The organism is Streptomyces sp. NPDC046876, from assembly GCF_040645035.1.
Taxonomy (GTDB): domain Bacteria; phylum Actinomycetota; class Actinomycetes; order Streptomycetales; family Streptomycetaceae; genus Streptomyces.
Window position 1 is genome coordinate 1 of record NZ_JBEYXK010000007.1, and the last position, 55,125, is coordinate 55,125.

The 55,125-nt window shown below is 72.5% G+C and carries 53 protein-coding genes and 1 tRNA gene (1 of these 54 only partly in view); 29 read left to right on the top strand and 25 right to left on the bottom strand.

What is annotated here, in order from left to right; translation table 11 throughout:
- Positions 1–176: 176 nt before the first annotated feature.
- Complete coding sequence (locus ABZ924_RS06350) at positions 177–1,346, bottom strand: steroid 3-ketoacyl-CoA thiolase (RefSeq protein ID WP_361904938.1); 1,170 nt, start codon at positions 1,344–1,346, stop codon at positions 177–179.
- Between the two features lie 239 nt (positions 1,347–1,585).
- On the opposite strand from ABZ924_RS06350, the gene ABZ924_RS06355 reads away from it, so the two are divergent.
- The 3 genes from ABZ924_RS06355 to ABZ924_RS06365 all read left to right on the top strand — a co-directional run bounded on the left by ABZ924_RS06355 (position 1,586) and on the right by ABZ924_RS06365 (position 3,696).
- Positions 1,586–2,842: a cytochrome P450 gene (locus ABZ924_RS06355; protein ID WP_361904941.1), complete on the top strand. Its 1,257-nt coding sequence runs from the start codon at positions 1,586–1,588 to the stop codon at positions 2,840–2,842.
- Between the two features lie 84 nt (positions 2,843–2,926).
- On the top strand, positions 2,927–3,310 hold the full coding sequence (locus ABZ924_RS06360) for a DUF6193 family natural product biosynthesis protein (RefSeq protein WP_361904944.1): 384 nt from the start codon (positions 2,927–2,929) through the stop codon (positions 3,308–3,310).
- Between the two features lie 134 nt (positions 3,311–3,444).
- Positions 3,445–3,696: an FAD-binding protein gene (locus tag ABZ924_RS06365; RefSeq protein WP_361904946.1), complete on the top strand. Its 252-nt coding sequence runs from the start codon at positions 3,445–3,447 to the stop codon at positions 3,694–3,696.
- A 231-nt stretch (positions 3,697–3,927) separates the two neighbouring features.
- Here ABZ924_RS06365 and ABZ924_RS06370 read toward each other — a convergent pair whose 3' ends face one another.
- The gene (locus tag ABZ924_RS06370; RefSeq protein ID WP_361905371.1) at positions 3,928–5,916 is read right to left on the bottom strand and encodes a phosphatase PAP2 family protein; all 1,989 of its coding nucleotides are present in this window, start codon (positions 5,914–5,916) and stop codon (positions 3,928–3,930) included.
- Positions 5,917–6,072: 156 nt separating this feature from the next.
- On the opposite strand from ABZ924_RS06370, the gene ABZ924_RS06375 reads away from it, so the two are divergent.
- Entirely contained in the window at positions 6,073–6,411 is a 339-nt protein-coding gene (locus tag ABZ924_RS06375) for an antibiotic biosynthesis monooxygenase (protein WP_361904949.1), read from the top strand.
- A 68-nt stretch (positions 6,412–6,479) separates the two neighbouring features.
- Here ABZ924_RS06375 and ABZ924_RS06380 read toward each other — a convergent pair whose 3' ends face one another.
- On the bottom strand, positions 6,480–6,875 hold the full coding sequence (locus ABZ924_RS06380) for a nuclear transport factor 2 family protein (RefSeq protein WP_361904952.1): 396 nt from the start codon (positions 6,873–6,875) through the stop codon (positions 6,480–6,482).
- 105 nt (positions 6,876–6,980) lie between these two features.
- On the opposite strand from ABZ924_RS06380, the gene ABZ924_RS06385 reads away from it, so the two are divergent.
- Complete coding sequence (locus tag ABZ924_RS06385; RefSeq protein ID WP_361904955.1) at positions 6,981–7,496, top strand: GNAT family N-acetyltransferase; 516 nt, start codon at positions 6,981–6,983, stop codon at positions 7,494–7,496.
- Positions 7,497–7,548: 52 nt separating this feature from the next.
- On the opposite strand, the gene ABZ924_RS06390 is transcribed toward ABZ924_RS06385, so the two are convergent.
- A complete protein-coding gene (locus tag ABZ924_RS06390) occupies positions 7,549–8,472 on the bottom strand; it encodes a peptidoglycan-binding domain-containing protein (protein ID WP_361904958.1) in 924 nt (307 codons plus the stop codon).
- 126 nt (positions 8,473–8,598) lie between these two features.
- Here ABZ924_RS06390 and ABZ924_RS06395 point away from each other — a divergent pair, with 126 nt between their 5' ends.
- The 3 genes from ABZ924_RS06395 (at position 8,599) to ABZ924_RS06405 (ending at position 14,422) form a co-directional block, all read left to right on the top strand.
- Positions 8,599–10,665, top strand: a complete 2,067-nt coding sequence (locus ABZ924_RS06395; RefSeq protein WP_361904961.1) for an MFS transporter — start codon at positions 8,599–8,601, stop codon at positions 10,663–10,665.
- Positions 10,666–10,790: 125 nt separating this feature from the next.
- Positions 10,791–11,480 carry an HAD-IA family hydrolase gene (locus ABZ924_RS06400; RefSeq protein WP_361904964.1) on the top strand — a complete coding sequence of 230 codons (690 nt, stop codon included), beginning with the start codon at positions 10,791–10,793 and terminating at the stop codon, positions 11,478–11,480.
- A 926-nt stretch (positions 11,481–12,406) separates the two neighbouring features.
- The gene (locus tag ABZ924_RS06405; protein WP_361904967.1) at positions 12,407–14,422 is read left to right on the top strand and encodes a bifunctional metallophosphatase/5'-nucleotidase; all 2,016 of its coding nucleotides are present in this window, start codon (positions 12,407–12,409) and stop codon (positions 14,420–14,422) included.
- A gap of 124 nt (positions 14,423–14,546) precedes the next feature.
- Here the strand turns inward: ABZ924_RS06405 and ABZ924_RS06410 are convergent, their stop codons facing one another.
- Positions 14,547–15,140, bottom strand: a complete 594-nt coding sequence (locus ABZ924_RS06410; protein ID WP_361904970.1) for a TMEM165/GDT1 family protein — start codon at positions 15,138–15,140, stop codon at positions 14,547–14,549.
- Between the two features lie 605 nt (positions 15,141–15,745).
- On the opposite strand from ABZ924_RS06410, the gene ABZ924_RS06415 reads away from it, so the two are divergent.
- The 4 genes from ABZ924_RS06415 to ABZ924_RS06430 all read left to right on the top strand — a co-directional run bounded on the left by ABZ924_RS06415 (position 15,746) and on the right by ABZ924_RS06430 (position 19,611).
- On the top strand, positions 15,746–16,390 hold the full coding sequence (locus ABZ924_RS06415) for an HNH endonuclease family protein (protein ID WP_361905374.1): 645 nt from the start codon (positions 15,746–15,748) through the stop codon (positions 16,388–16,390).
- A 108-nt stretch (positions 16,391–16,498) separates the two neighbouring features.
- On the top strand, positions 16,499–18,172 hold the full coding sequence (locus ABZ924_RS06420; protein ID WP_361904973.1) for an alkaline phosphatase D family protein: 1,674 nt from the start codon (positions 16,499–16,501) through the stop codon (positions 18,170–18,172).
- Positions 18,173–18,339: 167 nt separating this feature from the next.
- Positions 18,340–18,954 (top strand): VTT domain-containing protein, encoded by a 615-nt coding sequence (locus ABZ924_RS06425; protein WP_361904976.1) that lies wholly within the window; start codon positions 18,340–18,342, stop codon positions 18,952–18,954.
- Between the two features lie 156 nt (positions 18,955–19,110).
- Positions 19,111–19,611, top strand: coding sequence for a hypothetical protein (locus ABZ924_RS06430; protein WP_361904979.1), 501 nt, complete (start codon positions 19,111–19,113; stop codon positions 19,609–19,611).
- A gap of 23 nt (positions 19,612–19,634) precedes the next feature.
- Here ABZ924_RS06430 and ABZ924_RS06435 read toward each other — a convergent pair whose 3' ends face one another.
- Both ABZ924_RS06435 and ABZ924_RS06440 read right to left on the bottom strand, forming a co-directional pair.
- Positions 19,635–19,859 carry a DUF2277 domain-containing protein gene (locus ABZ924_RS06435; protein ID WP_361904982.1) on the bottom strand — a complete coding sequence of 75 codons (225 nt, stop codon included), beginning with the start codon at positions 19,857–19,859 and terminating at the stop codon, positions 19,635–19,637.
- A gap of 15 nt (positions 19,860–19,874) precedes the next feature.
- Complete coding sequence (locus ABZ924_RS06440) at positions 19,875–20,261, bottom strand: hypothetical protein (RefSeq protein WP_361904984.1); 387 nt, start codon at positions 20,259–20,261, stop codon at positions 19,875–19,877.
- Positions 20,262–20,658: 397 nt separating this feature from the next.
- On the opposite strand from ABZ924_RS06440, the gene ABZ924_RS06445 reads away from it, so the two are divergent.
- Complete coding sequence (locus tag ABZ924_RS06445) at positions 20,659–21,312, top strand: hypothetical protein (RefSeq protein ID WP_361904987.1); 654 nt, start codon at positions 20,659–20,661, stop codon at positions 21,310–21,312.
- Between the two features lie 22 nt (positions 21,313–21,334).
- On the opposite strand, the gene ABZ924_RS06450 is transcribed toward ABZ924_RS06445, so the two are convergent.
- Positions 21,335–21,637, bottom strand: a complete 303-nt coding sequence (locus ABZ924_RS06450; protein ID WP_361904990.1) for an HGGxSTG domain-containing protein — start codon at positions 21,635–21,637, stop codon at positions 21,335–21,337.
- A 40-nt stretch (positions 21,638–21,677) separates the two neighbouring features.
- Positions 21,678–21,752, bottom strand: a tRNA-Val gene (locus tag ABZ924_RS06455).
- 112 nt (positions 21,753–21,864) lie between these two features.
- Here ABZ924_RS06455 and ABZ924_RS06460 point away from each other — a divergent pair.
- Both ABZ924_RS06460 and ABZ924_RS06465 read left to right on the top strand, forming a co-directional pair.
- Entirely contained in the window at positions 21,865–23,109 is a 1,245-nt protein-coding gene (locus ABZ924_RS06460; protein ID WP_361904993.1) for a hypothetical protein, read from the top strand.
- 331 nt (positions 23,110–23,440) lie between these two features.
- Positions 23,441–23,965 (top strand): DUF4383 domain-containing protein, encoded by a 525-nt coding sequence (locus ABZ924_RS06465; protein WP_361905377.1) that lies wholly within the window; start codon positions 23,441–23,443, stop codon positions 23,963–23,965.
- Positions 23,966–23,989: 24 nt separating this feature from the next.
- Here the strand turns inward: ABZ924_RS06465 and ABZ924_RS06470 are convergent, their stop codons facing one another.
- Positions 23,990–25,057 carry a DUF5937 family protein gene (locus ABZ924_RS06470; protein WP_361904996.1) on the bottom strand — a complete coding sequence of 356 codons (1,068 nt, stop codon included), beginning with the start codon at positions 25,055–25,057 and terminating at the stop codon, positions 23,990–23,992.
- An 85-nt stretch (positions 25,058–25,142) separates the two neighbouring features.
- Between ABZ924_RS06470 and ABZ924_RS06475 the strand changes: the two genes are divergently transcribed.
- Together ABZ924_RS06475 and ABZ924_RS06480 are read left to right on the top strand one after the other, a co-directional pair.
- Complete coding sequence (locus tag ABZ924_RS06475; protein WP_361904999.1) at positions 25,143–26,087, top strand: aldo/keto reductase; 945 nt, start codon at positions 25,143–25,145, stop codon at positions 26,085–26,087.
- A 71-nt stretch (positions 26,088–26,158) separates the two neighbouring features.
- Positions 26,159–26,362: a zinc ribbon domain-containing protein gene (locus ABZ924_RS06480; protein WP_361905002.1), complete on the top strand. Its 204-nt coding sequence runs from the start codon at positions 26,159–26,161 to the stop codon at positions 26,360–26,362.
- Between the two features lie 203 nt (positions 26,363–26,565).
- Here the strand turns inward: ABZ924_RS06480 and ABZ924_RS06485 are convergent, their stop codons facing one another.
- From ABZ924_RS06485 to ABZ924_RS06500, 4 genes are all read right to left on the bottom strand, one after another.
- A complete protein-coding gene (locus ABZ924_RS06485) occupies positions 26,566–27,225 on the bottom strand; it encodes an O-methyltransferase (protein WP_361905005.1) in 660 nt (219 codons plus the stop codon).
- A complete protein-coding gene (locus ABZ924_RS06490) occupies positions 27,222–28,070 on the bottom strand; it encodes an HAD family hydrolase (protein WP_361905008.1) in 849 nt (282 codons plus the stop codon). Before ABZ924_RS06490 ends, ABZ924_RS06485 begins: the two co-directional genes overlap by 4 nt.
- Positions 28,067–30,631, bottom strand: coding sequence for a phosphoribosyltransferase (locus tag ABZ924_RS06495; RefSeq protein WP_361905380.1), 2,565 nt, complete (start codon positions 30,629–30,631; stop codon positions 28,067–28,069). The genes ABZ924_RS06490 and ABZ924_RS06495 overlap by 4 nt, the downstream gene beginning before the upstream one ends.
- Before the next feature lie 68 nt (positions 30,632–30,699).
- A complete protein-coding gene (locus ABZ924_RS06500; protein WP_361905010.1) occupies positions 30,700–31,887 on the bottom strand; it encodes an HpcH/HpaI aldolase/citrate lyase family protein in 1,188 nt (395 codons plus the stop codon).
- Between the two features lie 194 nt (positions 31,888–32,081).
- Here ABZ924_RS06500 and ABZ924_RS06505 point away from each other — a divergent pair, with 194 nt between their 5' ends.
- Positions 32,082–32,882: a TerD family protein gene (locus ABZ924_RS06505; RefSeq protein ID WP_361905012.1), complete on the top strand. Its 801-nt coding sequence runs from the start codon at positions 32,082–32,084 to the stop codon at positions 32,880–32,882.
- A gap of 82 nt (positions 32,883–32,964) precedes the next feature.
- Here the strand turns inward: ABZ924_RS06505 and ABZ924_RS06510 are convergent, their stop codons facing one another.
- From ABZ924_RS06510 to ABZ924_RS06535, 6 genes are all read right to left on the bottom strand, one after another.
- Complete coding sequence (locus tag ABZ924_RS06510) at positions 32,965–33,714, bottom strand: Tellurium resistance (protein WP_361905013.1); 750 nt, start codon at positions 33,712–33,714, stop codon at positions 32,965–32,967.
- Between the two features lie 230 nt (positions 33,715–33,944).
- On the bottom strand, positions 33,945–35,060 hold the full coding sequence (locus tag ABZ924_RS06515) for a DUF475 domain-containing protein (protein ID WP_361905016.1): 1,116 nt from the start codon (positions 35,058–35,060) through the stop codon (positions 33,945–33,947).
- Between the two features lie 25 nt (positions 35,061–35,085).
- Positions 35,086–35,661, bottom strand: a complete 576-nt coding sequence (locus ABZ924_RS06520; protein WP_361905019.1) for a TerD family protein — start codon at positions 35,659–35,661, stop codon at positions 35,086–35,088.
- Positions 35,662–35,845: 184 nt separating this feature from the next.
- Positions 35,846–36,421 carry a TerD family protein gene (locus tag ABZ924_RS06525; protein WP_361905021.1) on the bottom strand — a complete coding sequence of 192 codons (576 nt, stop codon included), beginning with the start codon at positions 36,419–36,421 and terminating at the stop codon, positions 35,846–35,848.
- A 166-nt stretch (positions 36,422–36,587) separates the two neighbouring features.
- Complete coding sequence (locus ABZ924_RS06530; protein WP_361905024.1) at positions 36,588–37,046, bottom strand: peroxiredoxin; 459 nt, start codon at positions 37,044–37,046, stop codon at positions 36,588–36,590.
- 139 nt (positions 37,047–37,185) lie between these two features.
- Complete coding sequence (locus ABZ924_RS06535; RefSeq protein WP_361905026.1) at positions 37,186–37,614, bottom strand: DUF3052 domain-containing protein; 429 nt, start codon at positions 37,612–37,614, stop codon at positions 37,186–37,188.
- A gap of 433 nt (positions 37,615–38,047) precedes the next feature.
- Here ABZ924_RS06535 and aceE point away from each other — a divergent pair, with 433 nt between their 5' ends.
- Positions 38,048–40,780 carry a pyruvate dehydrogenase (acetyl-transferring), homodimeric type gene (aceE, locus tag ABZ924_RS06540; RefSeq protein ID WP_361905029.1) on the top strand — a complete coding sequence of 911 codons (2,733 nt, stop codon included), beginning with the start codon at positions 38,048–38,050 and terminating at the stop codon, positions 40,778–40,780.
- A 140-nt stretch (positions 40,781–40,920) separates the two neighbouring features.
- Positions 40,921–41,745, top strand: coding sequence for a potassium channel family protein (locus ABZ924_RS06545; protein WP_361905031.1), 825 nt, complete (start codon positions 40,921–40,923; stop codon positions 41,743–41,745).
- Here the strand turns inward: ABZ924_RS06545 and ABZ924_RS06550 are convergent.
- Together ABZ924_RS06550 and ABZ924_RS06555 are read right to left on the bottom strand one after the other, a co-directional pair.
- A complete protein-coding gene (locus ABZ924_RS06550) occupies positions 41,726–42,058 on the bottom strand; it encodes a peptidase inhibitor family I36 protein (protein WP_361905382.1) in 333 nt (110 codons plus the stop codon). The genes ABZ924_RS06545 and ABZ924_RS06550 overlap by 20 nt on opposite strands.
- A 369-nt stretch (positions 42,059–42,427) precedes the next feature.
- Entirely contained in the window at positions 42,428–44,044 is a 1,617-nt protein-coding gene (locus ABZ924_RS06555) for an MFS transporter (RefSeq protein ID WP_361905034.1), read from the bottom strand.
- Positions 44,045–44,182: 138 nt separating this feature from the next.
- Between ABZ924_RS06555 and ABZ924_RS06560 the strand changes: the two genes are divergently transcribed.
- The 3 genes from ABZ924_RS06560 (at position 44,183) to ABZ924_RS06570 (ending at position 47,194) form a co-directional block, all read left to right on the top strand.
- Positions 44,183–44,827, top strand: coding sequence for a TetR family transcriptional regulator (locus tag ABZ924_RS06560; protein ID WP_361905036.1), 645 nt, complete (start codon positions 44,183–44,185; stop codon positions 44,825–44,827).
- A 297-nt stretch (positions 44,828–45,124) separates the two neighbouring features.
- Entirely contained in the window at positions 45,125–46,264 is a 1,140-nt protein-coding gene (locus tag ABZ924_RS06565; RefSeq protein WP_361905385.1) for an alpha/beta hydrolase, read from the top strand.
- A 75-nt stretch (positions 46,265–46,339) separates the two neighbouring features.
- The gene (locus ABZ924_RS06570; RefSeq protein ID WP_361905039.1) at positions 46,340–47,194 is read left to right on the top strand and encodes a DUF4429 domain-containing protein; all 855 of its coding nucleotides are present in this window, start codon (positions 46,340–46,342) and stop codon (positions 47,192–47,194) included.
- A gap of 28 nt (positions 47,195–47,222) precedes the next feature.
- Here the strand turns inward: ABZ924_RS06570 and ABZ924_RS06575 are convergent, their stop codons facing one another.
- Positions 47,223–48,239, bottom strand: coding sequence for an aldo/keto reductase (locus ABZ924_RS06575; RefSeq protein WP_361905041.1), 1,017 nt, complete (start codon positions 48,237–48,239; stop codon positions 47,223–47,225).
- Positions 48,236–48,616 carry a MerR family transcriptional regulator gene (locus tag ABZ924_RS06580; protein WP_361905042.1) on the bottom strand — a complete coding sequence of 127 codons (381 nt, stop codon included), beginning with the start codon at positions 48,614–48,616 and terminating at the stop codon, positions 48,236–48,238. Before ABZ924_RS06580 ends, ABZ924_RS06575 begins: the two co-directional genes overlap by 4 nt.
- A gap of 70 nt (positions 48,617–48,686) precedes the next feature.
- On the opposite strand from ABZ924_RS06580, the gene ABZ924_RS06585 reads away from it, so the two are divergent.
- Positions 48,687–49,514: a serine hydrolase domain-containing protein gene (locus ABZ924_RS06585; RefSeq protein WP_361905387.1), complete on the top strand. Its 828-nt coding sequence runs from the start codon at positions 48,687–48,689 to the stop codon at positions 49,512–49,514.
- Between the two features lie 33 nt (positions 49,515–49,547).
- On the opposite strand, the gene ABZ924_RS06590 is transcribed toward ABZ924_RS06585, so the two are convergent.
- Entirely contained in the window at positions 49,548–50,201 is a 654-nt protein-coding gene (locus ABZ924_RS06590) for a pirin family protein (protein WP_361905045.1), read from the bottom strand.
- Between the two features lie 69 nt (positions 50,202–50,270).
- Between ABZ924_RS06590 and ABZ924_RS06595 the strand changes: the two genes are divergently transcribed.
- The 5 genes from ABZ924_RS06595 to fabF all read left to right on the top strand — a co-directional run.
- Positions 50,271–51,476 carry a helix-turn-helix domain-containing protein gene (locus tag ABZ924_RS06595; protein WP_361905048.1) on the top strand — a complete coding sequence of 402 codons (1,206 nt, stop codon included), beginning with the start codon at positions 50,271–50,273 and terminating at the stop codon, positions 51,474–51,476.
- 89 nt (positions 51,477–51,565) lie between these two features.
- Positions 51,566–52,483: an ACP S-malonyltransferase gene (locus ABZ924_RS06600; protein ID WP_361905051.1), complete on the top strand. Its 918-nt coding sequence runs from the start codon at positions 51,566–51,568 to the stop codon at positions 52,481–52,483.
- 19 nt (positions 52,484–52,502) lie between these two features.
- Positions 52,503–53,507, top strand: a complete 1,005-nt coding sequence (locus ABZ924_RS06605; RefSeq protein WP_361905053.1) for a ketoacyl-ACP synthase III — start codon at positions 52,503–52,505, stop codon at positions 53,505–53,507.
- A gap of 55 nt (positions 53,508–53,562) precedes the next feature.
- Positions 53,563–53,811, top strand: a complete 249-nt coding sequence (locus tag ABZ924_RS06610; RefSeq protein ID WP_361905055.1) for an acyl carrier protein — start codon at positions 53,563–53,565, stop codon at positions 53,809–53,811.
- 79 nt (positions 53,812–53,890) lie between these two features.
- Positions 53,891–55,125, top strand: the 5' portion of a protein-coding gene (gene fabF, locus ABZ924_RS06615) for a beta-ketoacyl-ACP synthase II (RefSeq protein ID WP_361905058.1). Its footprint extends 31 nt past the window's final position; only the first 1,235 of its 1,266 coding nucleotides appear in the window; it begins with the start codon at positions 53,891–53,893; its stop codon lies off the right edge, out of view.

Sequence of the window (55,125 nt, forward strand, 5' to 3'; positions counted from 1 at the left end):
TACTAAGCCACCAGTGAGCAGCACCCGCTGAGCCGAACAGCGATACCGAAGGCCCCGGTGGCCGGCCTCCCCAGGCCGGCCCCGGGGCCTTCGGCTTCCCATCCCACAAGGGGTTCAGTCGGCGCCGGAGGCGCCCCCGGCGCGGCGCCGGTGCGCCCGCGCGCGCCGTGCCGTCGTCACAGCCGCTGGATGATCGTCCCGGTCGCCAGCGCCCCGCCCGCGCACATGGTGATCAGCGCGAACTCCTTGTCGCGGCGCTCCAGCTCGTGCAGGGCCGTGGTGATCAGCCGGGCGCCGGTCGCGCCGACGGGGTGGCCGAGGGCGATGCCGCCGCCGTTGACGTTGACCTTGTCCAGGTCCTGTTCGAAGACCTGGGCCCAGCTGAGGACGACGGAGGCGAAGGCCTCGTTGATCTCGACCAGGTCGATGTCCCTGAGGGACATCCCGGCCTTGCCGAGCACGGCCCGCGTCGCGTCGATCGGGCCGTCCAGGTGGTAGTGCGGGTCGGCGCCGACCAGGGTCTGCGCGACGATCCGGGCCCGGGGCTTCAGCCGCAGGGCTCGGGCCATCTTGCGGGAGGCCCACATCACGGCGGCGGCCCCGTCGGAGATCTGCGAGGAGTTCCCGGCGGTGTGGACGGCGGTCGGCATGACCGGCTTGAGGCCGGCCAGCGCCTCCATGCTGGTGTCGCGCAGCCCCTCGTCCCGGTGGACCAGGCGCCACATGCCCTGGCCGGCCGCCTGCTCCTCCTCGGTGGTGGGGACCTGGACGGCGAAGGTCTCGCGCTTGAACCGCTCCTCCGCCCAGGCCGCGGCGGCCCGCTCCTGCGAGAGCAGCCCGAGCCGGTCGACGTCCTCGCGGCCGAGGCCCCGGCGGCGGGCGATCCGCTCGGCGGCCTCGAACTGGTTCGGGAGGTCGACGTTCCACTCGTCCGGGAAGGGCTTGCCGGGGCCGTGCTTGGAGCCCGAGCCCAGCGGCACCCGGCTCATCGCCTCCACACCGCATGCGATCCCGATGTCCATGACCCCGCCGGAGATCATGTTCGCGACCATGTGGTTGGCCTGCTGGGAGCTGCCGCACTGGCAGTCCACGGTGGTCGCGGCGGTCTCGTACGGCAGGCCCATGGCGAGCCAGGCGGTGCGGGCCGGATTCATCGACTGCTCGCCGGCGTGGGTGACCGTGCCGCCGACGATCTGTTCGACGCAGTCGGGCTGGATTCCGGTACGGGCGAGGAGCTCGCGGTAGGTCTCGCCGAGCAGGTAGGCGGGGTGGAGGTTGGCGAGCGCGCCCCCGCGCTTGCCGATCGGGGTGCGTACGGCTTCGACGATGACGGGTTCCGCGGCCATGAGCTCGTCCTCCTCCTGCACGGTGCCGGCGCGGCGGGCCGTCCCGGCGCCCCGCCCGAACTAGTACGCGTTCTAGTTCTCTCCGCAGTCTTATGACCCGGAGCCCGGCACGCAAGGGTCTTGCACCCGGCCTCCACGGATTCCACACGCAACAGTCGGCGCGGAAGCCCTTGTCACTTCTAGAACTCGTTACTACCTTTCGGCCAACTCTGATGGGACGTCAGACTTGGAGTCGCCCGATGACCTGTCCCGCGCTGCCCGAAGGCTTCGACGCCACCGACCCCGGCCTCCTCGAGGAGCGGGTCCCCTTCCCGGAATTCGCCCTGCTGCGGCGGACCGCCCCCGTGTGGTGGTGCCCGCAGCCGCGCGGCATCACCGGCTTCGACGACGAGGGCTACTGGGCCGTGACCCGGCACGCGGACGTCAAGTACGTCTCCACGCACCCGGAGTTGTTCTCCTCCACCACCAACACCGCCATCATCCGCTTCAACGAGCGCATCCACCGCGAGCAGATCGACGCCCAGCGCCTGATCATGCTGAACATGGACCCGCCCGAGCACACCCGCGTACGCCAGATCGTGCAGCGCGGCTTCACCCCGCGGGCCATCCGCGGCCTGGAGGACGCCCTGCGCGACCGGGCCCGCAGGATCGTGGAACAGGCCCGCGCCGCAGCCGAGTCGGGCGGCGGCGACGGCAGCTTCGACTTCGTCACGCAGGTGGCCTGCGAGCTCCCGCTCCAGGCGATCGCGGAGCTGATCGGCGTACCGCAGGAGGACCGCCTGCGCATCTTCGACTGGTCGAACAAGATGATCGCGTACGACGACCCCGAGTACGCGATCACCGAGGCGGTCGGTGCCGAAGCGGCCATGGAGCTCATCGGCTACGCCATGAACATGTCCGCCGCACGCAAGGAATGCCCCGCCAAGGACATCGTCACCCAGCTCGTGGCCGCCGAGGGCCAGGGCAACCTGAGCTCCGACGAGTTCGGCTTCTTCGTGCTGCTGCTGGCGGTCGCCGGCAACGAGACCACCCGCAACGCCATCAGCCACGGCATGCACGCCTTCCTCACCCACCCCGAACAGTGGGAGCTGTACAAGGCCACCCGGCCGTCGACGGCGGCCGAGGAGATCGTCCGCTGGGCCACCCCGGTCGTGTCCTTCCAGCGCACCGCCACCCGGGACACCGAGCTGGGCGGGCAGAAGATCCGGGCGGGGGACCGGGTCGGGCTGTTCTACTCCTCCGCCAACCACGACCCGGAGGTCTTCACGGACCCGGACGTCTTCGACATCACCCGCGACCCGAACCCGCACCTCGGCTTCGGCGGCGGCGGACCGCACTTCTGCCTCGGCAAGTCCCTGGCCGTCATGGAGATCGACCTGATCTTCAACGCCCTCGCCGACACCCTGCCCGACCTGCGGCTCACCGGCGAGGCACCGCGCCGGCTGCGCGCGGCCTGGCTCAACGGGATCAAGGAACTCCGGGTCAGCCACGGCTGAGCACACGGCACGGGGCGGTAACGGCCCGCAATCGATGCGGTCCGGGGCATTGTCGCGGCGGCGGCCGGACGTCAGACTGCGCGGATGGATCTCCAGGACACGCTCAGCAGGGGGCCCGACGAGAGCGTGGAGGCGCGCTGGCAGCGCCTGCCCACGACGTGGCGGCTGATGGTCGAGCGCGGCGGACCCCAGGCGGCCGTCGGCCGCGGCGTCCTCGCGCTGATCGAGGCCGCCGCGGCGCAGCCGGAGCTGCGCCGACTGTACCCGTTCACCAGCCACTGCGTCCTGCGGTTCAGCAGCCGGGGCGGCCACCCGCCGGAGGCGGACGTGCCGTCCGTGGAGCCGGTGCGCGAGGGCGGTTTCCGCGTCCTGAGCCCCAGCACGAAGCGGGTCCTCGGCGAGGCCGACACCGCGGAGGCGGCCGTCGCCCTGGTCGTCGCCCGGCTGTCGGCGCCGGCCCCGGGCTGAGGCCGCCGCCCGAGTGGCGGGGGCCGGGGCGCGGGCGGATCCTGGCAGGACGCGGCGATCCACCGCGGGGGTGCCGGGGCCTCCTTCGGGCGGCCCCGGCGCCCCCGCGGTCTGCGTGCGGTGGCCTGCGTACGGTGCCGGTCGCCGCCGAGGGGCTGCTGCCGCTCGCCGTGCGCTCCGGCGGCCACAGCTTCCCCGGGCAGTCGGTGTGCGACGGCGGGATCGTGGTCGACCTGTCGCCCCTGCGCGGCATCCGGCTCGACCCGGAGCGGCGCACGGCCCGGGCCCAGGCGCGGGTGCTGCCGGGCGAGTTGGCCCGCGAGCCCAAGCCTTCGGGCCGGCGGTGCCGGCCGGGATCGTCACGCACACCCGGCTCGCGGGGCTGACGCTCGGCGGCGGGATCGGCTGGCCGATGCGCAAGTACGGGCTCACCGTGGACCAGTCGCTGTCGGTGCACCTGGTCACGGCCGGCGGGTCGTTCTCAGGACGAGACGGCCTTCACGGGTCGCACCGCGGGACACACCTTCGACATCAACGGGGCGACGCAGGACGCAGAGGCTTCGAGCAGGAGCACAGCCGTGCCTTCTACGAGCCGCGCCCTCTGCGAGCCGCGCCGTCTACGAGCCGGCCGCGGCCCGCGCCGGGACGGCCGGCCCGGATTCCGTTCCGGCGCCCGCCGTGCGCGGCCCCGGGAGCTCCAGCCTGAGCCCGCGGGGCCCGGACAGCACGTACACCAGCCCGAATCCGGCACCGACGACGACCGCGCCGCCGACCGCGTCGAGCACCCAGTGGTTGGCGGTGACCACGATCGCGCAGACGGTGATCAGCGGGTGCAGCGCCCCGAGCAGCTTCTGCCAGGCCTTCGGCGCGAGCACGATGACCACGATCCCGCACCACAGCGACCAGCCGAAGTGCAGCGAGGGCATGGCCGCGTACTGGTTGGAGATCGCCGTCATCGCCCCGTACTGCGGATGGGCGAGGTCCTGCGGCCCGTGCACGGTGTCGATGAAGCCGAGTCCGGGCATCAGGCGCGGCGGCGCCAGCGGGTAGAGCCAGAAGCCGAGGAGCGCGATGACGGTCGCCAATCCCAGGGAGGCGCGCGCCCAGCGGTAGTCGCCCGGCCTGCGCCAGTACAGGACGGCCAGGATCGCCAGCGGCACCACGAAGTGGAACGACGAGTAGTAGAAGTTGAAGAACCTCTCCAGCCAGGGCAGGCCGACCACGGCGTGGTTGACGGCGTGCTCGATGTCGAGGCCCAGCGCCCGCTCGACGGCGTGGATCTGGCCGCCGTGCTCCTCGGCGAGGCTGCGGCTGGCGGGTGCGGCGGCGCGGATGTGCGAGTAGATCGAGTACCCGACCCGTATCAGCAGCAGTTCCAGCAGCAGGTTGGGGCGCGACAGCACGCGCCGCCAGAACGGCATCAGCGGCACGCGCGACCAGCGGGCCGCGGCCGGGCGTCCGTACGCGGTCGGCACGGGCGCCCGCCAGTACGGCGAGGAGCGCGGCAGGAACGGCACCGCGCAGGCAGCGGCGAGCGCGGCGAGCAGCAGCACGTTGTCCCGTACGGGCGCCAGCGCGGCGAGGTTGGGCAGCAGCACGCTGCTCGGCAGGGTCATGGCGAGGACCACGGCGACCGGCCACACGCGCCGGTCCGCGGCGCGCTCGCCCACCCGGCCCGCCACCGCGAGCAGCACCCACAGCAGCTGGTGGCGCCAGCCGGTCGGTGCCACCGCGACGGCCACGCACCCGGTGACGGCGACGGCGAGCAGCAGCTGCCCGTCGCGCGCGTAGCGGACGGCGCGGCGCAGGCCCGCCCAGGCGATCGCCGCCGCGAGAGCCGCGTACAGCACGAGCTCGGCGGGGCCGGTGAGGCCGAGCCGCAGCAGGGCGCCGTGCACCGACTGGTTGGCGAGGGCGTCGGGGGCGCCGCCGAGGCCGGTGCCGGCCACGTGGTGCACCCAGTACGTCCACGAGTCGTGCGGCAGGGCCGCCCAGGCCAGGGCGGTGGCTCCGGCGAAGGTCGCACCGGCGGCCCTCGCGGTGGGGCGGCGGTCGGTCCACCACAGCAGCGGCGCGAACAGCAGCAGGGCCGGCTGGAGCGCGGCGGCGAGCCCCACGAGGAACCCGGCCGGGCGCTCGGCGGGCACCCGGAACACCGCCAGCAGCACCAACAGGACGGGCAGAACGGGCAGGACGGCGCTCTGGCCGGGCGCGGCGGCCTCGCGGACGGGCAGCGAGACCATCATCAGGCCGACCAGGGCGGGCGCGGCGAGCAGCGCGGTGCGCCGGGGCACCGGGTCGGGCAGGCCGCGCGCGGCGACGAGCCCGACGGCTCCGACGAACAGCAGCGTCACGCACGTCCAGGCCACCTCCAGCGAGGGCGCGGCCAGGCCGAGGGCGGGTCTGAGGACGAGCCCGGCGAAGGGCGTACCGCTGAACTGGCCGGCGTCGTACAGCGAACCGGGCAGGCTGTCGGGGAGGTGCAGCTCGCCGAGCCACTGGCCCGGGGGCACGCGCAGCACGACGGCGGCCTGCCGCAGGGCGAGGATTCCGGCCAGCGCCCAGAGCAGGAGCCGCGCCGCCGCGAGCCTGTTGCTGCCGCCTATGACCCCGGCATGTCCGTTCGCACCCCTGTGCTCTGCCGCGTCAGCCACGCCTCGCCGGCCTCCCGTCCTGTGGAACGCAACCCTGACTTAGCCTGGCTGCCGCGTCGGATTACCCGGGACGACGATATCCCCCGCCGGATCCCTAGGATGGCGGGCATGAGCATCGTGAAGATCAACGTACTGACCGTGCCGGCCGAGCAGCGGGAGGTGCTGGAGCAGCGCTTCGCCTCGCGGGCGGGGGCGGTTGAGGGTTCGGACGGGTTCGAGTGGTTCGAGCTGCTGCGCCCGGTGGAGGGCACCGACCAGTACCTCGTCTACACGCGGTGGCGGTCGGAGGAGGACTTCCAGGCGTGGATGGAAGGGCCCATGAAGGCGGCGCACCAGGGTGGCGGCGCGGGCGCGGGTGCGGGCGAGCGGCCCAAGCCGGCGGCCTCGGCGTCGACGGTGTGGTCGTTCGAGGTCGTGCAGCAGGCGGGGCCGAAGCAGGAGGCCTGAGCGGCGGGAGCCGGCGGTGGCGGGACGGCTCCGTCGGCTCCGTCAGCTCCTCAGCTCCGTCAGCTCCGTCAGCTCCAGAAGGCGTTCTCCTCGTCGATGTCCTGCGTGCACTCGTCGATGTCACTGATCTTCCCGCCGACGATCGTGAAGAACAGGCCCTCCTGGATCTCGATGCCGCGGTCGCCGCGGTCGGCGCGCAACGTGTGGACGGCCATGGCGTGGCCCCGGCCGTCCACCATCACCGTGTGCAGATCGACCTGCATCGTGCCCTTGGTCTCCTCGCCCATGCGGCGGTAGAGGGCGAGGACGGCCTCGCGGCCCTTGTGGTGACCGGACAGCGGGTTGGAGCCGGGTACGTGGTGGATGACGTCGGCCGTCATCAGCGAACCCAGGGTGTCCATGTCGCCCTTGCCGAAGGCCTCGTAGCCGCGGCGGATCAGGGCAGCGTCGGGGTGTTGGGACATGGCGCTCACGCCCTCCGTTGATGCGATTTAACCCTTTTCCCATCATCGGCCCGCGCCTGTGGATATTCCACGCGGCGCCGGACGCGCGGCCCGCACAATGACGCCATGAACATCAACACGGGGAACACTGCGACGACCGCCGCCACCTGGGCCGTCGTCGCCGAGCACTACGACACCGCCGACGCCACGGCGCTGCGGCGCGCCTACTACGCCGAGGTCGCCGGGCGGTACTGGAAGCGGTCCGTGACCGAGGCCGAGATCGACCAGGGCATGTTGGACTTCCCGACCGACGGGCTCCTGCCACCCACGGGCCAGTTCGTGGTCGGCCGGCTCGACGGCGAGCCGCTCGCCTGCGGCGGCGTCCGACTGCTCGATCCCGCCACCGCGGAACTGACACGGGTGTACGTGGACCCGCGCGCCCGCGGCACCGGCGGCGGGGCGGCACTGCTCGCCGCACTGGAGGACGAGGCCCGGGCGCTGGGCGCCGAGCGCGTCCGGCTGGACACCCGGTCCGACCTGGTGGAGGCGCGGGCGCTGTACGCGCGCCACGGTTACGCGGAAATATCCGCGTACAAGTCGGACCCGTACGCCGAGCACTTCTTCGAGAAGCGGCTGGCCTAGCGGCTCGTCGCGGAGCCGATCGCGGGGCCCGTCGCAGACGCCGTTCGGGAGGTCAGCCCGTGCCCTCCAGGGCCTTGCGGGTCTGGGGGCCGTACTCGCCCCATTCCCCCCAGATGTCGTGGGCGTCCTGGAAGTCATCCACGGACCTCGCCGTGCGGTCGTCGTACCTGCCGTTGATCTTGCCGCGGTACCAGCCCTGCGCGGCCAGCAGCCGCTGCATCTTCTCCACCTCCGGGCCGGAGTCGCCGTACCTCAGCGTCGGGGTCTTGGGCGGCGGGGGCGGGCTGCTCGCCGGGCGGCTCGCGCTCGGCGACGGCCCGGCCGCCTGGGGCGCCGCCGAGCGGGAGGCGGTGGATGAGGGCGAGGCGGACTTGGAGGCGGAGCGGGAAGCAGTGGGCGCGGCCGAGCGGGACGGGGCGGCGGAGGTCGGGGGCTGCGTCGGGCCGGCCGGGGCCACGTCGACCGCCTCCGCCGAGGGCTTGGCGTCCAGCAGGACGGTGTCGCTTTCGCCGGAATGCGACAGCATCCCCAGCGTCAGGGCCACGGTGCCGACCGCGAGCACCGTGCCCGCGCCCGCGAGGACCGTCGGCAGCCGCCGCCGGCGGGACGGGGCGGCGCTCCTGCGCCCGGAGCCCCTGCCCCGGGCCGGGTCCGCTCCTGTGAGCACCCCGAGCTCGCCGAGATCGTGCGGCTCGGTGTGGAGCGGTGCCGTCCCGGCGGGCCAGGACGCCTGCGGCGGGGTGTCCGGCCACACCGCCGGCATCCCGTACGCGGGCGTGGCGTCCTCCGACCCCGCGACGCCGGCGTGCGCGTACGCCTGCGTGGGCTGCGGGGGCTCCGCGGAGCCGGAAACCCTCAGGCCGGGGTCCGGCAGCGTCAGATAGGGGCGGATCCGCAGTGGCTCGAAACCCGCCCCCGCCGCGCACCCGCAGTCGACACCCGCGGCGTCGCAATCTGGACAGCGCTCAGCGCTCACTGCACTCCCTCCCTGGCCCTTGCCTGCGATTATGCAGACCCGTCAAGGGCCGCCCAACCGCCCGACAGGCCATAACCGGACACACCGCTCAGGATGGAAACGTTGCTCCGGCCCGAGGAGGATCGGATGGCTCAGGAAGTGACCAACGGCGGCGCCGGGCCCGTTTCCGGCCGGGGAAGGGCCGGGCCCGCCTCCGAACACACCTCCCGCGAGGTGCTCGTCTCCATCGGTGCGCTGCTGCTCGGCCTGCTGCTCGCCGCCCTCGACCAGACCATCGTCTCCACGGCCCTGCCGACGATCGTCAGCGACCTCGGCGGGATGGAACACCTGTCCTGGGTCGTGACCGCGTACATACTCGCCTCCACGGCCGCGACGCCCCTGTGGGGCAAGCTCGGCGACCAGTACGGGCGCAAGAAGCTGTTCCAGACCGCCATCGTGATCTTCCTGGTCGGTTCGGCGCTGTGCGGACTCGCGCAGGACATGCCCCAGCTGATCGGGTACCGCGCCCTCCAGGGCCTGGGCGGCGGCGGGCTGATCGTGCTCTCCATGGCGATCGTCGGCGACATCGTCCCGCCCCGCGAACGCGGCAGGTACCAGGGCCTCTTCGGCGCCGTCTTCGGTGCGAGCAGCGTCCTGGGCCCGCTGCTCGGCGGCCTGTTCGTCGACCACCTGTCCTGGCGCTGGGTCTTCTACATCAACCTGCCCATCGGGCTCGTCGCCCTCGCCGTGATCGCGGCCGCCCTGCACATCCCGGTGCGCGGCGCGAAGCACACCATCGACTACCTGGGCACGGCCCTGCTCGCCGCCGTCGCCACCTGCCTCGTCCTCATCGCCTCCCTCGGCGGGACCTGGGGCTGGGGCTCGACCCGGATCATCGGGCTGGCCGTCCTCGGGGCCGGGCTGCTGGTCGCCTTCCTCTTCGTCGAGCAGCGGGCCGTCGAGCCCGTCCTGCCGCCGGCACTCTTCCGCATCCGCACCTTCACCCTCTGCGCGGTGATCAGCTTCGTCATCGGCTTCGCGATGTTCGGGGCGATGGTCTACCTGCCGACCTTCCTCCAGGTCGTGCAGGGCGTCTCGCCGACGATGTCCGGCGTGCACATGCTGCCGATGGTGCTCGGCATGCTGATCTCCTCCACCGCCTCCGGCCAGATCGTCAGCCGCACCGGCCGGTGGAAGGTCTTCCCGATCGCCGGCACCGCGGTGACCGCCGTGGGGCTGCTCCTGCTGCACCAGCTGCACCGGACCACCGGCGCCTGGCCGACGAGCGTGTACTTCTTCGTCTTCGGCCTGGGCCTCGGCCTGGTCATGCAGGTGCTGGTCCTCGCCGTGCAGAATTCCGTCAGCTATGCCGACCTCGGGGTCGCGACCTCCGGCGCCACCTTCTTCCGTTCCATCGGCGCCTCGTTCGGCGTCGCCATCTTCGGCACGATCTTCACCAACCGGCTCGACGACCAGCTCACCGCGGCCTTCGCCGGCCTTCCGCTCCCGGCGGGGACGGCCGCGCAGGTGGAGTCCGATCCGCGGGCCATCGCCCTTCTCCCGACCCAGCTGCAGCCGCGCGTGCTCGACGCGTACGCCACGTCGATCACCGACGTGTTCCTCTACGCCGTCCCCGTCGTGCTGCTGGCCTTCGCCATCGCCTGGTTCCTCAAGGAGGACAAGCTGCGCGGGTCGGTGACCGCGCCGGACGTCAGCGAGACACTCGCCTCCAACCCCGTCCACCGCTCCTCGCACGAGGAGGTCGCCCGCGCGCTGTCGGTGCTGGGCACCCGCGAGGGGCGCCGCCACGTCTACGAGAAGATCACCGCGAGGGCCGGCTACGACCTCCGGCCCGCCGCCAGCTGGCTGCTGCTGCGGATCAACAAGTACGGCTCCGCCGAGCCGGGGGAGCTCGCGGAACGGACCACGGTGCCGCTGAAGGTGATCACCGACGCCGCCCGCCAGCTCGAGGAGCGCAGGCTCGCCGTCCGGGACGGGCTGATGCTGCTCCCGACGGTCAAGGGGCGCGAGTACGCCGTGCGGCTGGCCCAGGCCCGCGAGGAGTCCCTGGCCGAGCTCCTCGGCGACTGGTGGGGCCCCGACCGGCCGCGGGACCTGGCCGAGCTGGTCCACGAGCTCAACGCCGAGCTGTGCGGATCGGATGCCGAGGAGCCGCACTCGACGGAGCCGCGGCGCGACCACGCAGCGCGCTGAACGGGCAGGTGGCGTAGACCGCCAATGTTTTGTATCGTGGAGGAACAAAGTGGTTCCGTCCGCACTCCCTGACCGGTGGACGGAACCACTTGTTCTCTTCTCCCGCCGTGTCTGGAGCCCCACCGATGCCGGCCAGCACCTCCGCCGCCGCCCCCGTCGTCCTGACCGCCAAGGCCCTGCTGCTGGACATGGACGGCACCCTGGTCGACTCGGACGCGGTGGTCGAGCGCTGCTGGCGCGCGTGGGCGGTGTCCCACGGCCTGGATCCGGAGGAGGCCCTCAAGGTGGTCCACGGCCGCCAGGGCCACGCCACGATGGCGGCGCTCCTGCCGGACCGGCCGATGGAGCTCAACCACGCCGAGAACGCCGAGATGCTGGCCCGCGAGACGGCCGACACCGAGGGCGTGGTCCCGGTCGGCGGGGCCGCGGAGTTCATGGCGGCGCTCGTCGGGCTGCCGCACGCGCTGGTCACCTCCGCCGACGCGGCCCTGGCCGCGGTCCGGATGGCCGCCGCCGGGCTCCCGATGCCCGAGGTGCGGGTCACGGCCGACTGCGTACGGGCGAGCAAGCCCCACCCCGAGGGCTTCCTGCAGGGCGCCGCCGCGCTGGGCGTGGACCCGGCCGACTGCATCGTGTTCGAGGACTCCGGCGCCGGCATCGCCGCGGGCCGGGCGGCGGGCATGCGGGTCGTCGGCATAGGCCCCCGGGCCGCCGCCCACACCCCGACGGCCCACGTCCCCGACCTCACCGCGGTCAAGGTGACGACAACGCCGGACGGCACGCTCCACCTGACCCTCACCCCACCCCCCGCCTGACCGCACCCCCGAAACAGCCGCGCCGCCCCGCCACGGGCGGCAGTCAGCGAACGCGCGGGCAGAACACCGGCACAACCCGATCCGCCACAGGCGGCAGCCAGCGGAACCCCGCGTTCGACGGCAGCCGCCAGCGCCCGCCGACCCCACCCACGGACCGCGACCCACACGGCTCCCCGCCCCAACGGGACGACCCGCGCAGGCGGCGGAACGCCACGGCGCGCGCACCGCACCCGTAGGCACAGTCGACGGCAGCCGCCAGCGCCCGACAGCCGGGCGAACCCACCTACGGGCCGCGGCCGCACGGCTCCCCGCCCCGGCTCACGCAGCGGCAATCCCCGACGGGACGACCCGCACGGGCGGCGGAACGCCGGCACAAGCCGATCCGCCACAGGCGGCAGCCGGCGGACCACCACGGGCGCGCGCACCGCGCCCGTAGGGCGCGTTCGACGGCGGCCGCCAGCAACCGACGGCCGGGCGAACCCGCCTACGGGACCGTGGCTGCGCGGCTCCCCGATCCGGCTTCGCGCAGCGGTGATCCGCCAGCGGGGCGCCCGAGCCCAGAGTGCACCCGCCGCCCTGCAAGGCGGGGTCCGGGGCGGAGCCCCGGGAAACGGTGAAAGGGCGGGGCGGGGAGACGCTCCGCGCAGCGGCCCACCCCACCGCCCGGCGGCAAGGCGGGGCCGGTCGGGGCGTGCCCAGGCAAGACGGGCCCCGGGCAAGGCAGGACGGACCCGGGCAGGGCCGGCCTGGGCAGGGCCGGCCTGGGCAGGGCCGGCCTGGTCGGCGGGCGGATTACACCGGGCCCGGCGCACGCGGCACGGCAAACCACACCACCCGCGGAGCCGACCCGCACGCCGCATCACCCGCTCGGGCGGTTTGCGGCCCGGCCACCACCCCGACCCCCCGCCGATCAGCAGGATGCCCGTGTGACCAAGCGGGCAACGACCGTTGCGTACCGGCACAGTTCGCCGGATCCGGGCCGACGTACCTTCCTCACCTCACTCGGCGGCCTGGCCGCCTCCTTCGCCCTCGGCGCCCCCGCCCTCGCGGCGGAAGCCGGCCAGGACGCCGCCTCCGCCGACGAGTACGTGGACGTCCAACTCCTCAGCATCACCGACCTGCACGGCTTCCTCCAGGCCGCTCCCGGCACCAACTCGGTCATCACCGGCAGCGGCGGCCGCCGCTACACCGTCGGCGGGGTGGCCTACCTCGGCACCCACCTGGAGCGGCTGCGCACCGGCCGGCGCAACTCGCTCTTCTTCACGCCCGGCGACGCCTTCTCCGGCTGGGAGTTCGACGCCGCCGCCTTCGCCGACGAGCCGACCATCGAGGCCCTCAACCGTCTGGGCCTGGACTTCGCGACCGCCGGCAACCACGAGTTCGACAAGTCTCCGGCCATGCTGCGCAAGCACATGGAGCAGGGCGTCCCGTTCCCGGTCGAGGGGCAGGACTCCTCCTTCACCGACTCCTCCGGCAGCCGCTTCCACGGCGCCGACTTCCGCTACTACAGCGCCAACACCGTCTGGTCCGGCGGCGACCGCCCGACCGTACTGCCCCCGTACAACATCGAGTACGTCAGCACGGCGGACGGACAGCGGAAGCTGCCGATCGGCTTCATCCACCTCACCGCCGTCGGCACCGAGCTGATGCCCGGCTCCTTCCAGCCCGGCCTCGCCACCCTCGACGCGGTCGCCACCGCCGACGCCTGCGCGGCGCGCCTGAAGGAGCTCGGGGTCAACGCGATCGTGCTCAGCCTGCACGACGGCGCGGTGGCGGGCACCGACTTCAACGGCGGAAGCAACCCCTCCGGACCGGCCTACGACCTCGCCCTTCGGGTCTCCCCCGCCATCGACGCGATCATCACGGGCCACTGGCACCACCGGTTCAACCTGATGCTCCCCGACCCGGCCGGGGTCCCGCGCCCCTTCGTCGGCGCCGGCTGCTACGGACAGGTCGTCAACGAGATCAGTCTCCGCCTCGACCCGCAGACCGGACGGGTCGTGCGGGAGCTGACCGTGTCGGTCAACCACCCCAACACCCGGGACGTCGCCCCGCACCCCTCGCTGAAGGAGGTCGTGGACTACTGGGCCGGGCAGGCGGTCCAGCGCGACCGCACCCGCATCGGCCGGCAGACCGGGTCCTTCCTGCGGACCCGGACGGCGGCCGGCGAATCCACGATGGGCGATCTCGTCGCCGACTGGGCGCTGTGGGCGGGGCGCCGGCCGGACGATCCCGACAACGACGCCAACGTCCACCCCAACGTGCCGGCCCAGCTGGCCCTGGTGGCGCTGGCGCCCACGGCGGGTCAGGTGGTCATCGCGGGCGATCTCGTACGCGATGCCGCTTCGGACGGAGCCGTCACCTTCGGCGCCGCATGGCGGGCGGTCGGCTTCGGCGACCCGGTGGTCACGGCCTGGGTGACCGGGCGGCAGATCCACGACGTCCTGGAGCAGCAGTGGACGACGGGCCCGGGCGGCGCGCTGCGGTTCGCGCCCCTCGCGGTGTCGGGGAACGTGCGCTACCGCTTCGACGCGGCCGGGGCGGTCGGGGACCGGGTGGATCCGGCCGAGGTGCTGATCGACGGCAAGCCGCTCGACCCCGGGGCCCGGTACCGGCTGGCGGCCCTGTCGTACACCTTCCTCGGCTACGACGGGTATCCGGCGCTGGCCGGCTTCCGCGAGCCGTACCGCCACCAGCGGGACTTCGAGAGCTTCGTGGCGTACGTACGGGAGCGGCAGGTGCTGGCTCCGCAGCCCACGGACCGGGTCACGGTACGGGGTGCCCGGCTGTCCGGGGGCGATGCGGCGGCCGAGGTGGGTGTGGTGCAGGAGCCGCAGGTGCTGCTGCTGCCGGACGGTACTCCGGTGCCGCGGGCCGAGGCGGCGATCCTGGCGGCGACCCGGCCCCCGTCGGCGGGCCCGGACGTCGGGCCGCCCTGCTGAGGGCGGCGGCACCCCCACCGGGCCCGCCCCCACCAGGCCCGCCGCTCCCAGGCCCGCCGCCCCCGGGCCCGTCGCCCCCGGCCCCGCAGTGCGCGGCCCGCACCCCCGCAGCAGCCCGCCCGCCTCAGCCCGAGATCGCCTCGTACAGCGAGAAGGCGGCGAGGGCCGCCATCACCCCCGCCGCGACCTTGGTGATCAGGCGCAGCGGCACGTACTTCATCAGGGTGCGCCCGCCGAGGATGCCGATGCCCGCCACGGCCCACAGGGCGAGGACGGCACCGACGCCGACCGACAGGGGGTTGTCGTAGCGGGCGGCGAGGTTGGCGGTCATGATCTGGGTCAGGTCGCCGAACTCGGCGACCAGAATCAGCATGAAGCCGGCTGCGGAGACCTTCCAGAAGGACTGGTCGGCAGGCGCCTTGACCTCGTCCTCCTCGTCGCCCTTCTTCAGCAGGAGCATGACCGCGCCGAGCAGGAACAGCACGCCGACGACGGCTTGGACGAGCCGGTGCGGGAGCAGGGTGAGCACGCTGCCCGCTGCGATGGCGAGCGCGACGTGCACGGCGAAGGCGGCGGCGACGCCGGCGAAGACGTACGAGGCCCGGTAGCGGGTGCCGAGCATCAGGCCGGCCAGCGCCGTCTTGTCGGGGAGCTCGGCGAGGAAGACGACGCCGAAGGCGATGGCCGTGACGGCGATGCTGAAGTTCGTGCTGAACACGGTGCGGGACCTCAATCGGTGGGCAGGACGTCGCCGCTACCGAGGGACCTGGGGTGTGTCAGGGGTCGCTTCGGCACGACAGCGACCTGACTGCGTACACGCGCCCGCGTCGGATGGACGGGTGCACGTGGACCTGGACAGAACACTGTGGCCGAAGGTCTCGCTGGCCGGCCGCGGTGTGCGGCCTGCCTCCGGGCGCCGGCTGGGAGACCCAGCAGTATGTCGACGGTCCGGCGAAGAGCTACTCCCCTTCTGCTCCCACCAGGATACGTGACGCCTCCGAGGGGCCGGAACAGGACTTTGGTCCCTCGCACGCGACAGGGCCGGGCCCGGGGAGCAGGGAAGCGGAACCGGCCGCCTGACCCCGGGACCGGCCGGACACCGTCGGGCGTCGACCCCCGCCCCCACGCCGGAACTCCAACTTCCGCTTAACCGGCGGCAGTTGCCGGCACCCGAACGTGACGTGCCCATGTCGCAAACCTGTAACCTTGCGCCCGCCGCCACGCAATCCGGCGCCGCCACCCTGGCCGCGCCCCCCCTTTTCCGGGGCTTCACGGCCACACCCCCCGCATCCAGGGAGCACCCTCATGGCCCTTTCGGCCCGCATACCCTCCGTCTACGCGCGTCGAATTGGCGTGCTCGCGTCATCCGCCGCGCTCGCCGCCCTCACCTCCCTCATCAACGCCCCCACCGCCCAGGCCGCCCCTCCCACCCCCATCAGCGCCTCGGCCGCCCGCGCCTACCTCGCGACGGTCACGCCCCGGGCGGAGGGCTCCCTCACCGGCTACAGCCGCAGCCTGTTCCCGCACTGGACCACCGTCTCGGGCACCTGCAACACCCGCGAGACCGTCCTGAAGCGCGACGGCGTCAATGTCGTCACCGACTCCTCCTGCGCCTCGGTCAGCGGCAGCTGGTACTCCGAGTACGACGGCGCCACCTGGACCGATGCGGCCGACCTCGACATCGACCACGTCGTGCCGCTCGCCGAGGCCTGGCGCTCGGGGGCCGCCTCTTGGACCACCTCCAAGCGCCAGCAGTTCGCCAACGACCTCACCCGCCCGCAGCTCATCGCGGTCACGGACAACGTCAACCAGGCCAAGGGCGACCTCGACCCGGGCAAGTGGCTGCCGCCGCGCACCGCCTACCGCTGCACCTACGCCCGGATGTGGGTCGAGGTGAAGCAGTACTGGGGCCTGAGCATGGACTCCGGCGAGAAGACGGCCCTGGTCAACGTGCTGAACGGCTGCTGAGGCCAGGCCATCCGACCGGATTCCGCTTATTTCCCCCGTGAGGGGGAGGCCCGGCTCCCCCTCGCCGTCGTACCGTGATCGAAGGTGCTACGGGGAGGGGGGAGTTCCATGGCCGTGCTGCGCCTGGGACCGCTGCTGCGCCACGTCGACTGGGACAGGGGGGACGCGGCGACGATATGGGTCGAGGCCGACCGCCCGTGCACGGCCGAGGTGCGCTGCGCCGACGGGGCCGGGGGCAGCGTGCGCACCTTCCAGATCGCCGGGCACCACTACGCGGTGATACCGGTGACCGGCCTGGCCCCGGGGACCACCACGGCGTACGAGGTGCTGCTCGACGGGAGGCGCGTCTGGCCCCTGCCGGGCGGCGCCTTCCCGCCGAGCACGATCACCGTGCCCGCCGTCGCCGCGGCCGGGCGGGCCGCCCCGGAGCTGAGGATCACGTTCGGGTCCTGCCGCCAGGCCGCGCCGCCCGCGGACCGGCGCGGACCCCACGGGCCGGACGCCCTCGACACGCTCGCGGCGCGCCTGGCAGCCGACCCGGACGAACCGCGGCCCGACGTCCTGCTCCTCCTGGGCGACCAGGTGTACGCGGACCAGCTGTCGCGGGAGACCCGGCAGTGGCTCGCGGCCCGGCGCGACCTGCGCGACGCCCCCGGCGCCCAAGTCGCGGACTACGAGGAGTACACACGGCTGTACTACGAATCCTGGCTCGACCCGGAGATCCGCTGGCTGCTGTCGACCGTGCCCAGCCTCCAGATGTTCGACGACCACGACGTCGTGGACGACTGGAACACCAGCGCGGCCTGGCTGGCGGAGATGCGGGCCACGCCGTGGTGGCAGGAGCGGGTGGTCAGCGGGCTGATGTCGTACTGGGTGTACCAGCACCTGGGCAACCTCTCACCGGCCGAGCTCGCGGCCGACGCCCTGTACCAGGCCGTACGGAAATCCCCGGACGGCACGGACGCGCTGCGGGCCTTCGCCGCCGCCGCGGACGCCGACCCCGGCTCGGCGCGCTGGAGCTACCGCCGCGACTTCGGCCGCTCCCGGCTGCTGATGGTGGACACGCGGGCGGCGCGGGTCCTCGCCGAGGACGGCCGGGCCATGCTCGACCCGGCCGAGCAGCAGTGGCTCCGGGACAACGCGCTGGCGGACCGCGGGGATTGCGACCACCTGCTGATCGGCTCCTCGCTGCCCTGGCTGATGCCACCGCTGATCCACGACGCGGAAGTGTGGAACGCCGCGCTGTGCCGCGGTGAGCGGGGGCCTCGCTGGGCGCGGATCGGGGAGGACCTGCGCCGGCGCAGCGATCTGGAGCACTGGGCGGCGTTCCCCGCCTCGTTCGCGGCGCTCAGCGATCTGATCGAGGAGGTGGCGACGGGTCCGCGGGCCCCGGCGACGGTGTGCGTCCTGTCCGGGGACGTGCACCACGCGTATGTGGCCGAGCCCCGAATACCCGGCACGGCGCGGGTGTTCCAGCTGACGTGCTCGCCCGTGCACAACTCGGTCCACACCCTGGTGAAGTGGGGATTCCGGCTGGGCTGGTCCCGGGTGGGGCGGTGGCTGGGGCGCGGGCTGTCCCGGCACGGGCGGACGGGCCGGCCCCCGATGGGCTGGCGGCGTACGAGCGGACCCTGGTTCGGCAACCAGCTGATGACGCTGGCCCTGTCCGGCCGCTCGGCCCGGCTCCGCCTGGACCAGGCCCGCCGGGACCGCGGCAGGGGCCCGGGCCGACGGGGCCGTCTGGTGACGGTGCTGAACCGGCAACTGACGGCGCAGGACTGACGCGGACCGGAATCCGGCCGGACACACAGCGGACCGGGGGCCGCCCCGGGCATTCGGCGCACGAGCGCCGGGCGTACGCTGTATGGCTGTCAAGCCGCCCCTGCCGCTCCCCCGCGACGTCGCGGCGCTTCACGCCGAGGCACGTCCACCGGACCGGGGAGTCCCGTTTGCTTGAGACGCTGGGGTCGTTGACCACGAGCCCGTGGATCTACGCCGTGGTGGCGCTGTCCGTCGTGCTCGACGTGTTCCTGCCCGTGCTGCCCAGCGGCGTCCTGGTGATCACTGCGGCGGCAGCAGCGGCCGCCGCGGCGGGGCCGGTGCCGGGCCCCGAGCAGGTGCCGGACATCCTGGCGCTGCTGGTGATCGCCGCCACCTCCTCGGTGCTGGGCGACATGGCCGCCTTCCGGCTGGCCCGGCGCGGCGGGGCGCGGCTCGACCGTGCCATCTCCCGCTCGCGCCGGCTGACGCTGGCCCACGAGCGGCTGGGCACCGCCCTGGCCCGGGGCGGCGGCGCCCTGGTCGTGATCGCCCGCTTCGCTCCGGCGGGCCGTTCGGTGGTGTCCCTGGGCGCGGGCAAGACGCACCGCAAGGTGATGGAGTTCCTGCCCTGGTCGGCCCTGGCGGGCATGGCCTGGGCGGGCTACAGCGTGTCGCTCGGCTACTTCGGCACCCAGTGGCTGGGCGCGGCCTGGCTCGGGACCGCGGTCTCGGTGATCGCCCTGTTCGCCGCGGGCGCGCTGGCCGCGTTCGTCATCCGCCGTCCCGCCCCGGCAGCTGCGTAGGCGTCCCCCGGGCGGAGCAGCGCCTCACCCGTTTCACCGGCCCCGATCGCCGCTTGCACCTCGTACTCCTAGCGTCCTGAACACGGCGCGCAACCGCATCCGCGTCACACCCGTGGCCTGGTCGCGCCGTTTCGAGGAGCCCGAGGAGTCCACTCCATGCCCGCCACGCCGCCGAACCGCCCCCTGCTGAGCCTCGCGGCCGCGACCCTCGCCGCCGTCGCCGCCACCGCCGCCCCCGCCAGCGCCGCGGGCGGCGCCACCGGCCTCTCGGCCGCGGTCTCCCCGAACTCCGTCGCCCCGGGGGGCCGCATCGGCCTCACCCTCGGAGGCTGCGGATCACGCACGGGCACCGCCTCGTCGAGCGCGTTCGGCGACGTCCGCCTGGGCTCGTCCAACTCGGCATATACCCTCTCGGGCAGCACCACGGTCTTCACCAACGCGAGCGCCGGCACGTACACGGTGACCTTCGAGTGCGGCGGCCCCGGCGGCGACCGTGTCACCGCGTCCCTGCAGGTCACCACGGGTGCGGCCCGCGGCGGCACGGGCGGCAGCATCGACACGGTGAGCCGGGGCGAGATCGCCGTCGGCGGCGCCCTGACCGTCGGCGCCCTGGCCACCGGCATCTGGCTCCTGCGCCGCCGAACCCGCACCACCTGACCGGAAGCGAAGCAGCCGCAGCACTAGCCGGCGGCGGGAACCCCCCTGACCTGCAGCCCTCCCAGCAATTCGGCCGTAGCCCGGGCCACGGCCTCGACCGCCTCCTCGAACACCTCCTGATTGTGCGCTGCGGGCGCCCGGAACCCGGACACCTTCCGTACGTACTGCAGCGCGGCGGCCCGGATCTCCTCCTCGGTGGCCTTCTCGGGGATGGCGGGCGGACGCAGCGTCTTAATGGATCGGCACATACCCCCACTATCCCGCTACCGCGGCAGTTCGGACCCGGACAGCTTCATGATCAGGCCGGCCTGGAGCCGCGCCCGCAGCTCGGGATCGGCGACCTCGTCCAACAGGGCCACCGCCTGCTCCAGCGCCGCAGCCGCCCGCCGGTCCTCCCGCAGCGCAACGGTCTGAGCGGCCATGTGCCGCAGCGCAACATCGGCCCGCCGATGAAACAGCTGCCCCACAACGGTGACCACAACCCCCACGGAACTGGTCACGACCCCCACATACAGTTCCCCAACACTCTCGGCCTTCCACACCCCGAGCGCCACCCCGACCAGCACCACCGCGGCCCCCACCCCGGCGAACAGCTGACTCACGGCAAAACTGCTCCGCGCCTGCGCCAACCCGTAGGCGTAGTACTCCACCAACAAGGCGGTGAACCCATCACCCCCCGCCGCCTCACCCTCCCCACCCCGACCGGCATCGGCATACTTCGCCCCCGCCCCCTCCCCCACGGGCTGCCGAACCTGAGCGAGCAACCGCTCCCTCTCGACCTCCCGCTGCCGCTCAAACCGAGCCCCCACCCCCCTCCCCCACACCACTAACCCCACAACGCCCACCACCACCGCCCCCACAACCCCCCAAACACCCATCCCAAAACCCTCCCACGCCCAACCCCCCGACAAAAGAAGGCGACCACGTGCACCGGTCGACAGGCTGACCGGTCCACGAGACGATGGAAACGACTCCCCGGCGCCGCCGCATGAGAGGGCGGACACGGCGCCATATGCGCAAACCTGAGGGGCTCTCAGAGGAGCACGCATGACGACCAGCCTCAGACGCCGCACGCTTGCCGCCGTTTTCTCCTCCGGGTTGGTCGCCGCAGGCATGGTGTTGCCTCCCACGGCCGCGGCGCACCCCACGTCGGTACACGCCCCCTGCCTCACCAAGGACGGGACCGCGAGCGGAGGGCAGAGGGTGGGGGACAACCCCCCGAGGTTCAAGAGCGGGGGCTCACCGTATCTGGGTGTGCGCTACACATGGTGCGGCACCGACACCGACACGATCACGGTCTACTACGGCGGATTCACACCCCAAGGCACCGCCCTCGAGTACTACAACATCCGGGACGACCTCGGTCAGCGCGAGTACCCGCCGGGAGCGGCCCGCCTCACGACGATCCGGACCGGCGGCCTCTCCAGGGTCTGGCATTTCTCGGTGCAGCATTGTGCGCGCGCGACCCAGGGTGCCCGCTCCTTGTGCACCCCATGGTCACCCCAGGTCAGCGTCCTGTCTGCAACCGACGCCGAATACGACCGGGGCCACGCGGACGGCGTCAAGAAAGGCACGGAAAAGGCAAAGGAACAGTCCTGCAAGGACGGCGGCCCCATAACGGCACCCCCCAACGCGAGCCGCTACCACCAGGGCTGGTACGCCGGCTTCGACAAGGGCTGGACCTCCACCTGCGGAACCTAACAACCGGCAACCGCCAAAGGGTTCACTTCTTCTTCCGCAGCTTCCGCATCTTCGCTTCGGCGTCCTTCTTCTTCCGCTGCGCCACTGCGTAGCTGGACCAGCTGCCCTGATGTAACTGACACCGAGAGCTGTTCATGATCGCGGGCTTGCTGCAAGGCCGCCCCTTGGCCGTCTGCGCCCCGCACCTGGGTTGAGTCACCTGCCACCTGCTTCCGACCTCGTTGTCACCAGACCCCGGGATGTTCCCTCGCAAGCCCGTCGCCAGGAAGGCGCACGCAACGCGGACGGAAGCAGAGCCGGCACACGGACGGCGTCGATGTGGCATGGGGAAAGCCCCCAACCGTGATCGGTTGAGGGCTTTCCGCTGGTGGGCGCGGACGGTTTCGAACCGCCGACATCTGCTTTGTAAGAGCAGCGCTCTACCCCTGAGCTACGCACCCGTGGATGAGTGGACAGCCTACATGCCAGCCACGGGCCCCACGCAAACCCGTTTCCGTGGGAGAGAATGGGCGGAGCAGGCGGGGCACGGCGGACGCGTACGGGAGAGGGATTGTGACGACGGCATCCCGGCGGTGGTTCGGCGGGCGGGGCGAGAATCGGCGGGCGGATGCGCAGGCGGCCAAGGATGCCGCCGCCGCCGCGTTCTACGAGCTGGACACCGCCCAGCGGGATCTGCGGATCTCGCTGGAGACCATCGCCGCCGCGGACGGGTCGCCGGCGGCCCGGCAGGCGGGCGAGGCGTTCGCCGCGCTGGGGCAGCGGATCGACCAGGCCAGCCATGTGTACATCGAGGCGGTCGACGCGCACGACCTGGACCGGCCCGAGCTGGACGGTGCCGTCGCGGCGCGGGCGCGGGACGAGCTGACGCGGGCGCGCGAGGAGCTGGTGCGGGCCAAGGCCGAGCTGGACCGGTTCGCCGAGGGGATCCGGCCCCTGCTGGACAACGCCGAGACGCAGCTCGCCCGGGTCGTACCGGCGCGGGAGCGGGCGCGGGCGGCGCTGCTGGCGGCGAGCACGGCGTTGGACGAGGTCCGCGGCAAGGGGATGCGGGCCGACGAGATCGCGGCGCGGCTGGCCGCGCTCGGGCCGGAGCTGACCCGGCTGAACCAGGGCGCCGCGCAGCACGGGGTGCAGGAGACCATCCAGCGCGCGGACCGGATCCTGCGCGACGCCGAGGCGATACGGGCCGAGCTCGTACGGCTGCCGGAGCGCGCCGCGGAGATCGACCGGCGGCTGGTGAGCCTGCGGACCCGGGCGCAGGCCCTGCGCAATCGGGCGGACCGGGTGGATCCGGTGCTCAGTGAGCTGCGCCGGCGGTTCAGTGCGGAGTGCTGGCAGGACCTGCAGCACGTGCCGGACCAGGCGGTACGGGACGTGGCGCGGGCCGAGGAGCAGCTGCGCGAGGCCGGGCAGGCCCGGGAGGAGCAGCGCTGGGCGGACGTGACGGCGCTGGTGGAGGCGGTCCGGACTGCGCTGGACTCCACCGACGAGGCGGTGTCGGCCGCGCAGGACCGGCTGACGCGGCTGGAGGCGGTGGCGCGGGATCCGCAGGCGGAGGTGCAGCGCACCCGGTTCGCGATCCGGGATGCGCAGCGCCTGGCGATGGAGGGCCGCAGCGTCCCGGATCCGCGGCATGCGGGCCCGCTGGACGCGTCGGTGGCCCGGGTGGACCGGGCGGTGGCCGCGCTCGAGGGACGGCATCCCGACTACTGGCACTTCCTCCAGGAGATGGAGGAGGTCCGGGCAGGCGTGGGCCGGGTGGTGGCGGACATCCGGGGCCGACGCGCCGGAGGGTGAGGGGCCTCTTCCTCCTCAGTTCCTCCTCGGTTCTTCCTCGCCCTTTCTTCGGTCCGCCTTCAGTCCTCCCCCGGGTTGTTCCCGCTTCGGCATCGGCGGATGCTGGGAGGTGCCAGGGACCGGAGCAGAGGAGGGCGGTATGGCTGCCCACACTTTCCACAGGCCTCGTGCAGCCCGTGTGCCCGCGACGTCCCCCGCGCCGCCGCATGCCCCGTACGCGCCGCATGCCGCTTACGGGTGCCACGAGGAGCACGAGAACTACGCGCCCTACGTGCCCCACGAGCCGTACCCGACCCACGAGCCGCAGGAGTCCCACCGGCTGCTGCGCCGCATGCTGCATCCCGTCGAGGCCCGGCTCGACGAGCACCTGCCCGCCGACCACAAGCTCAGCAAGGTGTACCGGGTCGGGGCGGGGCTGACCGGGCTGCTGCTGGTGGTGTTCGGGATCCTGGGGCTGATGGACCGGATCGGGTTCTTCGACACCGGCGGCGACCGCGTGCTCACCCTCAACACCAACGGCGCGCTGAGCGTCCTGTCGATCTGCGTCGGGCTGCTGCTGTTCGTCGGGATGGTGATCGGCGGGAACTTCGCCTCGTCGCTGAACATCGTGCTCGGCCTGGCGTTCATCGTGAGCGGGTTCGTCAACCTCGCCCTGCTGGACACCGGTCTGAACTTCCTGGCCTTCGAGATCCAGAACGTGCTGTTCAGCTTCGTCGTCGGCGTGATGCTGATGTGGTTCGGGATGTACGGGCGGGTCGGGAGCGCGCTGCCGCACGACAATCCGTACTGGCGTGCCCGCCACCCGGAGCAGGCCGCCCTGGAGGACCGCACCCGGGCCGGGATCGTCCGCGGGTAGGCCCGCCGCCCGGGAGCAGCCCCGTCATACGGAGGCCGCCGCCGCGAGGACGGCCTCGGCGGCGGCGGTGCGGGCGTACAGGACCGAGCGCCCGGCCCGGTGGGAGCTGACCAGGCCCGCATCGCGCAGCGCGGTCAGGCACTGCGAGACCCGGGCCGGGGACAGGCCGGTGCGGCGGGCCAGCTCGGTGGTGGAGGCCGGGGTGTCCAGCCCGGTCAGCAGCAGGGTGCGCGAGCGGCCGAACACCGCGGCGAGCGAGGTGCTCACCGCGGTGCCGGAAGGCCGGGCCTCCCACAGGGAGCCGGTGCCGCGCGCCGGGTAGACCAGTTGCGGCGGGTCGGGCGGCGCGACCCGGGTCGACAGGCCGGGCCCCTTGAACACCGAGGGGAGCAGCACCAGCCCCGGGCCGGCCGTCTCACGGTTCAGGGTCCGCTGTCGGCGCACCAGCCGCAGGGCGTCGCCGGTCCAGCTCACGCCGGGGTGGAGGTCGCCCAGGAGGTGGGCGGCGCCGTGCTCGGCGGCCTGCCGGGCGCGGTGGAGGACGTCGGCGTCGAGCACAGCCCGGATGCGGGCCCAGTAGGGCGCGACGGCCAGCTCCCAGCAGGCCTCGATCTCCTCCGCGACGCGCGCCAGCCGCTCCTCGGGCTGCGCGTACAGCGTCCGCAGGCGCGGGCCGAGGCCGCCACCCCGGTGGTGGGCCAGGTGGTCGAGGTCGTGGCGGACCCGGTCCGCCGGGGCGGCCCGGACCGCGGCGAGCTCCTGTTCCAGCGCGGGGGCCGGGCCGGCGGGCGCCGGGGTGAGGAAGTCGGGCGCGTAGCCGGCGGCCGGGATCAGCTCGGCGAGCCACCCCCGGTCCAGCCCGGCGGCCGCCAGGCGCGGCCGCACCTGCTCGATCCACGGCCGGTGTACGGAGTACCCACCGGGCACGGGTCCGCCGCCGGCCCCGTAGCCCCCGTAACCCCCGTAACCCCCGTGGCCCCCGTACCTCAGCAGCCGGAAGGCCGCCACGACCTGCCACAGCGGCGAGACGGCGAAGCGCATCCGCGCCAGGTCGCCCGTCGAGAACGTCAGCACCGCCTGCTGCCCGGCCATCCCGGTCTCCCCCGCCGCCCCTCGCCGCATTCAGTCATGGCTGAATCAATGGCGGTCACCCTACCCCCGCAGTGATCATTCCGGCATGACCCAAGAGATGATCACAGCGGCGGCTGCAGGCACCTGGACCCTCGGCGACCTGCGCGTCAACCGGATCGGCTTCGGCGCGATGCGCCTTCCGCAGGACGGCACGGCCTTCGACCCGGATGCGCCTCCCGGCGACCGCGACCGGGCGATCTCCGTGCTGCGCCGCGCCGTGGAGCTCGGCGTGAACCACATCGACACCGCCGCCTTCTACTTCTCGCGGCTGCGCTCCGCGAACGAGCTGATCAACCGCGCGCTCGCGCCCTACCCCGACGACCTCGTCATCGCCACCAAGGTCGGCCCGGGCCGGGACGCGTCCGGCGCATGGATGCCGCACGCCACCCCCGGACAGCTGCGCGGCCAGGTCGAGGAGAACCTGCGCCAGCTCGGCCGCGACCACCTCGACCTCGTGAACCTACGCATCGTCGGCACCGACTCCCTCGCCGAGCGGTTCGGCGCGCTGGCGGAGCTGCGCGAGGCCGGGCTCATCCGCCACCTCGGGCTGTCGAACGTCCAGCCCCACCACCTCGCCGAGGCACAGGCCATCGCCCCCGTGGTCTGCGTGCAGAACCCGTACGGTCTCGGGGTGCGGGCGGAGCAGCGGGAGTTCGTCCGCAGCTGCGGCGAGCAGGGCGTCGCGTTCGTCCCCTTCTATTCGATCGCCGGTGCGGGGCGCGAGGCGGGCGGGAACGGCGGGGCCGGCGCCGCGGCCGGAGCAGGGGCCGAAGCCGGGGCCGACGCCGCCGTCCTCGCCGTCGCGCGGGCCCACGGGGCGAGCCCCGCGCAGGTCCGGCTGGCGTGGACGCTGCACCTCGGGGAGCACGTCCTGGCCATCCCCGGCACCGGCAACCCGGACCACCTGGCCGCCAACGTGGCCGCCGGCGCGCTGCGGCTGTCCGAGGACGAGATGCAGCTGCTGGACACCGCACACCGCAGCACAGCCTGAGCCGGGGCGCCGGCCCGCCCTCGCCGCCGCAGGGCACTGGCGCGCCGGCGCGGGCTCGGTAGCCTTGGGGCATGCCTCGTTACGAATTCCGCTGCCGGACCTGCGAAGACACCTTTGAGGTCAGCCGCCCCATGGCCGAGTCGTCCGCGCCCGCCGACTGCCCCGCCGGACACTCCGACACGGTCAAGCTGCTGTCGGCCGTCGCCGTCGGCGGGACCAGCAGCGCCCCCGCCCCGTCGGGCGGAGGCTGCTGCGGCGGCGGAGGCTGCTGCTAGGTCGTCTCTTTCGGATCTTGCTCCCCCAGCTACCGCTGGGAGGTGCCCCCAGTTAAGCCCGCGTCGTCCGGTGCCGTGCATCGGCGCGTTGGCGGGGCGCCCTTGTACTGGACGTACCCGGGTGCTCCGCCAACGCGGCGAGGTGCGGTGCCGGGCGGCGCGGGTGAGGCAAGATCCGGAAGACGGCTAGTCCCGGCCGGCCGTCAGCGCTTGCGCGACAGCGTCAGCCCGTCGGAGATCGCCAGGAGCACGGACTCCATTCGCGGATCCGCCGCGACGTGGTCGTTGTACGCGCGGACGCCGGCCGCGGCACCCGTCGCCGACTCGTCCAGGACGCTGCCGTGGAACAGCGTGTTGTCCGTGACGATCAGCCCACCCTGGCGCATCCGCGGAACCAGCTCCTCCCAGTAGGCGATCTGGCTCTCCTTGTCGGCGTCCACGTACGCCATGTCGATGTGCGGATCCGCCGGCATCGCGCGCAGCGTCTCCCGCGCCGGCGCGATCCGCAGGTCGATCCGGTCGGCGACGCCCGCCGCCGCCCAGGCCTCCCGCCCGTACGCGGTCCACTCCTCCGAGATGTCGCAGGCGATCAGCACCCCGTCCGCGGGGAGCGCCTGCGCCATCGAGAGGGTCGAGAAGCCGGTGAAGGTGCCGACCTCCACGATGTGGCGGGCTCCCGTCAGCCGCACCAGGAAGGCGAGCAGCGGACCCTGCTCCTCCGCGGACTGCATCCCCGCCACATCGGGGAACTTCGCGTACGTCGTCTCCACCAGCCCCTGCTGGACCGCGTCGAGCGGCGGGTTGTGGTCGAGCATGTAGCGGTAGAGCTCGTCAGTGATCTTGGTCGAGTTTCCCTTGGTCATGCCCCAAGTGTGCCCAGCCCGGGGCCACTCCGGGCGGTCCGGGCCGCCCCTGCGAACGCCCGCACGATTTCCTCGCCCGCCAGGACGCCCTTTTCGGCCAGGGCCCTGACCGACGGCGCGTGCCAGCCCGCATCGGCCAGTTCGCCGTGGCCGGGCCGCCACGCCGCGTCCGCCGCCAGCAGCAGGTCGGCGTCGAGCAGGGAGTCCCCGGCCGCGAGGGTCGTGGTCGCGCCGGTGCGGCGGGCCACCTCGCGCATGGCCGCGCTCTTCGTCAGCGGCCGCGGCACCGCGTAGATCTTGCGGCCCTGGAGCGAGACGGTCCAGCCGCGGGCCTCGGCCCAGGCCGTCAGGGCCTTGAGCCACTCCTGCGGCACCTGCTCCCGCTCCACGACCAGGTACGCGAAGAGGTCCTCCGCCACGCGCGCCTTGCGCAGCCAGGCCGGGTCGGCCGTGGCCAGCAGGTGCCCGTGCACCTCCTCCAGCGGGGCGCACTCCTCGGCGAGCCGCGCCGCGACCTGCCGCCGCCAGTCCCGGTCGGGGACCCCGTCCACCAGCAGCTGACCGCCGTTGGCGCAGATCGCGTACGGCGCCGGGCGGCCGGGGAAGCGGATGCGCTGGTACTGCTTGCGGGTCCGGGTCGTCGTGGGCACGAACACCACCGCGGGGTCGGCGGCCAGTTCGGCGAGCAGCGCCGCCGCCGTCTCCGTCATGAACGACAGCGGCCTGCTCTCGTGGACCTCGACGCACAGCAGCCGCGGGGCCTCCGCGTCCGGCATGGTCAGCCCGAGGGCCGCCGTCGAGTAGATGAGGGTGCGGTCGAGATCACTGGCTACCAGGACAGTCACTTGGAGGCCACGGCCTTTCCGTCGGCGCCGGTCGCGCCGCGCGTGAAGCGGGGGTGGATGAGTCCTACGCAGGTGTACGGCAGGCCGTCGACCTCCTCGACCGGCACGCCGCGCTGCTCGGCGAGCAGCCGTACGTGGTCCAGGTCGGCCCCGGCGCCGCGCTGCGCCAGGATCTTCCAGGGCACGCGGCGCAGCAGGACGCGCGTCGTCTCGCCGACGCCCGGCTTGACCAGGTTCACGTCGTGGATGCCGTACTCCTCGCTGATCCGCTCGACGGCCGCCCAGCCCTCCCAGGTCGGCGTGCGGTCGGCCGCGAGCAGCTCCTTGACCTCGGCGTCGACGGCGTCGGCCACCTCGTCGAAACAGGCCGCGACGGTGTCCACGAAGTCGGTCGAGACATCGGCCCCGGCGAGCTCGCGGTAGAACTTCGCGCCGTGGAAGTCGGCGGGCCCGACCAGGTCGGACCTGAGCACCGTACGCGATATCAGGCCGGAGACGGTGGAGTTGAGGCAGGCCGAGGGGATCAGGAAGTCCTCGCGGGTGCCGTACGTGGCCACGCACGAGCCGGGGTCGGCGAGCACGACGATGTCCGGGTCGAACGCGGGCCCGCCCTCCTGCTCCTGATGGGCCTTCAGTGCGGCGGCCAGCTCCCGGGTGATGGCGCCCTTGCCGGTCCAGCCGTCGACGAAGACCACGTCGGCCGGGTCGTGGTGGGCGGCCAGCCAGCGCAGCGCGTTGGCGTCGATGCCGCGCCCGCGCACGATGGAGACGGCGTAGTGCGGCAGGTCCAGGCCGTGGCGGGCCTTCGCCCAGCGGCGCATCAGCACGCCCACGGGGGTGCCGGCGCGGGCCAGGGAGACCAGGACCGGGAAGGGGGTCCGCTCGGCGAGGACGGTCTCGGTGACCGTGCCGACCGCGCGGGCGATCCGGGCGGCGGAGGCGGCGAGCGCGCTGCGGTAGAGCTCCTGGTAGCGCTCGGACGGCTGGTACTCGACGGGCAGCGACTCGGCGTAGTGCGCGCCGCCCGCCTGGATGGCCTCCTCGCGCTCCTCGGTCGGGGCCTCCAGGACCACGCCGGAGAGGTCCTGCAGGAGCCAGCCGACGTCCTCGGCGGCGTACGAGGAGAAGGCGGGGCCGCGCAGCGGTTCGGGCATGGTCGTCGGCTCCTGCCGGTCGGGAGAGGCGTCGCGGCGGGCGCCGGGGCGGTCCGCGCCGGGGGTGTACGAGGGCACGACCGCGAGGACGACCCGGCCGGCGTGCGGGGCGAGGCGGGCGAGGAGCCCGTCGGGGGCGTGCAGTTCGGCCGTGTCCCCGTGGGTGTCGACCACGGCGACGACGGTGTCGAAGCCGGCCCCGGCGACGTTGTACGCGTACCGGTCGCCCGGACCGTCGGCGGGGGCGTCGTGGGCGGGGAAGACGAGCCGGGTGCGGATCGCGTAGCCGGGGTCGTCGACGGCGAGGACGGGCGAGCGCGTGGTGGTGGAGAAGCGGACCTCGGCGGCCGCCCCGGACTCCTCCAGGGCCAGCGCGAGGCGCAGCGGCGCGTACATCAGCTCCTCGTTGCCCAGTACGAGCACCCGCCCGCCCCGCCCGGGCGCCTCGTCCAGCGCGTCGGCGAGCTGCCGGGCCAGCGCGGGCAGGGCGGCCTCGAGCCGGGCGCGGTGCGCGGGGGTGAACCCGTGCCGGCCGCCGTCGGGGACCCCGGCCGGCCAGTCCAGTGCGACCCGCCGGACGGCGGCCGGGCCGCCGGCGGCTCGTGCGGCGGGCACGCGCGGGGCGCCAGCCGCAGCCGCAGCCGCGCCATCGCCCGCATCCGAGCCCGAGGCCGAGCCCGCCGTCTCGTACTCCTCGACCAGCGCCCGCCCCTTGGCCAGGACGCCCTCGGGCAGGTGGACCGTCCCGGAGGCGACGGCGAGCAGGTCGACGCGCGCGCCGATCTCCTCGGCGAAGGCGGAGAGCCGCTCGCGGTCGGCCGCGGAGCGCATGTCGACGAGGGCGACGACCACGTAGTGCGTGCGCGGGTGGCGGGCGTGCAGGTCGCGGATGGTGTTCAGGACGGTGTTGCCGGTGGAGAACTCGTCGTCGACGAGGACCAGCGGCCCGCTGCCCGCCAGCAGCTTCGGGTCCTCGGGCAGCAGCAGGTGCGAGGTGGCGTGGGAGTGGGACTCCTCGAAGCCGCCGGCCGCCTCCACGCCCGCCACGGGCCGGCGCGTGGAGTGCAGGTAGGGCGCCGCCCCGAGCCCGTCGGCCACGCAGTGGCCCAGCCCCGTCGCGGTCTCGGCGTACCCGAGGACCACCGCCGAGGCCGGGTCCTCGCCGGCGGCGTCGAGCAGGGCGCGGACCCGCTCCCCGAGCCCGTACCCGGCGGCATGGACGGCTCGCGGGGACTGCGGGACGTGCTTGCCGAGGACCCGGGACACCAGCAGGTGGGCCCGCTTGGGGTTGCGTCGCAGGGCGAGGCCCAGCAGCTCCTCCAGCCGTGGCGCCCCGGGGGCGCCGGCTCCTTCCAGGCGTACGCCCAGCCGGTCCTCGACCCAGGTTCCCGACCACACCGCTTCGATCGTCTTGCCTTTCTCCGTAGTCGAACCGGCCGGGCCGGCCGTACCGGCCGAGGTGTACGAGGGCCCGCTCACACCTGGAGCCCGGCCGTGAGCAGGTCGACGAAGCCGACCTCCTCCTTCGCCACGCCGAAGACCTCGGCGCGCAGCATGGTGCGCTCGGCCCAGGCGCGGTGGGGCTTTACCTCGTTCATCTTGTTCGTGTAGGCGGACCGCATGACTCCGCCGCCGCCCCGCTCGGGGCGCAGGATGTCCTGGGCGTCGCTGAACTCCTCGTGGGAGACGACCGACAGGGCGTGCACGGGGGTGGTGTGCGAGGGGTGGATGCAGGTCTTGCCGAGGAGCCCGTTGGCCCGGTCGAGTTCGATCTCGCGCAGCAGGCCGTCCAGGTCGTGTTCGATGAGGGCGGTGCGCAGTTCCTCGACGCCTTCCTGGAGGAAGGGGCTGCGGCGCAGCTGCGGCTTGAACAGGCGCTGCTGGTGGCGGAAGTACTCCCACACCGGTCCGGTGACGGTGAAGCCGGTGCCGTCGGCGCGGCTGAGCACGTTCACCACGTCGGCGATGACCCCGGCGACGATCTGGATGTCGTACGCGGTCATGTCGGGGGTGCGGCGCAGGCCGTACACGGAGCAGAAGTCGGTCACGCCGAGCCGGAGGGCCAGGACCCGCTCGCGGTGGCGGTCCACGGTGCGGGCGATCCCGGCGAGGGATGCGGCCCGGGTCTCCAGGTACAGGAGGTCGGGTGTCTCCAGGACGGGCATCGCGTACAACCGGGGCAGCCCGCCCCGCTCCTCGGTCTCGGCGAGGGCGTCGAGGAAGCCGGCTCCGCGGTTCTCCGTGAACTTCGGGAGTACGAATCCGGCCAGTCTGCGCACCGAGCTGCCGAGGCGCCGCACGAGGTCGGGTATCTGCTCGGGCGTGCGGACCCGGACGAAGAGCAGCGGGAGCTCCTCGCCGGCGCCGGCGCCCTGCGCGGCGTCCGCGTCGAGCTCGGCGAACTGCCGGACGAGGTTCTCCTCGGCCCCTGCGACATCGCCGTCGCTGATGGAGTCCTCCAGGCAGAGGACCATGGAGACGACGCCGCGGCGGGCCTGCTTGCGGATGTCGGAGGCGAGCGCGGGGCGGGTGGCCGGGCTGTAGAGGGTGGCCCCGAGGGCGGCGGCAAGCATGCGGGCGGGGGAGGCGGCGGTGAACTCGGCCGGCTCCTGGTGGAAGAGGTCCTGGCGGACCGAGGGCGATATGTGCCCGAAGTGACGCATGTGCTTCCCCCGTACTGCCTCGGCGGCCCGACTGGCGTGGCCGGTAATAGTACGTACGAACCTGAGTCAAGAGTTCCTCAAGCACATGAAGTTCAGGTAACCCTCTTGCACAATGCCGACGTCCCGGGGCCCGGACAAGGCCCTGCGGGGGGCCGCGTTGTTCCCCGCCGCACCGAAAGGGCAGGATGACGGGCATGACGCACGCGATGCAGAAGGGCTCGAACATCCCGGTGACCTCGGTGGCGGTCCGGGCGGTGCTGCGCTGGACCGGCGGCCCCGAGGTTCCCGACGTCGACGCCTCGGCGCTGCTGGTGGGCCCGGACGGCCGGGTGCGCTCCGACGAGGACTTCGTCTTCTACAACCAGCCCCGGCACCCCTCGGGCTCCGTGTGGCGGCTCGGCAAGAAGCAGATCGGCGAGGCGGTCACCGACGCCGTGCAGGCGGACCTGCGGGCGGTGCCCGCGGTGGTGGACCGGATCCTGGTCGTCGCCTCCGCCGAGGACGTGCCGTTCGAGCGGGTCCGCGACCTGCGGATCCTGCTGTACGACGCCACCGCGGCCGGCGCCTCCGAACCCGTGGCCTACTTCGACGTGCGGCCCGAGACCGGCGCCGAGACGGCCCTGATCTGCGGCGAGCTGTACCGCCGGGGCGAGGGGTGGAAGTTCCGCGCGCTGGGCGAGGGCTACTCCGACGGCCTGGTGGGGCTGGCCACCGACCACGGGATCTCCGTGGACGAGAACGCCTCCGAAGCCGCCTCCGACGGCGCCTCCGCGAGCGCGTCCGCCGCCGGGCCCACCTCCGAGCAGACGGCCGCGATGCACCCGCCGACGCCGCCGGCGCCGCGGCAGCCGCCGACGCCGCAGACGCAGGCCCCGCCGGCCGCCCAGCCGGCGTACGGCTACCCGCAGCCGGTGTCCCCGGCGCCCGTGCCGGCTCCGGGCGGCGACCCGGCGTTCCGGCTGCCGGTGCAGGGCCCGCAGTTCGTCCGCCGCTGACGGCGCCGAGGCCGCTGACGGCAGTGCCGCCACAGCGGTCGCGGCGGCCGCAGCCACCGCGGGGCCGCCCCCGGCCCCGCGGTCAGGCCTTGGTGGTCTTGTAGCCCCGCCCCCACTGCAGGCCCCACCCGTACAGCCGGTCCAGCTCGGACTGGAACCCGTACACGAACTTCACCTCGCGCCGCACGATCAGCTCGCCCTTCGCGTGCTCGAGGGAGACCACCGCGCAGGAGCGGGCCTGCGGGTGCCGCTCCTCCAGCGGGATCTCGATCCGCGGCCCGGTGATCGGGTACAGCGTGACCATGGCGTGGGTGCGGTCGAAAGCCGGGGTCTGGTCGTAGATGTAGACGAAGACCAGCAGCCGTTTGATCTCCTCGGCGTGGTCGAGGTTGACGAAGACCGTCTCCCCCGACGGCGCCCCGAAGCGGTCGTCGCCGCTGAGCTTCACGTACGGGGGGTTGTTGATGTCGCCGAGCAGGTTGCCGAGCGGCTGGACGACGCCCCGGGTGCCGTCGGCCAGCTCGTAGAGGCAGCCGATGTCGAGGTCGACGTTGACCATGCCCTGGGTGTGGGCCTGGACCATCTCGGGCTTGAACAGCCGGAACGGGTGCCGCAGGAGCCGGCTGCCGTGGCCGCTGCCCTCGCCGATGTCCGAGGTGCGCATCCGCCAGGACAGGTTGACGCGCAGGTTCCCGTGGACCGCGCCCTGCTTGGTCAGCGACACCGTCGGGTGCCGCTTGGTGAGCTCGATCGCGTCCGAGGCGTTGCCCGTGTCGAACTGCAGCGCGCGGCTGCCGCGGATGCCGTCGAAGAACCCGTCGAAGAATCCCATCCCTTGTTCCCCTGTCCCCCTGTGCCGCGGGATGGCCCGTCCCGCAACTCCCCTGTGGTGCATGCCTGTGCCTGCCTGTGCCTGCGTGTGCCTGCGTGTGCCTGCGTGTGCGTGCGTGTGCGTGCCCGCGTACCCGTGTGTGCTGCGCCCGCTGACGCGGACGGGGCGGCCCGCAGGGTCCGTGGACCCGCCGGCCGCCCCGCTTGGAGCGTTCCGCATCAGCGCCGCGATCATGCCTCCGCGGCGGCGCCCTCCAGTGCCATGCGCTTGTTGCGGCGCACCGAGGACCAGAACGACCAGGCGATCAGGACGACACCGATGAGGCCGGTGATGATCTCGTTGATCTCGTACTGGATGGTGACCAGGAGGAGCACGGCGAGTGCGCCGATCGCGTAATGCGCGCCGTGCTCCAGGTACACGTAGTCGTCGAGGGTGCCCTGGCGGACCAGGTAGACCGTGAGCGACCGGACGTACATGGCGCCGATGCCGAGGCCGAGGGCCATCAGCACGATGTCGTTGGTGATGGCGAAGGCGCCGATGACACCGTCGAAGGAGAAGGAGGCGTCGAGGACCTCCAGGTAGAGGAACATGAAGAAGGCGGCCTTGCCGGCCAACGCCACGACCGAGACCTGCTTGCCGCTGCGCTTGGCCTCCTCCTCGGCCTCGTGCTCGGCTTCCTCCTCTTCCTCCAGCTTGTTCTCGAAGAAGCCGGAGAGGCCGCCGACGATCATGTACGTGACCAGGCCGGCGATGCCGGAGACCAGGACGGTCTGCGCCTTGTCGACATGGACACCGCCGTGCTGGTGCGCGTGGACGGCGAAGGTCATCGAGGTGATCAGCAGGACGATCAGCGCGATGCATGCCGAGAGCATGTCGATCTTGCCGAGCTTGGCCAGCGGTCGCTCCAGCCAGGCCAGCCATTTGATGTCGCGGTCCTCGAAGATGAAGTCGAGGAAGATCATCAGCAGGAACATGCCGCCGAAGGCGGCAATGGACGGGTGGGCGTCCGTGACGAGCTGCTGGTACCTCTCCTTGTCGGTCATCGCCAGGTTGACGGCCTCGATCGGGCCGATCTTGGCGCTGATCGCGACGATGACGACGGGGAAGACCAGGCGCATGCCGAAGACGGCGATGAGCACGCCGACCGTGAGGAAGATCTTCTGCCAGAAGGCATTCATCTTCTTCAGGATCCCGGCGTTGACCACCGCGTTGTCGAACGACAGTGAAATTTCAAGGATGGAGAGGATGGCCACGATCCCGAAAGCGGGCGCCCCCCCGTACAACACCGCAGCGGCGAGGCCGAGCGCAGTGACTGCGAACGACCAGCCGAAGGTTTTCAGAACCACTGGCACCCCATCGTCTTGTACGGCTTTACGAAACGTTGACCCCGAAGTCTAGAGCGATGCCCCTCAGGCCCGACGCGTACCCCTGTCCCACAGCACGGAACTTCCATTCACCGCCGTACCGGTAGACCTCGCCGAAGATCATGGCGGTCTCGGTGGAGGCGTCCTCGGTGAGGTCGTAGCGGGCCAGCTCCTGGCCGTCCGTCTCGTTGACGACGCGGATGAACGCGTTCGTGACCTGCCCGAACGTCTGGCGGCGGGCGTCCGCCTCGTGGATCGAGACCGGGAAGACGATCTTGTCCACCTCCGCCGGCACCTTCGTCAGGTCGACGATGATCGACTCGTCGTCGCCCTCACCCTCGCCGGTGAGGTTGTCACCCGTGTGTTCGACGGAGCCCTCGGGGCTCTTGAGGTTGTTGTAGAAGACGAAGTACTGGTCTCCCAGGACCCGGCCCTCACGGCACAGCAGTGCGCTGGCATCGAGGTCGAAGTCGGCCCCCGTGGTCGAACGCGCATCCCAGCCGAGACCGACCAGGACCCGGGTGAGGTTCGGTGCGGCCTTGGACAGGGAGACGTTGCCCCCCTTGGCGAGTGTGACGCCCATGTTGAAGTCCTCCCCGGACGACGTGGTGATCGCGGCGCGCCCGTGGGTGTGCGGGCGGACCGGCGGTGAAGCGGGTGGAGCGGGTGGAACGCGTGGAACGTTGGCCAAGCGCGTCCGGCGCCGTACACACGGGGTGTGCACGACGCCGGACGGGCGAACAGCGGGCAGGCTCAGGCGCGGACGCTCAGACGTTGACGCCGAAGTCCTGGGCGATCCCGCGCAGGCCGGAGGCGTACCCCTGGCCGATGGCGCGGAACTTCCACTCCGCTCCGTTGCGGTACAGCTCGCCGAAGACCATGGCCGTCTCGGTCGAGGCGTCCTCGGAGAGGTCGTAGCGGGCGAGCTCGGTGTTGTCGGCCTGGTTCACGACGCGGATGTACGCGTTGCGCACCTGGCCGAAGCTCTGCTGGCGGCTCTCGGCCTCGTAGATCGAGACCGGGAAGACGATCTTGGCGACATCGGCCGGGACGGCGGCCAGGTTCACCTTGATCGCCTCGTCGTCGCCCTCGCCCTCACCGGTGAGGTTGTCACCGGTGTGCTCGACCGAGCCGTCCGGGCTCTTCAGGTTGTTGAAGAACACGAAGTTCGAGTCGTTGGCGACCTTGCCCTGGTCGTTGGTCAGGATCGCGCTGGCGTCGAGGTCGAAGTCGACGCCGGTGGTGGTGCGGGCATCCCAGCCCAGACCGACGAGCACGGCCGTCAGGTTCGGTGCGGCCTTGGTCAGCGAGACGTTGCCGCCCTTGCTGAGGCTGACTCCCACGAGTCCTCCAATGGGTTCATGCGGGGCGGTGCCCCTGTCGTGCGGTGGGGCCCCCGGCGCCGGCCGGGGGAACTACCGGATCAACGTGTCGATCCTAGTGACGGGTTCCCGTCGGCACGAGGTTTCACGCCGAACCGGCCGACGGGAGCCGATGCGGGGCAGTGGCTCAGAGGCTGTCGAGCGCCTTGATGTACTCGTTCAGGTCACGCGCGTCGGGCAGCCCGTTGACGACGGTCCAGCGCACGATGCCGTCCTTGTCGATGATGAAGGTGCCGCGGACCGCGCAGCCCTTCTCCTCGTCGAAGACGCCGTACGCGCGCGAGGTCTCGCCGTGCGGCCAGAAGTCGGACAGCAGCGGGTAGTCCAGGTCCTCCTGCTCGGCGAAGACGCGCAGGGTCGGCACGGAGTCGTTCGAGACCGCCAGCAGCTGGACGTCGTCGTTCTGGAAGCGCGGCAGGTGGTCGCGCAGCTCGCACAGCTCGCCGGTGCACACCCCGGTGAAGGCGAACGGGTAGAAGAGCAGCACGACGGCCTTCTCCCCGCGGAAGTCGGAGAGCCGCACGGTGGCGCCGTGGTTGTCCTTGAGCTCGAAGTCCGGGGCCTTGGTGCCGACCTCGATCGCCATCTGTCGCATCCCTTCGTTCCGCAGCCCTCCGCTGGGCTGATCGGGTGAGACCAGCCTAGGCGGGGCGCCGGCCGGGAACGCACACACCCCGCCGACGGGGGTCGGCGGGGTGTGTCTCCGCTTGGCTGCGGGGCGCGGTTCAGCGCTTGGACTTGGCGGCCTTGGGGGTCACCAGCTTGCTGGCGGCCCACTCCTTGCCGACGCTGACGGGCCTCGTCTGCGACAGACCCGCGGTCTCGGCGGCCTCGCTGATGTCGCTGGCCTCGACGTAGCCCGGGCGGCCCGTCTTCGGGGTCAGCAGCAGGATCAGCGCGGCGTCCTCGAGCAGCTCGGTGGCGTCGACCAGGGCGTCGGTCAGGTCGCCGTCCTCGTTGCGGAACCACAGCAGCACCGCATCGGCCACGTCGTCGAAGTCCTCGTCGACGAGGTCGTTGCCGATCAGTTCCTCGATCTCCTCGCGGAACTCCTGATCGACGTCGTCGTCGTAGCCGATCTCCTGGACCACCTGTTCGGACTGGAAACCCAGCCGGGCGGCCAGGCTCTCCGCGTGGTCCGCGGTCGCGCTCACGGGGTGCCTCCTGCTCATGTTCGGTGAATGTCTTCGGCAGCGCGCGTACGCGCAGCATTGGGCGTAGTCCACACGGGAGCGGCGGATCGCGCAAGTACCCGGCCGCCGAGACCGTCGAAACGGTGACGATTGCGGCCGTCTCGCCGCAACTTTCAGCCTTCCCGCATGTTCCTCTCGTGATTCATCCCACACCATTCCAGCTCATTCGGCATCGCTTCGGACTTTCACACCTGTTTGAGGGACGAACGAACTTACGAACACGGTGATCATCCGGGGCGTAGGGTTGAGCGGTGTCCGGACCAGTCGCCGACGGCATCGTGAATCGCCGACTCCAGGGATTACCCAGTGGTAGAGATGACGATTGGGACCGAGCGTAAGACCATGGGAGGCGGCGAAACCCGAGGCACGACTCCCCTGACAGCGAAGGAACAGCGTGGCTTCCGCATCCGATCGCAATCCGATCATCATTGGCGGCCTGCCGAGCCAGGTCCCGGACTTCGATCCGGAGGAGACGAAGGAGTGGCTCGACTCCCTGGACGCCGCCGTGGACGAGCGCGGCCGTGAACGCGCCCGCTACCTGATGCTGCGCCTGATCGAGCGGGCCCGCGAGCGGCGCGTGGCCGTGCCCGAGATGCGCAGCACGGACTACGTCAACACGATCGCCACCAAGGACGAGCCGTTCTTCCCCGGCAACGAGGAGATCGAGCGCAAGGTCCTCAACGCCACCCGCTGGAACGCGGCCGTGATGGTCTCGCGCGCCCAGCGCCCGGGCATCGGCGTCGGCGGCCACATCGCCACGTTCGCCTCCTCCGCCTCGCTCTACGACGTGGGCTTCAACCACTTCTTCCGGGGCAAGGACGAGGGCGACGGCGGCGACCAGATCTTCTTCCAGGGCCACGCCTCGCCCGGTGTCTACGCCCGCGCCTACCTGCTGGACCGGCTCTCCGAGCAGCAGCTCGACGCCTTCCGCCAGGAGAAGTCGAAGGCCCCGTACGGCCTGTCGAGCTACCCGCACCCGCGGCTGATGCCGGACTTCTGGGAGTTCCCGACGGTCTCGATGGGCCTCGGCCCGATCGGGGCGATCTACCAGGCCCGGATGAACCGGTACATGGAGGCGCGCGGGATCGCGGACACCTCCAAGTCACACGTATGGGCGTACCTCGGCGACGGAGAGATGGACGAGCCGGAGTCGCTGGGCCAGCTGTCGCTCGCCGCCCGCGAGGGGCTGGACAACCTGACCTTCGTCGTCAACTGCAACCTGCAGCGGCTCGACGGCCCGGTGCGCGGCAACGGGAAGATCATCCAGGAGCTGGAGTCGATCTTCCGGGGCGCCGGCTGGAACGTCATCAAGCTGATCTGGGACCGCTCCTGGGACCCGCTGCTGGCCCAGGACCGCGACGGCATCCTGGTCAACAAGATGAACTCGACGCCGGACGGCCAGTTCCAGACGTACGCCACCGAGACCGGTGCGTACATCCGCGAGCACTTCTTCGGCGACGACCAGCGGCTGCGCGCCATGGTCGAGGGCATGACCGACGACCAGATCCTGCACCTGGGCCGCGGCGGCCACGACCACAAGAAGATCTACGCGGCCTACGCGGCGGCGCGCGCCCACAAGGGCCAGCCGACGGTGATCCTGGCAAAGACGATCAAGGGCTGGACCCTCGGCCCGAACTTCGAGGGCCGCAACGCCACGCACCAGATGAAGAAGCTGACGGTCGACGACCTCAAGCGCTTCCGCGACCGCCTGCACATCCCGATCACGGACGCGCAGCTGGAGAACGGCGCCCCGCCGTACTACCACCCGGGCCGCAACTCGCCCGAGATCCAGTACATGCACGACCAGCGCAGGTCGCTGGGCGGCTACGTGCCCACCCGCGTGGTGCGCGCCAAGCCCCTGCAGCTGCCGGACGACAACGCGTACGCGGCGGCCAAGAAGGGCTCGGGCCACCAGGCGATCGCCACGACCATGGCCTTCGTCCGCATCCTGAAGGACCTGATGCGGGACAAGGAGATCGGCAAGCGGTTCGTGCTGATCGCCCCGGACGAGTACCGCACCTTCGGCATGGACGCGTTCTTCCCGAGCGCCAAGATCTACAACCCGCTGGGCCAGCAGTACGAGGCGGTCGACCGCGACCTGCTGCTGGCGTACAAGGAGTCGCCGACCGGCCAGATGCTGCACGACGGCATCTCGGAGGCGGGCTGCACGGCCTCGCTGATCGCCGCGGGTTCGGCGTACGCCACGCATGGCGAGCCGCTGATCCCGGTGTACGTCTTCTACTCGATGTTCGGTTTCCAGCGCACGGGTGACCAGTTCTGGCAGATGGCCGACCAGCTGGCGCGCGGTTTCGTCCTGGGTGCGACCGCGGGCCGGACCACCCTGACGGGTGAGGGCCTTCAGCACGCCGACGGTCACTCGCAGCTTCTGGCGGCGACGAACCCGGGCTGCGTGGCGTACGACCCGGCCTACGGCTACGAGATCGCGCACATCGTCAAGGACGGCCTGCGCCGGATGTACGGCCCGGAGGCCGAGGACGTCTTCTACTACCTGACCGTCTACAACGAGCCGATCCAGCACCCGGCGGAGCCGGCCAACGTCGACGTGGACGGCATCCTCAAGGGCATCCACCGGGTGGCCACGGGCACCTCCGGCGCGGTGCCGGCGCAGATCCTGGCCTCGGGCGTGGCGGTGCCGTGGGCGCTGGAGGCCCAGCGGATCCTGGCCGAGGAGTGGAACGTCAAGGCGGACGTCTGGTCGGCGACCTCCTGGAACGAGCTGCGCCGCGAGGCCGTCGAGGTGGAGGAGCACAACCTGCTCCACCCGGAGGAGGAGCAGCGCGTGCCGTACGTGACGCGCAAGCTCTCGGCGTCGGAGGGTCCGTTCGTCGCGGTGTCGGACTGGATGCGGGCCGTCCCGGACCAGATCTCCCGCTGGGTGCCCGGTGCGTACACCTCGCTGGGCGCGGACGGCTTCGGCTTCGCCGACACCCGCGGCGCAGCCCGGCGCTTCTTCCACATCGACGCCCAGTCGGTGGTGCTGGCGGTGCTGACCGAGCTGGCCAAGGAGGGCAAGATCGACCGCTCCGCGCTGAAGCAGGCGGTGGACCGCTACCGCCTGCTGGACGTGGCGGCGGCAGACCCGGGCGCAGCGGGCGGCGACGCGTAGCACGCCGGGCCGGAATGCAACGAGGCGGCGGGCCGGGGCACGCAGTGCGCCCCGGCCCGCCGCGGTTGCCCCGGCCGCTGCCGCCCTGCGCGGGTCCGTTCCGGGCCCTGTGGCTTTACCTGTTCCTTACGATGCTCCGTATGAAGCAATCCTCCCGCCAGCTGCGGTGGGAGCGGCGGAGCCAGACCCCGCTGCTCGTACTCGCCGTCGCGTTCGCCGTCGCGTACGCCGTCCCGATCGTCGCGCCGGATGCGGACGCGCGGGTGCACCGGGCGTGCACGCTCACCGAGTGGGTGGTGTGGGGCGCCTTCGCCGCCGACTATCTGATGCGGCTGGGCCTGTCGACGGCCAAGCGGGCTTTCGTACGGACGCACTGGCTCGACCTGGCGGCCGTGCTGCTGCCGATGATCCAGCCGCTGCGGCTGCTGCGGCTGGTGGCCACCCTGCTGCTGGTGGGCCGGCGGGCCCGGATGGCCCCGCAGATCCGGCTGACCACGTACGTGGCGGGCGCCGTGGTGGGGCTGCTGATGTTCGGCTCGCTGGCCGTGCTGAGCGTGGAGCGGGACGCCCCCGACGGCAACATCAAGAACCTGGGCGACGCGGTCTGGTGGAGCTTCACCACCATGACCACCGTCGGCTACGGCGACCACTCCCCCACCACCGGGCTCGGCCGGGTGCTCGCGGTGGGGCTGATGCTGTCGGGCATCGCCCTGCTGGGTGTGGTCACCGCGAACATCGCCGCCTGGTTCATCTCCCGTTTCGAGCGCGACGACCAGGTGGAGCGGGCCCAGACCGCCGCCATCGCCGAGCTGGCCGCCGAGGTACGGGCCCTGCGCGCCGAGGTCGCCCGGCTGGGCGGGACCGCCCCGGGCGCGGGGGCCGAGCCTGCGGCCCGGCTGCCCGAGGCGGCCCCGGCGGCGGCTCCGGCGGCCGCGCCCGCTGCGGTTACCGCTCCCAGACCTTGAAGGCCCGGATCAGGTAGGGCGACTCGGGCAGCTGGACGCCGTCGCCCGGATAGGTCTGGAACTCTCCCGTCTCGGCGCACACGGCCGACTGGTAGGTCGTCACCGGCCGGCCGGTGCGGTTGATGAGGGACTGGGCACTGGTGCCCTCGGGCAGTGCGGTGCAGCTGTTGATGTCGAGGGTGCTGAGTTCGCGCGTGGTGCGGGTGCCCTTGAACTCCGGCTTCGCCCACAGGCACAGCTGCCCGGTGGCGCAGGGCACCGCCTTCTTCGGCGGCGGGCCCGCGGCGTGTGCGGTGCCCGCCGTACCCGGGATCAGGGCCGCGAGCGCCAGGACGGCGACGGCCAGGACCGTGCTGCGCCCGGTGCCGCCGCCGCGGACCGCGGCAGCGGCAGCGGGTCGGGCGCCTGCGGTGGATCGGAGGCCGGCGGTGGACCGGGTGCCGGTGGTGCGTCGGGTGCCGATGGTGCGTCGGAACGCGGCTCGTGCGGGGGAACTCGTACGCATGACGGGTCAACTCCTGGTGGACGGTTGCGCCCCGGACGGTTTCCGAAGGCGCCTCGGCACCACGCTGACCTGCGCGGACGGCTCGGCGGAAGGGGGTCGGGGCGGGTCCACCCTGATAGGCGACAGCCCCGCCGGAAGCGTCCGGCGGGGCTGGACGGGGAGCGGTGTTGACGCGTCTCAGACGTGGGCCGCGCCCGCCCCGGCGGCGGCGTTCTCCCCGCGCCGGGTGAAGCAGGCCACGACGGCGGCCAGTACGGCGACCGCGCCGGCAACGGTGAAAGCCGTGCTCATCCCGGACACGAAGGTGTCGTGCGCGACCCCGGTGATCGCCTCGGCGAGCTTCGGCGGAGCCCCCGGCGGGACCGGGGAGATGCCGACCTGGACCCCCTTCTCGGCGAGGGCCTGCTGCTCGGGCGTGAGCGGCGGGAGCTGCGCGGCCCGCCACTTGTCCCCGAACGAGTCACCCACGGTGCGCGCCATGACCGCGCCGAGGACGGCGGTGCCGAGGCTGCCGCCGACCTGCATGGCGGCCTGCTGGAGCCCGCCGGCGACCCCGGAGAGCTCCAGCGGGGCGTTGCCGACGATGACCTCGGTGGCGCCGACCATGACGGGGGCCAGGCCCAGGCCGAGCAGGGCGAACCACAGCGACATCTCGAGGGTGGAGGTGCCCGGGGTCAGCCCGGACATCCCGAAGCAGGCGACGGCGGTGGCGGCCATGCCGGCGACCAGCGGGATGCGCGGGCCGACGGCGGTGATGGCGGCGCCCGCGAGCGGGGAGCCGACGATCATCATCCCGGTCAGCGGAAGCAGGTGCAGGCCGCTGTCGACGGGGCTCATGCCGTGCACGTTCTGGAGGTAGAAGGTCACGAAGAACAGCCCGCCCATGAACGCGAACGCCATCAGCACCATGAGCACCGTGCCCGCGGACAGCGGCAGCGAGCGGAACATCCCCAGCGGGATCAGCGGCTCGGCGGCCCGGGACTCCCAGACGGCGAAGAGCACGAAGCAGACCACGGAGACGGCCAGGAAGAGCAGGGTGCGCCCGTCGCCCCAGCCCCACTCGGAGGCCTTGATCAGCGCCCAGACCAGCGAGAACATCGCGGCCGACAGCAGCACGACGCCCGGGATGTCGAAGGAGCGCGGCGCGTTCTCGGCGCGGTGGTCGAGCAGGATGACCAGGCCCAGCGCGAGCGCGAGGATGCCGACGGGCACGTTGATGAAGAAGACGGACTGCCAGCTGACGTGCTCCACGAGCAGGCCGCCGACGATGGGCCCGGCGGCGGTCGAGGCGCCGATGACCATGCCCCAGATCCCGATGGCCATGTTGAGCTTCTCGGCGGGGAAGGTGGCACGCAGCAGGCCCAGCGCGGCGGGCATCAGCAGCGCGCCGAACAGGCCCTGCGCCACGCGGAAGCCGATGACGAGCGCGACGCCGGTGGAGAGGCCGATCGCGGCGGAGGCGGCGGCGAACCCGACGATGCCGATGAGGAAGGTCTGGCGGTGGCCGAAGCGGTCGCCGAGCTTTCCGGCGGTGACGAGGGAGACGGCGAGCGCCAGCAGGTAGCCGTTGGTGATCCACTGGACGTCGGCGAGCGAGGCGCCGAGGTCCTGCTGGATCGCGGGATTGGCGACGGCGACGATCGTGCCGTCGAGGGTGACCATCATGACGCCGACCGCGACTGCCAGGAGCGTCAGCCACGGGTGGCCGCGCAGCCCGGACCGGGCCGGCGCCGGCCCCGGTCGCCCGACGGGAGTTCGGTCGTCCTTCTCGTGGACGGTGATCTGATGAGTCATGCAAACAGGCTAATGACAGCGACTGACACTTCACAGACGGCTTAGCAGGACGCCGGCTGTCAGGTCGGTCACAGGTACCCTGACCGCTTACTCAGCGTCAGATGTCGCCCTCCCGCCCCAGAAAGGACTCGCGCGGTGATGACCGACGAGCGCCCCGCGCCGGCGCCCGGACTACGCGAACGCAAGAAGCGGCGCACCCGCGACGCGCTGCTGCGCGCCGCCCTCCTCCTCTTCGTCGCGCAGGGGTACGAGCGCACCACCGTCGACGAGATCACCGAAGCGGTGGACGTCTCCCAGCGCACCTTCTTCCGGTACTTCGCCAACAAGGAGGAGGTCGCCTTCGCCGCCCAGGACCTGGTCGAATCGCACTTCCTCGCCGCCCTGCGCTCCCGTCCGCCCTCCGAGGGCCCGCTCGCCGCGCTGCGGGGGGCGGTGCGCGTCGCCTGGGACACGGTCGAGGAGGCCCTGTCGGACGTGGTGCCGGTCGACCTCTACATGCGCACGTACCGGCTCATCGAGTCGACGCCCGCCCTGCTCGCCGTCCACCTGCGCCGTTCAACGGAGTTGGAGGAGCAGATCGCCCGGCTGCTCGCGGAGCGGGAGGGCCTGGACGTGGACACCGACCCGCGCCCGCGCGTGGCCGTCGCCGCGTTCTCCGGGGTCATGCGGGTCACGGGGAGGCTGTGGGGTCAGGGCGAGGACGCCAGCGTCGACGCGATCCGGGACATGACCGAGGCATACCTCGACCAGATCGGCCCGGCGCTGGCCGCGGACTGGCACTGAGCCCGGGCACAACGCGCTTGTGGCGTGCACCACATGAACAAAGTGATCCACGCGAACCGTGTGAACCATGTGAACCATGAGAGCCGCACGAACTGCGCGAACCGTGCGATTCACCCGTATCCCGTGAATCACGTGAAAGGGGTCACGCGTGAGCCCGGTCACCCCCTGCACCGGGCCCCGTTGCCGTCTCCTAGGCTGGACCCAGTGAACCTGCCCGGCCTCGCCCACCCCCCTGCCGGCGCCGACCCGCGCCCCGCCGCCCTGCGCACCCTGCTCGCGCTCGCGGTCGTCTTCATCATGCTGGCGACCACCGGCTGGACCGCCGTCCACCGCCCCGACGCCGGGACCTCCCTGCGGGCCGCGGCCCTCGCCGCCTGGTCCACGGCCCGGATCGACGGCCGGTCCCTCCCGCCCGCCGACGCCCCCGCACGCACGGTCGCCCGGTTCTTCGCCGACCTCGACGCCACGGGCCGGGCCAGGCTCGCCGAGACCCACCCCTTCGTCGTCGGCAACCTCGACGGGGCGCCCGCCGCCCTGCGCTACCGGGCCAACCTGCGCGCCCTGGAGCAGGCCGAGCAGGTGGAGGAGGCCCGCAGCCGCGACGTCAGCCTGACCCCGGCCGACCGCACCACGGCCGGCCGGCGCGCCCACCGCTTCGCCTCCCTGGCCACCCCGGGCCGGCAGATCCTCGTCTTCGACCCCACCGGCGGCGGCCTCGTCGCCGAGGTCTTCGGCGACCTCGACCGCGCGAGCCGGGTCTCGGTGATCGTCCCGGGCGTCGACACCGACGCGCTCACCTTCGAGCGCAGCCAGCGGCGCCTGACCGCCCCCGTCGGCATGGCGCAGTCCCTGTACGAGGCCGAGCGCGCGGCCGCGCCGGACAGCCGGACCGCGGTCATCGCCTGGGCCGGCTACGTCGCGCCCACCGGTGTCGGCATGGACGCGGCCACCGGCCGGATGGCCGTCGACGGCGCGGTGCGGCTGGGGGCGTTCACGGCGTCCCTGCCCGGGGACGCGAGCGTGGCGCTGTTCTGCCACAGCTACGGGTCGGTGGTGTGCGGGGTCGCCGCGCACGCCCTCCCGGCCCGGGTGACGGACGTGGTGGTGGCGGGCAGCCCCGGCATGCGGGCGGGCTCGGCCGCCGAACTGGGCACCTCCGCGCGGGTGTGGGCCACGCGGGACTCCGGGGACTGGATCGCCGACGTGCCGCACCTGGAGGTGGGCGGGCTGGGCCACGGCGCCGACCCGGTCTCGCCGGGGTTCGGCGCGCGGCTGCTCTCGTCGGCCGGGGCCAGGCTGCACACCGGCTATTTCGAGCCAGGCACCGGATCCCTGGACAACTTCGCCAAAATCGGAACCGGCGCGTTCGGTTCCGTGGTCTGCGCGACCGGCGACGATGCCTGCCGCCGCGGAATTTCCGGGACAGACACGGACTGACACGTGTAGAGCCCCGAAAAACGGGCCCCGCACCGAGGGGGACGCACAGGGGCCCGTCCCTTTACCATGTGCCGCATGGGTGACGTACTGGCCGGAAATCATGCCGTCTGGGAGTTCGACTCGGACTCGGTGCTCATCCGCTTCGCACGGGGGATGCGAACGCCACGACTCTGGCATGCCCTCGGGGCCCGGCGGATCCCCTTCGAGGCGCTCTCCGCGGTGCACCTGACCTCCCGCGGAACGGGGGGCAGACGCGACACGACGGTGCTGCACGCCGTGCCGAGACCGGGCGCGGATCCGCTGATGGAAGCCGCCGCGGGGCAGCTGCGCGAGGCGAGCGACCCGTACCGCCTGGTCGTGCCCGGCGACCGGGCCGCACAGGCGGCCGCCTTCGCCGACGCGCTGCGGAGCCGGCTCGGGCCCGCCGCGGGCGAGCCGGCCGGGCGCTTCCTGGTCGAGGCGGCAGAGCCGCCGCTGCAGCTGAAGGCGTACGACGCGCGCGTGGGCTTCGACGGCTCGGCCGTCAGCTTCCACTGGTCGCGCACGGGCGCCACGGGAACCAAGTGGAAGGCGGGCGACCAGCGTTACGAGGTGACGGAGCTGGCCGGGATCGAATGGCGCTCCCCGGAGGGCCCGGGCGGCCACCTGCGGCTCATACGCCGCGACGGCGCGCCCGGCGACCCGCGGCCCGACCACGACCTGGCCGCCGCCGTCTTCGGCACCGGGTACGGCGCGGTGCACGAGTCGCTGCCGTTCGCCGCGGCCGTCCTCGCCTCCCTGCGCGTGCGCACCCCGGTCGCCTCGGTCCCGGCGCCCCGCGCCGACGAGCGCCTGCACCACCTGAGCGAGCTGCACAGCGCGGGGCTGCTCACGGACGGGGAGTACACGGCCCTGCGCGACCGCTTCGCCGCCGACCTCTCGGGGGCGTAGCGGTCGCGCGCCGCACCTGCCCGTGCCCCTACGCCTCGCGGGCCGCCGAGGTGGAGGCCATGTCCGGGTAGCGGTCCCCCGCCACCTGCGCCGCGATCGGCTCCAGCAGGGCCAGTTCCTGCCCGGTCAACTCGATCCGGGTCGCGGCGGTGTTCTCCGCGAGGCGCGAGACCTTGCGCGTCCCCGGGATCGGGACCACGGCGAGGTGGTGGACCTGGGCCCGCTGCTGCACCCACGCCAGCGCGATCTGCGCCGGCGTCGCCCCGTGCGCCTGTGCGATCTGACGCACCGGCTCCAGCAGGGCCGCGTTCGCCTTGGCGTTGTCGCCGGTGAACCGCGGCTGGAACGCCCGGAAGTCGCCCGCGGACAGCTCGGCCGCGTCCGCGAACGCGCCGGTCAGGAAGCCGCGCCCGAGCGGGGAGTACGGCACGAAGGCCACGCCCAGCTCCGCCGCCGCGGCCACCGCGCTGCGCTCCACGTCCCGGCTGAACAGCGACCACTCCGACTGCAGCGCCGCGATCGGGTGCACCGCGTACGCCTCGCGCAGCTCCGCGCCCGTGACCTCGCTGAGCCCCAGGTGGCGCACCTTGCCCTCCTGCACCAGCTCGGCCATCGTGCCCACCGACTCGGCGAAGGGCACCGCCGGGTCGTACCGGTGCATGTAGTAGAGGTCGATCACGTCGGTGCCCAGCCGCCGCAGGCTCGCCTCCACGGCCTGCCGGATGTACGCGCGGTCGTTGCGGATCCCGCGGTACTGCGGGTCGTCGGTGCGCTCTATGCCGAACTTGGTGGCGAGGGTGATCTCGTCGCGGTGGGCGGCCACGAACGGGGCGAGGAACTCCTCGTTGCGGCCCCGCCCGTAGATGTCCGCGGTGTCGAAGAGGGTGACCCCCGAGGCGAGCGCCGCCTCCAGCGTCTCGCGGGCGGCCGCCTCGTCGGTCTCCCCGTAGAACTCGCTCATCCCCATGCAGCCCAGGCCCTGGATGCCGACCAGGGGGCCGCCCTTGCCGAGTGCGACCTGCTCGATGGTGGTGTTCTGCGTCATTGCCGTGCAGCCTTCCCCGTATAAAGCTCGATCTTGAAGTCCAGTACGGCGAGCGCGTCGGTCAGCTCCGTGATCCGCGCCCTCACCTCGCGCCGCGTCCGCTCCAGCAGCTCGCGGCGCTGGTCGACGGTGTGCTCGCCCTCGCGGACCAGCTCGGCGTACCTGACCATGTCGGCCACCGACATCCCGGTGGCCCGCAGCTTCCCCACGAAGGCCAGCCAGTGCAGGTCGTCGTCGCTGAAGCGCCGCTGTCCCGAGTGGGACCGGTCCACGTGCGGCATCAGGCCGATCCGCTCGTACCAGCGCAGGGTGTGCTGGGTCAGACCGGTGCGTGCCTCGACCTCGCTGATCGTGTACCGCGTCTGCGTCAGGGTCATGGCGAACACGCTAGAACCCTTGAGTGCACTCCAAGCAAGTAGGCTCGGCGGCATGGAGAGCGTGGAGACCCTGCAGAGCCTGCGGCTCATCGACAACTGGCCGGTACCGACCGCCGCGGCGGCCGTCGTGCGCGCCGACGGGAGCCTCGCCGGCTCCCACGGGCCCGTGGACCACCGGTTCGCGCTGGCGTCGGTGACCAAGCCGCTCGCCGCGTACGCCGCCCTCGTCGCGTACGAGGAGGGGGCGATCGAGCTGGACGAGCCCGCCGGCCCCGAGGGTTCGACGGTCCGTCACCTGCTCGCGCACACCAGCGGCCTGGCCTTCGACGACCACCGCGCGACGGCCCCGGCCGGGACGCGCCGGCTGTACTCCAACGCCGGCTTCGAGGTGCTCGGCGACCACATCGCCAAGGCCACCGGCATCCCCTTCGCCGAGTACGTGCACCAGGCGGTGTTCGAGCCGCTCGGCATGGCCTCCACCACCCTGGAGGGCTCACCCGCCAAGGACGGCGTCTCCACCGTGTCCGACCTGGTCAGGTTCGCGGCCGAGCTCCAGGCGCCCCGACTGCTCGACGTGCGCACGGTCGCCGAGGCCACCGCCGTGGTCCACCCCGGCCTCAAGGGCGTGCTCCCCGGGTATGGGCACCAGTCCCCCAACGACTTCGGGCTCGGCCTGGAGATCCGCGGCACCAAGTCCCCGCACTGGACGGGCGCCGGCTCCTCGCCGCGCGCCTTCGGCCACTTCGGGCAGGCCGGCACCTTCCTGTGGGTGGACCCCGACGCCCGCGCCGCGTGCGTGGCCCTGACGGACCGCCCCTTCGGCCCCTGGGCCGTGGAGGCCTGGCCGCCGTTCACTGACGCGGTGCTCGCCGAACTGTCCGGGCGGCTCCACCGCTGAGCCCGCCGCGGCCCCCGGAGCCGCCGCCGGGCGCTACGGCAGCACCCAGATCAGCAGTTCCCCCGGGGATCCGGCGAGCACCGCCAGCCCCTGTTCGCCGGTGATCCGGGCCGAGTCGCCGGGGCCGAGCTCCTGCCCGTCCAGGCGCAGGTCGCCGCGGACGACGTGCACGTAGAGGCGCTCGGCGGCCGGCAGGGCGATCCGCTCGCCCGCGGCGGGCCGCCGCACGTGCAGGGCGGCGCCGGCCGCGGGGACCTCGTACGGGGTGCCGTCGGCGAGTCCGCGCACCAGCCGGTACGAGGGCTCCCCGCCGGCGGCGAGCGGCGCGAGCCAGGTCTGCACGAAGCGCAGCGGGGCCGCGCCGTCGTTGCGCTCCACGTGCCGCGCGCCCGATCCGGCCCCGAGGTGCTGGACGTCGCCGGGGCCGACCAGGGTGGTCTCGCCGGTGCTGCCCTTGTGCGTGAGCTCACCCTCGATGACCCAGGTGACGATCTCGGTGTGGCTGTGGGGGTGCTCCTCGAAGCCGGCGCCCGGGGCGAGGCCCTCCTCGTTGCAGGCGAGGACGGGGCCGAAGCGCAGGTTGTCGGGGTCGTAGAACGGGCCGAAGGAGAAGGCGTGCCGGGTGGTGATCCCGGCGGCCGGGTCACCGCCCTCGTACCGGTCGGCCCCGCGGCGGACATCAATCATGGGGCCACCGTAGACCCTGGGTGTGAGACCCGGCTCCGCGTCGCCGCCCGGATAAGGCAGTCTTGTCCCGTGCCCCAACCCGAACGTGAGCATTCCCCCGCGCATCCCGCTCCCGCCCATCCGCACTCCGCGACGCTGCGCCGACTGGAGAAGTCCTCCGGTCGGCTCGCCGCCAACGCGATCCAGCGGATGGACGAGACCCTGCCGTGGTACCGGGCGATGCCCCCGGAGAACCGGTCGTGGATCGGCCTGGTCGCGCAGGCCGGCATCGCCGCGTTCACCGAATGGTTCCGGCACCCCGAGACCCCCCAGGCGATCTCCACCGACGTCTTCGGGACCGCTCCGCGCGAGCTGACGCGGGCGATCACGCTGCGCCAGACCGTGGAGATGGTCCGCACCACGATCGAGGTGATGGAGGCCGCGATCGAGGAGGTGGCGGCCCCCGGCGACGAGTCGATCCTGCGCGAGGCGCTGCTCGTGTACGCACGGGAGATCGCCTTCGCGACGGCCCAGGTGTACGCGCAGGCCGCCGAGGCGCGCGGGGCGTGGGACGCCCGCCTGGAGTCCCTGGTCGTGAACGCGGTGCTGTCGGGCGAGGCGGACGAGGGCGCGCTGTCGCGGGCCGCGGCGCTCGGCTGGAACTCGCCGGAGCACGTGTGCGTGGTGCTCGGCACCGCTCCGGAGGGCGACAGCGAGCTGACGGTCGAGGCGATCCGGCGCGCGGCCCGGCACCACAAGCTGCAGGTCCTCACCGGGGTCCTCGGCGACCGGCTCGTGGTGATCGCGGGCGGCAGCGACAACCCGCTCCAGGTGGCGAAGTCGCTGATCGGGCCGTTCGCGGCCGGACCGGTGGTGGCCGGCCCCGTGGTGGCGGATCTGCTGAACGCCACGAAGTCGGCGCAGGCGGCGGCCGCCGGACTGAAGGCCTGCACGGCCTGGCAGGACGCGCCGCGGCCGGTGCTGGCGGACGATCTCCTGCCGGAGCGCGCGATCGCCTCGGATCCCTCGGCGCGGGAGCAGCTGGTGGAGGAGATCTACAGACCGCTGGAGGAGGCGGGCTCCGCGCTGCTCGAGACGCTGAGCGTCTACCTGGAGCAGGCGAGCAGTCTGGAGGGTGCGGCGCGGATGTTGTTCGTGCACCCCAACACGGTGCGCTACCGGCTGCGACGTGTGACCGACGTCACCGGATGGTCGCCTTCCGATGTCCGTTCGGCGTTCACCCTGCGGATTGCCCTGATCCTCGGGCGTCTGGCCGACAACGATCAGCAGTCCTAGACTTTTGTCGGACATCAACAATTACCCTGACGGTTCTTGGTCCCTGTCCCCACGGGCGGCAGGGACCATCCACAAGAGAGAGTGTGAGGGTGCTCGTACTCGTCGCTCCCGGCCAAGGCGCACAGACGCCCGGCTTCCTGACTCCCTGGCTCGAACTGCCCGGCGCCGCCGACCGCGTCGCCGCGTGGTCGGACGCCATCGGGCTCGACCTCGCCCACTACGGCACGAAGGCCGACGCGGACGAGATCCGCGACACGGCGGTGGCGCAGCCGCTGCTGGTGGCCGCCGGTCTGCTCTCCGCCTCCGCGCTGGGTGCCGCGTCGGCGTTCGGCGCCGTCGCGGGCCACAGTGTCGGCGAGATCACGGCGGCCGCGTACGCGGGTGTGCTGTCCGACGCGGACGCGCTGGCGTTCGTACGGACCCGGGGCCTGGCCATGGCCGAGGCCGCCGCCGTCACCGAGACCGGCATGGCCGCGGTGCTGGGCGGGGAGCGCGACACCGTCGTCGCGCACCTGGAGAAGCTCGGTCTGACCCCGGCCAACATCAACGGCGCGGGCCAGATCGTGGCGGCGGGCACCAAGGAGCAGATCGAGGCGCTCGTCGCCGAGAAGCCCGAGGGCTCCATGAAGGTCGTCACCCTGCAGGTGGCGGGCGCCTTCCACACGCACCACATGGCTCCCGCGGTCGCGACGCTGGAGAAGGCCGCGCAGGCCCTCGCCCCGGCCGATCCGGCGCTGAAGTACGTCTCGAACAAGGACGGCCTGGTCGTCACCGAGGGCGCCGACGTCGTCGCCCGCCTGGTGGGCCAGGTCGCGAACCCCGTCCGCTGGGACCTGTGCATGGAGACGTTCGCCGAACTCGGCGTCACCGGCATCGTGGAGCTCAGCCCGGGCGGCACGCTGACGGGTCTGGCCAAGCGCGCGCTCAAGGGCGTTCCGAGCGTGGCCCTGAAGACCCCGGACGATCTCGACAAGGCCGCAAGCCTCCTCGCCGAGCACGCGGCCTGAGAGAAGGAGCCCACACCGCATGTCGAAGATCAAGCCTGCCAAGGGCTCCCCGTACGCCCGGATCCTCGGTGTCGGCGGGTACCGCCCGAGCCGGGTGGTCCCCAACGACGTCATCCTCGAGAAGATCGACTCCTCCGACGAGTGGATCCGCTCGCGCTCCGGCATCGCGACCCGTCACTGGGCCTCGCCGCAGGAGACCGTCGCCGCGATGTCGGTGGAGGCCGCCGGCAAGGCGATGGCCGACGCGGGCGTCGCGCCGGAGCAGATCGGCGCCGTGATCGTCTCGACGGTCTCGCACTTCAAGCAGACCCCGGCCGTCGCGACCGAGATCGCGCACCGGATCGGCGCGGTCAAGCCGGCCGCGTTCGACATCTCCGCGGGCTGTGCCGGCTTCGGCTACGGCCTCACCCTCGCCAAGGGCCTCGTCATCGAGGGCTCGGCTGAGCACGTACTCGTCATCGGCGTGGAGCGGCTGTCGGACCTGACCGACCTGGAGGACCGCGCGACGGCCTTCCTGTTCGGCGACGGCGCCGGCGCCGTGGTCGTCGGCCCCTCGGACGTGCCGGCCATAGGCCCCACCGTGTGGGGTTCGGAGGGCGACAAGTCCGAGACGATCAAGCAGACCGTGCCGTGGGACGAGTACCTCGGCAAGGACGGCGGCGAGAAGTTCCCGGCCATCACGCAGGAGGGCCAGGCGGTCTTCCGCTGGGCCGTCTTCGAGATGGCCAAGGTGGCCCAGCAGGCGCTCGACGCCGCCGGTGTCACCCCGGACGACCTGGACGTCTTCATCCCGCACCAGGCCAACATGCGGATCATCGACTCGATGGTGAAGACCCTCAAGCTGCCGGAGCACGTCACGGTCGCACGTGACGTGGAGACCACCGGCAACACGTCGGCCGCCTCGATCCCGCTCGCCATGGAGCGGCTCCTGGCGACCGGAGCGGCGAAGAGCGGCGACACCGCGCTCGTCATCGGCTTCGGGGCGGGGCTCGTCTACGCCGCGACGGTCGTTACCCTCCCCTAGGGCCGGGAAACGTTTCCCGCCCCGTTTCACGCAATAGCTAGAGAAGGAGCGCCACATGGCCGCCACGAAGGAAGAGATCATCGAGGGTCTCGCGGAGATCGTCAACGAGATCGCCGGCATCCCGGTCGAGGACGTCGAGGAGGACAAGTCCTTCACCGACGACCTGGACGTCGACTCGCTGTCCATGGTCGAGGTCGTCGTTGCCGCTGAAGAGCGCTTCGACGTGAAGATCCCGGACGAGGACGTCAAGAACCTGAAGTCGGTCGGCGACGCCGCGAAGTACATCCTGGACCACCAGGCCTGAGCCTGACGAGCGTTTGTCGCCACCCGGCGGTGGCGCCGTGAACATTCAGCACCCCTTGAGACGTGGAGAAAGAATTCCTGTGAGCCCGACCAATCGCACCGTGGTCGTCACCGGTATCGGCGCAACCACTCCGCTGGGTGGCGACAGCGCTTCGACCTGGGAAGGTCTGCTCGCCGGTCGGTCCGGCGTCAAGCCCCTCGAGGGCGAGCGCTTCGCCGAACTCCCGGTTCGAATCGCCGCTCCGGTCGCCGTGGACCCGAGCGAGGTCCTGCCCAAGCCGCTGGCCCGCAAGCTGGACCGCTCGGCCCAGTTCGCGCTGATCGCCGCGCGCGAGGCGTGGGCGGACGCCGGCTACACCGCCCCGGCGGGCGAGGACGCGTCCGTCGCGCCCGAGCGCCTGGGCACCGTGATCGCCTCCGGCATCGGCGGCGTCACCACTCTGCTCGACCAGTACGACGTACTGAAGGAAAAGGGTGTGCGCCGGGTCTCCCCGCACACCGTCCCCATGCTCATGCCGAACGGCCCGTCGGCCAACGTCGGCCTGGAGGTCAACGCCCAGGCGGGCGTGCACACCCCGGTCAGCGCCTGCGCCTCCGGCGCCGAGGCCATCGGCTATGCCGTCGAGATGATCCGCACCGGCCGTGCCGACGTGGTCGTCGCCGGCGGCACCGAGGCGGCGATCCACCCGCTGCCGATCGCCGCGTTCGCCAACATGATGGCGATGTCCAAGAACAACGAGAACCCCGAGCAGGCCTCCCGCCCGTACGACAAGGGCCGTGACGGCTTCGTGCTGGGCGAGGGCGCGGGCGTCGTGGTGCTGGAGTCCGCGGAGCACGCCGCCGCGCGCGGCGCCCGGGTCTACTGCGAGGTGCTGGGCCAGGGCCTGTCCGCGGACAGCCACCACATCGCGCAGCCGGAGCCGACCGGCCGCGGTGTCGCCGCCGCCGTGCAGAACCTGCTCGACAACACGGGCCTGGACCCGGCCGAGCTGGTCCACGTCAACGCGCACGCCACGTCGACCCCGCAGGGCGACACGGCCGAGGTGAAGGCGCTGCGCAAGGTCCTGGGCGACGACCTGGACCACATCGCGATCTCCGCCACCAAGTCGATGACCGGTCACCTGCTGGGCGGCGCCGGCGGTATCGAGACCGTCGCGACCGTGCTGGCGCTCTACCACCGCATCGCCCCGCCGACGATCAACATCGACGAGCTGGACGAGGACATCACGGCGGACATCGTCCGCGGCGAGCCGCGCAAGCTGCCCGTCGACGGTCCGATCGCCGCGATCAACAACTCCTTCGGCTTCGGCGGCCA

What these genes read in the sequence shown, in the direction of transcription:
- ABZ924_RS06350 (WP_361904938.1), bottom strand. Translation starts at nt 1,346, where the DNA reads ATGGCCGCGGAACCCGTCATCGTCGAAGCCGTACGCACCCCGATCGGC.
- ABZ924_RS06355 (WP_361904941.1), top strand. Translation starts at nt 1,586, where the DNA reads ATGACCTGTCCCGCGCTGCCCGAAGGCTTCGACGCCACCGACCCCGGC.
- ABZ924_RS06360 (WP_361904944.1), top strand. Translation starts at nt 2,927, where the DNA reads ATGGATCTCCAGGACACGCTCAGCAGGGGGCCCGACGAGAGCGTGGAG.
- ABZ924_RS06375 (WP_361904949.1), top strand. Translation starts at nt 6,073, where the DNA reads ATGAGCATCGTGAAGATCAACGTACTGACCGTGCCGGCCGAGCAGCGG.
- ABZ924_RS06380 (WP_361904952.1), bottom strand. Translation starts at nt 6,875, where the DNA reads ATGTCCCAACACCCCGACGCTGCCCTGATCCGCCGCGGCTACGAGGCC.
- ABZ924_RS06385 (WP_361904955.1), top strand. Translation starts at nt 6,981, where the DNA reads ATGAACATCAACACGGGGAACACTGCGACGACCGCCGCCACCTGGGCC.
- ABZ924_RS06395 (WP_361904961.1), top strand. Translation starts at nt 8,599, where the DNA reads ATGGCTCAGGAAGTGACCAACGGCGGCGCCGGGCCCGTTTCCGGCCGG.
- ABZ924_RS06400 (WP_361904964.1), top strand. Translation starts at nt 10,791, where the DNA reads ATGCCGGCCAGCACCTCCGCCGCCGCCCCCGTCGTCCTGACCGCCAAG.
- ABZ924_RS06420 (WP_361904973.1), top strand. Translation starts at nt 16,499, where the DNA reads ATGGCCGTGCTGCGCCTGGGACCGCTGCTGCGCCACGTCGACTGGGAC.
- ABZ924_RS06430 (WP_361904979.1), top strand. Translation starts at nt 19,111, where the DNA reads ATGCCCGCCACGCCGCCGAACCGCCCCCTGCTGAGCCTCGCGGCCGCG.
- ABZ924_RS06435 (WP_361904982.1), bottom strand. Translation starts at nt 19,859, where the DNA reads ATGTGCCGATCCATTAAGACGCTGCGTCCGCCCGCCATCCCCGAGAAG.
- ABZ924_RS06445 (WP_361904987.1), top strand. Translation starts at nt 20,659, where the DNA reads ATGACGACCAGCCTCAGACGCCGCACGCTTGCCGCCGTTTTCTCCTCC.
- ABZ924_RS06450 (WP_361904990.1), bottom strand. Translation starts at nt 21,637, where the DNA reads ATGCCACATCGACGCCGTCCGTGTGCCGGCTCTGCTTCCGTCCGCGTT.
- ABZ924_RS06465 (WP_361905377.1), top strand. Translation starts at nt 23,441, where the DNA reads ATGCTGCATCCCGTCGAGGCCCGGCTCGACGAGCACCTGCCCGCCGAC.
- ABZ924_RS06470 (WP_361904996.1), bottom strand. Translation starts at nt 25,057, where the DNA reads ATGGCCGGGCAGCAGGCGGTGCTGACGTTCTCGACGGGCGACCTGGCG.
- ABZ924_RS06475 (WP_361904999.1), top strand. Translation starts at nt 25,143, where the DNA reads ATGACCCAAGAGATGATCACAGCGGCGGCTGCAGGCACCTGGACCCTC.
- ABZ924_RS06480 (WP_361905002.1), top strand. Translation starts at nt 26,159, where the DNA reads ATGCCTCGTTACGAATTCCGCTGCCGGACCTGCGAAGACACCTTTGAG.
- ABZ924_RS06485 (WP_361905005.1), bottom strand. Translation starts at nt 27,225, where the DNA reads ATGACCAAGGGAAACTCGACCAAGATCACTGACGAGCTCTACCGCTAC.
- ABZ924_RS06500 (WP_361905010.1), bottom strand. Translation starts at nt 31,887, where the DNA reads ATGCGTCACTTCGGGCACATATCGCCCTCGGTCCGCCAGGACCTCTTC.
- ABZ924_RS06505 (WP_361905012.1), top strand. Translation starts at nt 32,082, where the DNA reads ATGACGCACGCGATGCAGAAGGGCTCGAACATCCCGGTGACCTCGGTG.
- ABZ924_RS06510 (WP_361905013.1), bottom strand. Translation starts at nt 33,714, where the DNA reads ATGGGATTCTTCGACGGGTTCTTCGACGGCATCCGCGGCAGCCGCGCG.
- ABZ924_RS06520 (WP_361905019.1), bottom strand. Translation starts at nt 35,661, where the DNA reads ATGGGCGTCACACTCGCCAAGGGGGGCAACGTCTCCCTGTCCAAGGCC.
- ABZ924_RS06530 (WP_361905024.1), bottom strand. Translation starts at nt 37,046, where the DNA reads ATGGCGATCGAGGTCGGCACCAAGGCCCCGGACTTCGAGCTCAAGGAC.
- ABZ924_RS06545 (WP_361905031.1), top strand. Translation starts at nt 40,921, where the DNA reads ATGAAGCAATCCTCCCGCCAGCTGCGGTGGGAGCGGCGGAGCCAGACC.
- ABZ924_RS06555 (WP_361905034.1), bottom strand. Translation starts at nt 44,044, where the DNA reads ATGACTCATCAGATCACCGTCCACGAGAAGGACGACCGAACTCCCGTC.
- ABZ924_RS06560 (WP_361905036.1), top strand. Translation starts at nt 44,183, where the DNA reads ATGACCGACGAGCGCCCCGCGCCGGCGCCCGGACTACGCGAACGCAAG.
- ABZ924_RS06565 (WP_361905385.1), top strand. Translation starts at nt 45,125, where the DNA reads ATGCTGGCGACCACCGGCTGGACCGCCGTCCACCGCCCCGACGCCGGG.
- ABZ924_RS06570 (WP_361905039.1), top strand. Translation starts at nt 46,340, where the DNA reads ATGGGTGACGTACTGGCCGGAAATCATGCCGTCTGGGAGTTCGACTCG.
- ABZ924_RS06575 (WP_361905041.1), bottom strand. Translation starts at nt 48,239, where the DNA reads ATGACGCAGAACACCACCATCGAGCAGGTCGCACTCGGCAAGGGCGGC.
- ABZ924_RS06580 (WP_361905042.1), bottom strand. Translation starts at nt 48,616, where the DNA reads ATGACCCTGACGCAGACGCGGTACACGATCAGCGAGGTCGAGGCACGC.
- ABZ924_RS06590 (WP_361905045.1), bottom strand. Translation starts at nt 50,201, where the DNA reads ATGATTGATGTCCGCCGCGGGGCCGACCGGTACGAGGGCGGTGACCCG.
- ABZ924_RS06605 (WP_361905053.1), top strand. Translation starts at nt 52,503, where the DNA reads ATGTCGAAGATCAAGCCTGCCAAGGGCTCCCCGTACGCCCGGATCCTC.
- ABZ924_RS06610 (WP_361905055.1), top strand. Translation starts at nt 53,563, where the DNA reads ATGGCCGCCACGAAGGAAGAGATCATCGAGGGTCTCGCGGAGATCGTC.